The organism is Micromonospora sp. NPDC047465 (assembly GCF_040643125.1).
GTDB lineage: Bacteria > Actinomycetota > Actinomycetes > Mycobacteriales > Micromonosporaceae > Micromonospora.
On sequence record NZ_JBEYTP010000025.1, the window covers coordinates 1 to 55,184 of the forward strand.

Annotated in this window: 58 protein-coding genes, 4 tRNA genes and 1 pseudogene; 46 read left to right on the forward strand and 17 right to left on the reverse strand. The window is 71.9% G+C overall.

Annotated features, from left to right (window positions below):
* From ABZ793_RS21810 to proB, 6 genes are all read right to left on the reverse strand, one after another.
* Positions 1-555 (reverse strand): hypothetical protein (locus tag ABZ793_RS21810; protein ID WP_357460108.1); only part of this gene is annotated, 555 nt, incomplete at its 3' end.
* Positions 548-1,042 (reverse strand): hypothetical protein, encoded by a 495-nt coding sequence (locus ABZ793_RS21815; RefSeq protein WP_357460111.1) that lies wholly within the window; start codon positions 1,040-1,042, stop codon positions 548-550. The genes ABZ793_RS21810 and ABZ793_RS21815, both read right to left, overlap by 8 nt.
* Before the next feature lie 21 nt (positions 1,043-1,063).
* On the reverse strand, positions 1,064-1,387 hold the full coding sequence (locus ABZ793_RS21820; RefSeq protein ID WP_357460113.1) for a hypothetical protein: 324 nt from the start codon (positions 1,385-1,387) through the stop codon (positions 1,064-1,066).
* A 3-nt stretch (positions 1,388-1,390) separates the two neighbouring features.
* A complete protein-coding gene (locus ABZ793_RS21825; protein WP_357460116.1) occupies positions 1,391-1,789 on the reverse strand; it encodes a YbaB/EbfC family nucleoid-associated protein in 399 nt (132 codons plus the stop codon).
* A gap of 74 nt (positions 1,790-1,863) precedes the next feature.
* Complete coding sequence (locus ABZ793_RS21830; RefSeq protein WP_357460118.1) at positions 1,864-3,108, reverse strand: glutamate-5-semialdehyde dehydrogenase; 1,245 nt, start codon at positions 3,106-3,108, stop codon at positions 1,864-1,866.
* 11 nt (positions 3,109-3,119) lie between these two features.
* The gene (gene proB, locus ABZ793_RS21835; protein WP_357460121.1) at positions 3,120-4,277 is read right to left on the reverse strand and encodes a glutamate 5-kinase; all 1,158 of its coding nucleotides are present in this window, start codon (positions 4,275-4,277) and stop codon (positions 3,120-3,122) included.
* 13 nt (positions 4,278-4,290) lie between these two features.
* Between proB and ABZ793_RS21840 the strand changes: the two genes are divergently transcribed.
* Genes ABZ793_RS21840 through ABZ793_RS21850 form a run of 3 tightly spaced genes read left to right on the forward strand, consistent with a single transcriptional unit; the run spans position 4,291 to position 7,651 of the window.
* On the forward strand, positions 4,291-4,605 hold the full coding sequence (locus tag ABZ793_RS21840; protein ID WP_350711609.1) for an MGMT family protein: 315 nt from the start codon (positions 4,291-4,293) through the stop codon (positions 4,603-4,605).
* 32 nt (positions 4,606-4,637) lie between these two features.
* Positions 4,638-6,146 (forward strand): MFS transporter, encoded by a 1,509-nt coding sequence (locus ABZ793_RS21845; protein ID WP_357460124.1) that lies wholly within the window; start codon positions 4,638-4,640, stop codon positions 6,144-6,146.
* Positions 6,143-7,651, forward strand: coding sequence for an aminotransferase class V-fold PLP-dependent enzyme (locus tag ABZ793_RS21850; RefSeq protein ID WP_357460127.1), 1,509 nt, complete (start codon positions 6,143-6,145; stop codon positions 7,649-7,651). The genes ABZ793_RS21845 and ABZ793_RS21850 overlap by 4 nt, the downstream gene beginning before the upstream one ends.
* Positions 7,652-7,703: 52 nt before the next feature.
* On the opposite strand, the gene ABZ793_RS21855 is transcribed toward ABZ793_RS21850, so the two are convergent.
* The 3 genes from ABZ793_RS21855 to ABZ793_RS21865 all read right to left on the reverse strand — a co-directional run bounded on the left by ABZ793_RS21855 (position 7,704) and on the right by ABZ793_RS21865 (position 10,145).
* Positions 7,704-8,570 carry a hypothetical protein gene (locus ABZ793_RS21855; RefSeq protein ID WP_357460130.1) on the reverse strand — a complete coding sequence of 289 codons (867 nt, stop codon included), beginning with the start codon at positions 8,568-8,570 and terminating at the stop codon, positions 7,704-7,706.
* 1 nt (position 8,571) lies between these two features.
* A complete protein-coding gene (locus tag ABZ793_RS21860; protein ID WP_357460133.1) occupies positions 8,572-9,111 on the reverse strand; it encodes a SigE family RNA polymerase sigma factor in 540 nt (179 codons plus the stop codon).
* A 104-nt stretch (positions 9,112-9,215) separates the two neighbouring features.
* Positions 9,216-10,145, reverse strand: a complete 930-nt coding sequence (locus tag ABZ793_RS21865) for a hypothetical protein (protein WP_357460136.1) — start codon at positions 10,143-10,145, stop codon at positions 9,216-9,218.
* Positions 10,146-10,376: 231 nt separating this feature from the next.
* Here ABZ793_RS21865 and ABZ793_RS21870 point away from each other — a divergent pair, with 231 nt between their 5' ends.
* Together ABZ793_RS21870 and ABZ793_RS21875 are read left to right on the forward strand one after the other, a co-directional pair.
* Complete coding sequence (locus tag ABZ793_RS21870) at positions 10,377-10,967, forward strand: NADH-quinone oxidoreductase subunit B family protein (RefSeq protein WP_350711598.1); 591 nt, start codon at positions 10,377-10,379, stop codon at positions 10,965-10,967.
* A 98-nt stretch (positions 10,968-11,065) separates the two neighbouring features.
* Entirely contained in the window at positions 11,066-12,382 is a 1,317-nt protein-coding gene (locus tag ABZ793_RS21875; protein WP_357460139.1) for a DUF2252 domain-containing protein, read from the forward strand.
* Between the two features lie 6 nt (positions 12,383-12,388).
* On the opposite strand, the gene ABZ793_RS21880 is transcribed toward ABZ793_RS21875, so the two are convergent.
* Positions 12,389-13,435, reverse strand: a complete 1,047-nt coding sequence (locus ABZ793_RS21880; protein ID WP_357460141.1) for a glucose 1-dehydrogenase — start codon at positions 13,433-13,435, stop codon at positions 12,389-12,391.
* Between the two features lie 148 nt (positions 13,436-13,583).
* Here ABZ793_RS21880 and ABZ793_RS21885 point away from each other — a divergent pair.
* Both ABZ793_RS21885 and ABZ793_RS21890 read left to right on the forward strand, forming a co-directional pair.
* Positions 13,584-14,231, forward strand: a pseudogene (locus tag ABZ793_RS21885) (NADH-quinone oxidoreductase subunit C); the annotation flags it as partial.
* A gap of 290 nt (positions 14,232-14,521) precedes the next feature.
* Positions 14,522-15,484 (forward strand): complex I subunit 1 family protein, encoded by a 963-nt coding sequence (locus ABZ793_RS21890; protein WP_350711593.1) that lies wholly within the window; start codon positions 14,522-14,524, stop codon positions 15,482-15,484.
* 104 nt (positions 15,485-15,588) lie between these two features.
* Here ABZ793_RS21890 and ABZ793_RS21895 read toward each other — a convergent pair whose 3' ends face one another.
* On the reverse strand, positions 15,589-16,602 hold the full coding sequence (locus ABZ793_RS21895) for a glutathione S-transferase C-terminal domain-containing protein (RefSeq protein WP_357460290.1): 1,014 nt from the start codon (positions 16,600-16,602) through the stop codon (positions 15,589-15,591).
* Positions 16,603-16,840: 238 nt separating this feature from the next.
* Between ABZ793_RS21895 and ABZ793_RS21900 the strand changes: the two genes are divergently transcribed.
* Positions 16,841-17,275, forward strand: coding sequence for an ester cyclase (locus ABZ793_RS21900; RefSeq protein ID WP_357460143.1), 435 nt, complete (start codon positions 16,841-16,843; stop codon positions 17,273-17,275).
* Here ABZ793_RS21900 and ABZ793_RS21905 read toward each other — a convergent pair.
* On the reverse strand, positions 17,256-17,774 hold the full coding sequence (locus ABZ793_RS21905; protein ID WP_357460293.1) for a Uma2 family endonuclease: 519 nt from the start codon (positions 17,772-17,774) through the stop codon (positions 17,256-17,258). The two genes, ABZ793_RS21900 and ABZ793_RS21905, sit on opposite strands and share 20 nt — an antisense overlap.
* A gap of 151 nt (positions 17,775-17,925) precedes the next feature.
* Between ABZ793_RS21905 and ABZ793_RS21910 the strand changes: the two genes are divergently transcribed.
* The 8 genes from ABZ793_RS21910 (at position 17,926) to ABZ793_RS21945 (ending at position 27,240) form a co-directional block, all read left to right on the forward strand.
* On the forward strand, positions 17,926-18,552 hold the full coding sequence (locus ABZ793_RS21910; protein ID WP_357460145.1) for an NADH-quinone oxidoreductase subunit I: 627 nt from the start codon (positions 17,926-17,928) through the stop codon (positions 18,550-18,552).
* Positions 18,549-19,181, forward strand: a complete 633-nt coding sequence (locus ABZ793_RS21915) for an NADH-quinone oxidoreductase subunit J (protein ID WP_357460148.1) — start codon at positions 18,549-18,551, stop codon at positions 19,179-19,181. The genes ABZ793_RS21910 and ABZ793_RS21915 overlap by 4 nt, the downstream gene beginning before the upstream one ends.
* A complete protein-coding gene (gene nuoK, locus ABZ793_RS21920) occupies positions 19,178-19,612 on the forward strand; it encodes an NADH-quinone oxidoreductase subunit NuoK (protein ID WP_357460150.1) in 435 nt (144 codons plus the stop codon). The genes ABZ793_RS21915 and nuoK overlap by 4 nt, the downstream gene beginning before the upstream one ends.
* Positions 19,609-21,546, forward strand: coding sequence for an NADH-quinone oxidoreductase subunit L (locus ABZ793_RS21925; RefSeq protein WP_357460152.1), 1,938 nt, complete (start codon positions 19,609-19,611; stop codon positions 21,544-21,546). Before nuoK ends, ABZ793_RS21925 begins: the two co-directional genes overlap by 4 nt.
* Positions 21,543-23,048 carry an NADH-quinone oxidoreductase subunit M gene (locus tag ABZ793_RS21930; protein WP_357460154.1) on the forward strand — a complete coding sequence of 502 codons (1,506 nt, stop codon included), beginning with the start codon at positions 21,543-21,545 and terminating at the stop codon, positions 23,046-23,048. The genes ABZ793_RS21925 and ABZ793_RS21930 overlap by 4 nt, the downstream gene beginning before the upstream one ends.
* 197 nt (positions 23,049-23,245) lie before the next feature.
* Positions 23,246-24,781 (forward strand): NADH-quinone oxidoreductase subunit N, encoded by a 1,536-nt coding sequence (locus tag ABZ793_RS21935; protein WP_357460157.1) that lies wholly within the window; start codon positions 23,246-23,248, stop codon positions 24,779-24,781.
* A gap of 178 nt (positions 24,782-24,959) precedes the next feature.
* Positions 24,960-25,835: a zinc metalloprotease HtpX gene (htpX, locus tag ABZ793_RS21940; protein WP_350711578.1), complete on the forward strand. Its 876-nt coding sequence runs from the start codon at positions 24,960-24,962 to the stop codon at positions 25,833-25,835.
* Between the two features lie 145 nt (positions 25,836-25,980).
* Complete coding sequence (locus ABZ793_RS21945) at positions 25,981-27,240, forward strand: MFS transporter (protein ID WP_357460159.1); 1,260 nt, start codon at positions 25,981-25,983, stop codon at positions 27,238-27,240.
* Positions 27,241-27,428: 188 nt separating this feature from the next.
* On the opposite strand, the gene ABZ793_RS21950 is transcribed toward ABZ793_RS21945, so the two are convergent.
* Entirely contained in the window at positions 27,429-27,872 is a 444-nt protein-coding gene (locus ABZ793_RS21950) for a MarR family transcriptional regulator (protein ID WP_357460162.1), read from the reverse strand.
* A gap of 75 nt (positions 27,873-27,947) precedes the next feature.
* On the opposite strand from ABZ793_RS21950, the gene ABZ793_RS21955 reads away from it, so the two are divergent.
* Complete coding sequence (locus tag ABZ793_RS21955) at positions 27,948-29,210, forward strand: multidrug effflux MFS transporter (protein WP_357460164.1); 1,263 nt, start codon at positions 27,948-27,950, stop codon at positions 29,208-29,210.
* Between the two features lie 336 nt (positions 29,211-29,546).
* Here the strand turns inward: ABZ793_RS21955 and ABZ793_RS21960 are convergent, their stop codons facing one another.
* A complete protein-coding gene (locus ABZ793_RS21960) occupies positions 29,547-30,041 on the reverse strand; it encodes a YajQ family cyclic di-GMP-binding protein (protein ID WP_350681660.1) in 495 nt (164 codons plus the stop codon).
* Positions 30,042-30,189: 148 nt separating this feature from the next.
* On the opposite strand from ABZ793_RS21960, the gene ABZ793_RS21965 reads away from it, so the two are divergent.
* The 5 genes from ABZ793_RS21965 (at position 30,190) to ABZ793_RS21985 (ending at position 33,925) form a co-directional block, all read left to right on the forward strand.
* Positions 30,190-30,273 (forward strand) — tRNA-Tyr (locus ABZ793_RS21965).
* Between the two features lie 501 nt (positions 30,274-30,774).
* On the forward strand, positions 30,775-31,029 hold the full coding sequence (locus tag ABZ793_RS21970; protein WP_357460166.1) for a hypothetical protein: 255 nt from the start codon (positions 30,775-30,777) through the stop codon (positions 31,027-31,029).
* 367 nt (positions 31,030-31,396) lie between these two features.
* Positions 31,397-32,578, forward strand: a complete 1,182-nt coding sequence (gene dcm / locus ABZ793_RS21975) for a DNA (cytosine-5-)-methyltransferase (protein ID WP_357460168.1) — start codon at positions 31,397-31,399, stop codon at positions 32,576-32,578.
* Entirely contained in the window at positions 32,571-33,428 is an 858-nt protein-coding gene (locus ABZ793_RS21980; RefSeq protein ID WP_357460170.1) for a GIY-YIG nuclease family protein, read from the forward strand. Before dcm ends, ABZ793_RS21980 begins: the two co-directional genes overlap by 8 nt.
* Positions 33,429-33,478: 50 nt before the next feature.
* Positions 33,479-33,925: a very short patch repair endonuclease gene (locus tag ABZ793_RS21985; protein WP_357460172.1), complete on the forward strand. Its 447-nt coding sequence runs from the start codon at positions 33,479-33,481 to the stop codon at positions 33,923-33,925.
* A gap of 62 nt (positions 33,926-33,987) precedes the next feature.
* Here the strand turns inward: ABZ793_RS21985 and ABZ793_RS21990 are convergent, their stop codons facing one another.
* Positions 33,988-34,410: a GntR family transcriptional regulator gene (locus tag ABZ793_RS21990; RefSeq protein WP_357460175.1), complete on the reverse strand. Its 423-nt coding sequence runs from the start codon at positions 34,408-34,410 to the stop codon at positions 33,988-33,990.
* A gap of 420 nt (positions 34,411-34,830) precedes the next feature.
* Between ABZ793_RS21990 and ABZ793_RS21995 the strand changes: the two genes are divergently transcribed.
* The 4 genes from ABZ793_RS21995 to ABZ793_RS22010 all read left to right on the forward strand — a co-directional run bounded on the left by ABZ793_RS21995 (position 34,831) and on the right by ABZ793_RS22010 (position 37,352).
* Positions 34,831-35,292 (forward strand): hypothetical protein, encoded by a 462-nt coding sequence (locus tag ABZ793_RS21995; RefSeq protein WP_357460177.1) that lies wholly within the window; start codon positions 34,831-34,833, stop codon positions 35,290-35,292.
* Entirely contained in the window at positions 35,285-35,617 is a 333-nt protein-coding gene (locus ABZ793_RS22000) for a precorrin-4 C11-methyltransferase (protein WP_357460179.1), read from the forward strand. Before ABZ793_RS21995 ends, ABZ793_RS22000 begins: the two co-directional genes overlap by 8 nt.
* Positions 35,618-35,766: 149 nt before the next feature.
* Complete coding sequence (locus ABZ793_RS22005) at positions 35,767-36,588, forward strand: GntR family transcriptional regulator (protein ID WP_357460181.1); 822 nt, start codon at positions 35,767-35,769, stop codon at positions 36,586-36,588.
* Positions 36,576-37,352 carry a glycosyltransferase gene (locus tag ABZ793_RS22010; RefSeq protein WP_357460184.1) on the forward strand — a complete coding sequence of 259 codons (777 nt, stop codon included), beginning with the start codon at positions 36,576-36,578 and terminating at the stop codon, positions 37,350-37,352. The genes ABZ793_RS22005 and ABZ793_RS22010 overlap by 13 nt, the downstream gene beginning before the upstream one ends.
* Here the strand turns inward: ABZ793_RS22010 and ABZ793_RS22015 are convergent.
* Positions 37,336-37,782, reverse strand: coding sequence for a hypothetical protein (locus tag ABZ793_RS22015; RefSeq protein WP_357460187.1), 447 nt, complete (start codon positions 37,780-37,782; stop codon positions 37,336-37,338). The two genes, ABZ793_RS22010 and ABZ793_RS22015, sit on opposite strands and share 17 nt — an antisense overlap.
* Positions 37,783-38,975: 1,193 nt before the next feature.
* Here ABZ793_RS22015 and ABZ793_RS22020 point away from each other — a divergent pair.
* From ABZ793_RS22020 to ABZ793_RS22070, 11 genes are all read left to right on the forward strand, one after another.
* Positions 38,976-39,371 (forward strand): transcriptional regulator, encoded by a 396-nt coding sequence (locus ABZ793_RS22020; RefSeq protein ID WP_357460189.1) that lies wholly within the window; start codon positions 38,976-38,978, stop codon positions 39,369-39,371.
* Between the two features lie 302 nt (positions 39,372-39,673).
* Entirely contained in the window at positions 39,674-41,263 is a 1,590-nt protein-coding gene (locus ABZ793_RS22025) for an FtsK/SpoIIIE domain-containing protein (RefSeq protein WP_357460296.1), read from the forward strand.
* Positions 41,260-41,520, forward strand: a complete 261-nt coding sequence (locus ABZ793_RS22030; RefSeq protein ID WP_357460191.1) for a hypothetical protein — start codon at positions 41,260-41,262, stop codon at positions 41,518-41,520. Before ABZ793_RS22025 ends, ABZ793_RS22030 begins: the two co-directional genes overlap by 4 nt.
* A 4-nt stretch (positions 41,521-41,524) precedes the next feature.
* Positions 41,525-41,713 carry a hypothetical protein gene (locus ABZ793_RS22035; protein ID WP_357460193.1) on the forward strand — a complete coding sequence of 63 codons (189 nt, stop codon included), beginning with the start codon at positions 41,525-41,527 and terminating at the stop codon, positions 41,711-41,713.
* Complete coding sequence (locus ABZ793_RS22040; protein ID WP_357460196.1) at positions 41,710-42,285, forward strand: DUF2637 domain-containing protein; 576 nt, start codon at positions 41,710-41,712, stop codon at positions 42,283-42,285. Before ABZ793_RS22035 ends, ABZ793_RS22040 begins: the two co-directional genes overlap by 4 nt.
* Positions 42,282-44,057 carry a replication initiator gene (locus ABZ793_RS22045; protein WP_357460198.1) on the forward strand — a complete coding sequence of 592 codons (1,776 nt, stop codon included), beginning with the start codon at positions 42,282-42,284 and terminating at the stop codon, positions 44,055-44,057. Before ABZ793_RS22040 ends, ABZ793_RS22045 begins: the two co-directional genes overlap by 4 nt.
* A complete protein-coding gene (locus ABZ793_RS22050) occupies positions 44,054-44,239 on the forward strand; it encodes a helix-turn-helix domain-containing protein (RefSeq protein WP_018784531.1) in 186 nt (61 codons plus the stop codon). The genes ABZ793_RS22045 and ABZ793_RS22050 overlap by 4 nt, the downstream gene beginning before the upstream one ends.
* On the forward strand, positions 44,236-45,672 hold the full coding sequence (locus ABZ793_RS22055) for a tyrosine-type recombinase/integrase (RefSeq protein WP_357460200.1): 1,437 nt from the start codon (positions 44,236-44,238) through the stop codon (positions 45,670-45,672). Before ABZ793_RS22050 ends, ABZ793_RS22055 begins: the two co-directional genes overlap by 4 nt.
* Before the next feature lie 26 nt (positions 45,673-45,698).
* The gene (locus ABZ793_RS22060; protein ID WP_357460203.1) at positions 45,699-46,304 is read left to right on the forward strand and encodes a GNAT family N-acetyltransferase; all 606 of its coding nucleotides are present in this window, start codon (positions 45,699-45,701) and stop codon (positions 46,302-46,304) included.
* Between the two features lie 443 nt (positions 46,305-46,747).
* Positions 46,748-47,089 carry a hypothetical protein gene (locus ABZ793_RS22065; RefSeq protein ID WP_357460205.1) on the forward strand — a complete coding sequence of 114 codons (342 nt, stop codon included), beginning with the start codon at positions 46,748-46,750 and terminating at the stop codon, positions 47,087-47,089.
* Positions 47,090-47,351: 262 nt separating this feature from the next.
* Positions 47,352-47,861, forward strand: coding sequence for a hypothetical protein (locus ABZ793_RS22070; protein WP_357460207.1), 510 nt, complete (start codon positions 47,352-47,354; stop codon positions 47,859-47,861).
* A 122-nt stretch (positions 47,862-47,983) separates the two neighbouring features.
* On the opposite strand, the gene ABZ793_RS22075 is transcribed toward ABZ793_RS22070, so the two are convergent.
* Positions 47,984-48,292: a hypothetical protein gene (locus ABZ793_RS22075; protein WP_357460209.1), complete on the reverse strand. Its 309-nt coding sequence runs from the start codon at positions 48,290-48,292 to the stop codon at positions 47,984-47,986.
* 616 nt (positions 48,293-48,908) lie between these two features.
* On the opposite strand from ABZ793_RS22075, the gene ABZ793_RS22080 reads away from it, so the two are divergent.
* From ABZ793_RS22080 to ABZ793_RS22120, 9 genes are all read left to right on the forward strand, one after another.
* Complete coding sequence (locus ABZ793_RS22080; RefSeq protein WP_357460211.1) at positions 48,909-50,090, forward strand: low temperature requirement protein A; 1,182 nt, start codon at positions 48,909-48,911, stop codon at positions 50,088-50,090.
* Positions 50,091-50,716: 626 nt separating this feature from the next.
* The gene (locus tag ABZ793_RS22085; RefSeq protein WP_350711563.1) at positions 50,717-50,857 is read left to right on the forward strand and encodes a hypothetical protein; all 141 of its coding nucleotides are present in this window, start codon (positions 50,717-50,719) and stop codon (positions 50,855-50,857) included.
* Positions 50,858-50,908: 51 nt separating this feature from the next.
* Positions 50,909-53,437, forward strand: a complete 2,529-nt coding sequence (locus ABZ793_RS22090; RefSeq protein WP_357460213.1) for a bifunctional diguanylate cyclase/phosphodiesterase — start codon at positions 50,909-50,911, stop codon at positions 53,435-53,437.
* 96 nt (positions 53,438-53,533) lie between these two features.
* Positions 53,534-53,606 (forward strand) — tRNA-Thr (locus tag ABZ793_RS22095).
* A 25-nt stretch (positions 53,607-53,631) separates the two neighbouring features.
* A tRNA-Met gene (locus tag ABZ793_RS22100) sits at positions 53,632-53,704 on the forward strand.
* Between the two features lie 132 nt (positions 53,705-53,836).
* Positions 53,837-54,004 (forward strand): 50S ribosomal protein L33, encoded by a 168-nt coding sequence (rpmG, locus tag ABZ793_RS22105; RefSeq protein WP_013288652.1) that lies wholly within the window; start codon positions 53,837-53,839, stop codon positions 54,002-54,004.
* 125 nt (positions 54,005-54,129) lie between these two features.
* Positions 54,130-54,576 (forward strand): MaoC family dehydratase N-terminal domain-containing protein, encoded by a 447-nt coding sequence (locus ABZ793_RS22110; RefSeq protein ID WP_357460215.1) that lies wholly within the window; start codon positions 54,130-54,132, stop codon positions 54,574-54,576.
* A 1-nt stretch (position 54,577) separates the two neighbouring features.
* Positions 54,578-54,970 carry a MaoC family dehydratase gene (locus tag ABZ793_RS22115; protein ID WP_350681617.1) on the forward strand — a complete coding sequence of 131 codons (393 nt, stop codon included), beginning with the start codon at positions 54,578-54,580 and terminating at the stop codon, positions 54,968-54,970.
* 125 nt (positions 54,971-55,095) lie between these two features.
* Positions 55,096-55,168 (forward strand) — tRNA-Trp (locus ABZ793_RS22120).
* Positions 55,169-55,184 lie beyond the last annotated feature (16 nt).

Below are 55,184 nucleotides of genomic sequence, written 5' to 3' on the forward strand. Positions count from 1 at the left end.
CTCGCGGTTGGTCCAGGCGTCCATCAGCCTGAGGTTAGCGTATTCGTCCTTTCCGTCGAGTTGCAGCTCGTGGACGTGGTCCGGGTCGAGTCCCTGACCCCGGGCGCTGACCGGCCCCCGGCCGCCGTAGAGGCGGTCGACGAGGTCCTTGTTGGCGAGGTACTGGTTGGTCTCCGGGGTGCCGTGCTGCTGGGTCAGCCGCTTGTTCCTGGTCAGCCGGCGTGTCACCCGGTCCCGGAAGACGTTGGTGCGGCTCCGGTTGCCCGGCTTGGTCCCCCGGCCTCCGCGGTGGTAGACGCTGTTGGACGTCCGGTCCGACTTGGCCTTGCTCAGCCGGCCCTCCTGGCCGAGCCGGACCAGGTCCTTGGCCTTGCGGTCGAAGTCCCGCTTGTCGAAGTCCGGGCGGTTGCGCAGCACCAGCACGGCCGGGCCGCGGGGCGTGGTGCCGGCCGTCTTGGCGGTGCGGAACACGTCGGCGTTCTCCAGGTACGCCGAGACGATCTTGGCGCCCTTCGGCTGCGTCTGCCGGGTCGGCGTGGTCCGCTTCTTAGCCATTGAGGACCATGTCCACGGCCATGCCGATCAACTGGTCGATGATCAATCCGGTGATCATCTTGAAGATCGGGATCTGTAGCAGCGACGCGCCGAAGGTGACCGCCGCCGTGGCGATCGCCTGGGCGATCTGGATCGCCAGCACGATCAGCTGGATGATCACGTTGATCTTGAGGACGAGAACCACGCCCGCGGCGGCCATCAACCCGATCCCGATGACGGTGGCCGGGTTCGCGGCGTCGGCGATGTTGCGGGCCGCCGACTCCTTGTCGGTCCATTCGCTGGCGAAGGCGGTGAAGCTCTCGCCCCGGTTGGTGTCCAGCACCGTCCGCGCCGCCGACTCCAGCTGGGCGACCGAGCCGTTGACCCGGTCCGCCATGCCGGTCCACTCGCCGGCGAGCTGGAAGATGGCCGTCTCGTCGGACTCCGGCCAGTCGTATCCGAGCATCGACAGCAGGGACACCAGCTCACCCGGGAGCGTCAGACCCACGGTGACTCCTCTCTTCCGGGCTCAGCCCAGCTTGCCGAGGATCGAGCGGAACGCCTCGGAGACGCCCTCCTCCACGGCCTGGTAGCCGTCCGCCATGCCACGCAGGCTCTCGGCGTACGACTCCAGTTCGGTGATGTTGGTGCCCAGGCACTCGGCCACCGCCTCCACGCACGCCTGGTGCGCGACGCCGAGCAGCATGCCGATGTCGTCGCCGCCGAACGCCTGCTCGTACCCGGCCACCGCGGCCTGGAAGGACTCGAAGGTCTGGCGCACGCTCTCCTTGGCCGCGCCGAGCTGCTCGGCGCCCCGGCGCAGCGCGTCGATGTCGACGTCGAGGGGTTCCACGGCTCAGCTCCGCTGCTGGAGCTTGCGCATGTTCTCGCTGATCGCGAGGCTCATCTCGCGCATCTGCCGTAGGCCCTGGTCCTGGATCCGCTCCAGGGTGGCGGTCATCGCGGCCAGGTCGGGCATCGGCTCGGCGTCGACCGCCGGCTCCTGCCCGTCGAGGGCGGCGTTCACCGCCCGGCGCAGCTCCTCGGCGAGGTGTTCCGAGCCTTCGCGGAGCACCCGGGGGTCGATCTCGACCGCGCTGAGCCGCCCGTCGGTGCCGAGGGTGACCCTGATCCGCCCGTCGGCGGCCTCTCCCACCGACTCCGCCCGCTCCCGGGGGACGACGTTGCGGGAGGCGTCCCGCAACGCGGCCCGCGCCTGCGTCAGTTGCTGCTCCAGGGCACCGTCATCCAGCATGCCTCGCCTCCCCGTGGCGGCCGTGCAAACCGGGCCCAGCCTAGCGATCCGGCGCAACTCTCCACTACGGAGGCTCAGCCGCGCAGGTGGCCGTCCCCGGTAACCACGTACTTGGTGGAGGTCAGCTCGGGCAGGCCCATCGGGCCGCGGGCGTGCAGCTTCTGCGTGGAGATGCCGATCTCGGCGCCGAAGCCGAACTCCCCGCCGTCGGTGAACCGGGTCGAGGCGTTGACCATCACGGCCGCCGCGTCCACCCGGGCCACGAACTCCCGGGCGGCGGTGGCCGAGTCCGTGACGATCGCCTCGGTGTGCCCCGTGCCGTACCGCCGGATGTGCGCGACCGCCGCGTCGAGCGAGTCGACCACGGCGACCGAGATGTCCGCGGAGAGGTACTCGGTGGCGAAGTCCTCGTCGGTGGCCGGCACCACGGCCGGCGAGTGGGCCGCGACGCGGTCGTCGCCGTGCACGGTCACGCCCGCGTCGGCGAACGCGGCCAGCACCGGCGGCAGGAAGGCGTCGGCCACCGCCGCGTGCACCAGCAGCGACTCGGCCGTGTTGCAGGTGGACAGCCGCTGCGTCTTGGCGTTCAGCGTGATCGCGACCGCCTTCGCCAGGTCGGCGGCGGCGTCGACGTAGACGTGGCAGTTGCCGACGCCGGTCTCGATGACCGGCACCGTCGACTCCTCCACCACCGTGCGGATCAGGGACGCGCCGCCGCGCGGGATCAGCACGTCGACCAGGCCACGGGCGCGCATCAGCTCCTTGACCGAGTCGCGGGTGCTGGCGTCGAGCAGCTGCACCGCGTCCGCCGGCAGGCCCGCGCCGGAGACGGCGTCGCGCAGCACCGCGACCAGGGCAACGTTGGAGTGCGCCGCGGACGAGGAGCCGCGCAGCAGCGCCGCGTTGCCGGACTTCAGGCAGATGCCGGCGGCGTCGACCGTGACGTTCGGCCGGGCCTCGTAGATGATGCCCACCACACCGAACGGCACCCGGATCTGACGCAGCTCCAGCCCGTTGGGCAGGGTCGAACCGCGGACCACCTCGCCCACCGGGTCCGGCAGCGCGGCCATCTGCCGCAGCGCGTCGGCGATGCCCGCCACCCGCCCCGCGTCGAGGGCGAGCCGGTCCAGCACGGCCGCGCTCAGCCCGGCCGCGCGCCCGGCCGCCAGGTCCGCCTCGTTCGCCGCCAGGATCTCCGGCGTACGCGCCACCAGCGCGTCGGCCATCGCGACCAGCGCGGCGTCCTTGGCCGTGCGCGTGGCGACGGCCAGCGCCTCCGCCGCCGTACGCGCCCGCCGGGCCTGCTCGCTCACGCTCATCGCCGCACTCCTCACAACAGCACGAGGTCGTCGCGGTGGACGACCTCCCGTTCGTACGCCGGGCCGAGCGCCGCGGCGAGTTCCGAGGTCGACCGGCCGAGCAGCCCGGGCAGCTCGACCGCGTCGTAGTTGACCAGCCCCCGGGCGACCGGCGCGCCCTCGACGTCCACCAGGTCGACCGGGTCGCCGGCGGTGAACGCCCCGTCCACGGCCGTGATCCCGGCGGGCAGCAGCGACTTGCGCCGGCCCACCACCGCGGCGACCGCGCCCGGGTCGAGGTGCAGCCGCCCCCGGGGCGAGGTGGCGTGGGCCAGCCAGAAGAGCCGGGCCGCCGGGCGCCGGCGGCTCGGGTGGAACAGGGTGCCGACCGGCTCGCCGGCCAGCGCCGGGGCGGCCAGCGGCGCGGCGGTCAGCACCACCGGGATGCCGAAGCCGGTGGCGATCCGGGCGGCCTCCACCTTCGTCACCATGCCGCCGGTGCCCACCCCGGCCCGCCCCGCGCCGCCGATGTCGACGCCACTGAGGTCCCGCTCGTCGCGCACCTCGCTGATCCGGCTGGAGCCCGGGCGGGTGGGGTCGCCGGTCCAGAGGGCGTCCACGTCCGAGAGGAGCACCAGCAGGTCGGCGTGGACCAGGGCGGCGACGAGGGCGGCCAGCCGGTCGTTGTCGCCGAACCGGATCTCCTCGGTGGCCACCGTGTCGTTCTCGTTGACGATCGGCACCGCCCGCAGGTCGAGCAGCTTGCGCAGGGTGCGGTACGCGTTGCGGTAGTGCGCCCGCCGGGTCACGTCGTCGACGGTGAGCAGCACCTGCCCGACTGTCAGCCCGTTTCGGGCGAAGGCGGTCGCGTACCGGCCGATGAGCAGGCCCTGCCCGACGCTGGCGGCGGCCTGCTGGGTGGCCAGGTCGCGCGGGCGCCGGGCCAGCCCGAGCGGGGCGAGGCCGGCGGCGATCGCGCCGGAGCTGACCAGCACGACCTCGCGGCCGTCGGCGGCGAGTGCGCCGAGGGTGCCGACGAGCGCGTCGACCCGCCCGTCGTCCAGCCCGCCGGCGGCGGTGGTCAACGAGGAGGATCCGATCTTGACGACGACCCGTCGGGCCGCCGTGACTGCGTCGCGCACCCGCCTATTCTGCGTGGTCGGTGCGGGTGTGCCCCGTCGCGTTCTCATATCGTGGCGGGTCGTGAGACCTGACGAGTACGTCGAGGCGGTGCTGGAACTGGTCGAGCGGATCCCGCCCGGCCGGGTGATGTCGTACGGGGCGGTCGCCGACGCGCTGGCCGAGCGCTCGGGGCGGGCGTCGGCCCGGCTGGTCGGCTCGATCATGGCCCGGCACGGGGGCGGGGTGCCCTGGCACCGGGTGGTGAACGCGGCCGGCCGCCTGCCGCCCGGGCACGAGCGGGAGGCGCGGGCCCGGTTGCGTGCCGAGGGCACGCCGCTGCGCGGCGACGGGGTGGACATGCGGGCGGCGGGCTGGTCCCCGGAAGAGGGGATGTGACCAACGCCATAACGTGAGTAACATTCGGCCCCATGGACGCGCCGCCGGGTGGAGCCGGCTCCCCGGGCGTGGCCGCGCCGGCCGTCCCGGCGCCGCCGGCCGCCGGCCCGCCCGCGTCGGGTGGGGCCGGGCTGCCGCGCCGGGTGCACGCGGGGTACGCGCTCGGGTCGCTGGCCACCGGTGCGTTCGGCACCGTGCCCGGGCTGCTCCTGCTGCCCTACCTGACCGACACCCTCGGGGTCGCGGCGGGCGCGGCCGCCCTGTTGGTGCTCCTGCCGAAGGCGTGGGACGTGCTGGTCAACCCGGTCGCCGGCCGCATCTCCGACCGCACCCGGTCGCGCTGGGGCGCCCGCCGGCCGTACCTGCTGGGCGCCGGGGTGGCGCTCGGTGTGCTCTTCGCCGCCATCTTCGCCGCGCCGTTCGGGGCCGGGCCGGCCGCCGGGGCGTACGTCGCCGTCGCGTTCCTCGCCACCGCCACCGCCTTCGCCTTCTTCCAGGTGCCGTACGTGGCGATGCCGGCCGAGCTGACCGGCGACTACGCGGAACGTACCCGGCTGATGAGCTGGCGGATCGCGGTGCTGGCGCTGGCCATCCTCGTCTCCGGCGCGGTGGCCCCGCTGGTGCGCGACGCGGGCGGCGGTGGCGTCGCGGGGCACCGCTGGATGGGGCTCTTCGTCGCCGGGCTGATCGTGGCCGGCGCGCTCGGCGCGTTCCTCGGCACCCGGTCCGCCCCCGAGGGCGCGGTGGGGGCGAGCGAGCCGACGCTGCGCGCCCAACTCGCCGTCGCCGGGCGCAACCGGCCGTTCCGGGCGTTGCTGGTCTGCTTCGTGGTGCAGTCCGCCGGGGTGGCCACGATCCTCGCCGGGGTCAACTACTTCGCCGACCAGATCCTGCGCGACCCCGAGGGCGGGCCGACCGTCCTGTTCGCCTGCTTCGTCGGGCCGGCGCTGCTGGTGATGCCGGTCTGGACCCGGGTCGGCGCGCGGGTCGGCAAGTTGACCGCCCTGGTCGCCGCGTCGCTGATCTTCGCGGCGGGCGCGCTGGCCCTGGTCGCCGCGCCGGTGCTGCCGGGCGCGGCGGTCTACCTCCTGGTCGCGCTGGTCGGCGTCGGGTACGCGGGCCAGCAGGTCTTCGCCCTCGCCATGCTCCCGGACTGCATCGCGTACGACACGGCGCGCACCGGCCGGCGGCAGGCCGGCGTGTTCACCGGCCTCTGGACGGCGGGGGAGACCCTCGGGCTGGCCCTCGGTCCGGGCATCTTCGGCCTCGTGCTCCAGCTCAGCGGCTACGTCTCCTCCGACACCGGCACCGCCGCCGCCCAGTCCGACGGCGCCCGCCTCGGCATCCTGCTCGGCTTCACCGTCCTGCCCGCGCTCCTGGTGGCCCTGGCCGTCCTCCTCCTCCGCCCCTACGATCTCACCCCCGCCCGCCTCGCCGAGGCCGAGGCCCACGCCCACGCCGCCTCCCGCCCCGCCGTCGACACGGTCGCGGCGGGGACGAAAGCCGCTGAACCCCACGGAAAGGGCACCACGACTCCATGATCGACGAGAGGCCGGGCCGGAGCGCGCTGCCCGGGAGCGGGGTGCCCGTCGAGCGGGTGCTGGCCGAGCTGCGGGCGCTGCGGAGCGCCGACCGGCCCACGCACGGCGGGCGGCTCTTCGCGTACGTCTACGACCCGGCGGTGCCGGGGCTGGACGAGCTGGCCGTCGCCGCGCACGCCGGGAGCGCGCACGTCAACGGGCTCGACCCGACCGCCTTCCCGTCGCTGCTGGCGATGGAGAACGCGCTGGTCGGCGCGGCGGCCCGGCTGCTCGACGGCGGCCCGGGCGGCGCCGCGCCGGACGCCGTCGGCAGCGTCACCAGCGGCGGGACGGAGTCGCTGATCCTGGCCGTGAAGGCCGCCCGGGACGCCCACCCGGAGATCGCCGCGCCCCGGATCGTGGTGCCGGCCAGCGCGCACGCCGCGTTCGCCAAGGCCGGGCACTACCTGCGGGTCGCGGTGGACCCGGTGCCCGTCTCGGCGGCCACGCTCCGGCCCGCCGCCGCCGACGTGGCCGCCGCCATCGGCCCGGAGACCGTCCTCGTGGCCTGCTCCGCCCCCTCGTACGCGCACGGCGTCGTCGACCCGGTCACCGAGATCGCCGGGGCGGCCGCCGAGGCCGGGGTGCGCTGCCACGTCGACGCCTGCTTCGGCGGCTGGACCCTGCCGTACCTGCGCCGGCTCGGGGCGCCCGTGCCGCCGTTCGACTTCGCCGTCCCCGGGGTCACCTCGATCTCGGTCGACCTGCACAAGTACGCGTACGCCCCGAAGGGGGTGTCGGTGCTGCTGCACCGCGACCCGGCGCTGCGCGCCCCGCAGTACTTCGCGTACGCGGACTGGCCCGGCTACACGATGGTCAACCCGGTCATCGCCTCGACCCGCTCCGGCGGCCCGATCGCCGCCGCGTACGCCACCCTGCGGCACCTCGGCGACGACGGCTACCTGCGGCTCGCGGCGGCGACGCGGGACGCCGTGGCCGGGCTGGCCGACGCCGTCCGCGCGGTCGACGGGCTGCGGCTGATGGCCGAGCCGGAGTCGACCGTCGTCTGCTTCACCGCCACCGACCCGGGGCTGGACCTCTTCGTGCTGGTCGACGAGCTGACCGCCCGGGGCTGGCACACCCAGCCCCAGCTCGCGTACGCCGACCTGCCGCCGAGCGTGCACCTGACCGTGACCGCCGCGGTGGCGCCCCGGGTGCCCGAGTTCGGCCCCGCCCTGGCCGACGCGGTGGCCGCCGCCCGGGCGGCCGGGCCGGTCGCGCTCCCCGGCGAGCTGCTCGCCCTCGCCACCACGCTGACCCCCGACGCGCTCACCCCGGACCTGGTCGCCGGACTGGCCGCCGGGCTGGGCCTGGGCGACCCGGCCCCGACCGGCGTGGACGCCCCGGCGAGCCCGGTGCCGGGGCGGACGGCGGTGGTGAACACGCTGCTCAACGCCGCGCCGCCCGCGCTGCGGGAACGGCTGCTCGTGGAGTTCGTCGGCCTGCTGCAACGCCCGACCTGGTGACCGGCGGCGGCGCCCGTGCCGCCGCCGGTCACCTCCTACCGGTGCCGTCGGGTCACGCGGCGGGCAGCCTGAGCTCGGTCGGAGCGGTGTTGTCGGCGGGGGTGCGGTCGGCGGGGAAGGCGCCCCGCACGTTCGCCCGGACGGTCAGCGCGAAGCCGGTGAGAGTGCGGGCCGGCCCGCCCGGCGCGACGTCCACCCGCACCCGGAACCGGTACGACCGGGAGCCCCCCGCCGGGATCTGGCTGTCACCGGTGCAGAACATCGTCTTCGTGTCGTCGTCCCCGCCCTGGTGGAAGCAACCGCCGACGCCGGTGCCGTCGAGGTTGATCGTCGCCTCCACCGGCAGCACCACGATCAGGTCCCCGCTGTCGTACGGGCGGGTGCCGGCGTTGGCCATGGTGACGTCGAGCCAGCCGGTGTAGGCGCCGTCGGACGGTTGCAGGGTGAGGGCGCGCGGGGCGTCGATCGACAGGTCGACGTACCGGGCCGAGGTCGCCGACGGCGTGCCGCCGGGGCGGGGCCCGGACGGGGCCGGCGCGCCGGTGGGCGGTGCCGGCGTGGCCGTGCGGCTCGGCGTCGCCGAGGGGGTGCCGCCGCTCGGGGCCGCGGACGGGCTGGACGGTGACGGGTCGGGCGGGGTCGATGCGGTCGAGGGCCAGGTGGAGGGAAGGTCGGTGGGGTCGGTCGCCGTCGCCGGCGCGGGCGGCAGACGGACTGCGCTCCCGGCCAGCCCCACCGCGCCGGCCAGCAGGACGACCGCCGTCGCCACCGCCGGGACGGCGGTCCGGTTGCGCAGCCGGCGGTACGCCCGACGGCGCGGCTCGTCCGGATCAGGGTCGGTGACCTGACGCAGACCGGCGGAGCGCAGTTCGGCGAAGGCGCCCGCCAGCCGGTCAGGACCCAGGTCCCGCTGGTCCATCTCAGTCCACCGTCCTTCGGGTCGGGGTTGCCGCCGGGCGGCTGCCGTCCGGATGCTCCGGGCCGTTGTCGGAGAGGCTGGCGGCGAGTGTCGTGCGGGCGCGGTGCAGCCAGGACTTGACCGTTCCGGGGGCCACCGCGCACTCCTCGGCGATCTCGCCGACAGTCAGTTCGGCCAGGTAGTACAGCACCACCGCGCGTCGCTGCTGGGCCGGCAGCGTACGGAGCGCGGTGGCGAGCGCGACCCGGTCCGGGCCCGGTCCGTCCACCACCTCCAGCCGCTGGCGCTGGTGGAACAGCCGGGCCGTTCGCAGCCGGCGCCACCGGCTGATGCCCGCGTTCCAGGCCACCCGGCGGACCCAGGCCACCGGGTCGTCGTACCGGGCGATCCGGTGCCAGCGCGGCCACGCCCGGCTGAACGCCTCCTGCACCAGGTCCTGGGCCTCGCCCATGTCGCCGACGAACGCGTACAACTGCACCACCAGCGGCTGGAAGTGGTGGCGGTAGACGTCGTCGAAGCCGGGACCGGCATCCTCCACCACCGCGGCCCTCACCTCGATCGTCGGTCGCTCCGTCCCGGCTGGCGGAGGGGTGGTGCGCGGCCGTGGGGTCACCCACGGCCGCGCATCGGTTTGCGTCATTGTCGTCAGTCGACGGCGGTGACGGTGAACGCGGCGGTGTTGTCGGCCGGGTCGACGTCGAGCCGCTCGCCGTCCCAGCCGAAGACGGCGTACAGCCGTACCGAGCCCGAGCCCAGGTCGCCCGGGGCGACCTCCGCGGGCGCGCGGAGCAGCAGCGACACGGTGCGCTCCTCACCCGGCATGAACCGCCCGCCGGGCACGGTGCAGGCGCCGGCGCAGGTCTCCTCCGGCTCGATGCCGGCGAGGCTGACCCCGGCCGGCAGCGTCGGCTCCAGCCAGTACGCGTCGTGCGCGGCGTCGCCCGCGACCCGCACGGTCACCGGCAGCCGGCCCCGCCAGCTCCCGTCCTCCTGCCGGGTCAGGGTCGCCGCCCCCACCGCCAGCGACGCGTTCGTCAGGGTGTCCCAGACGTACGGCTGCGGGTCGCGCAGCGAGCCGGTGGTCGAGCGGAACAACGTGCTGAACTCGCTGGTGTCGTTTGTCGGGTTGGCGTCCCCGGTCTCCACCGTCACCCGACCCGCCGGGGCGGACATGGCGTGGTCGCGCAGGGTGGTCGACACCCGGAAGTCGACGGTGAACCGTCGGCGCTCACCCGGCTGGAGGGCCCCGCCGGGAACCGTGCAGTAGATCGTGCGCACCGGGTTCGGGCTGCCGGCGAAGCACGGCTCCGCCGGGGTGAGCCCGGCGAAGGCACCCGGCACCGGCTCGGTGACGGTCAGGTTGAGGGTGCCCGCCTGCACACCCCGGTAGGTGACGGTCACCGGCAGGCTGCCGGCGTACCCACGATCGGTCGGTTCGAGCACCAGCTGGCCGACCGACACCGACGTGTCGGCGGGCACGGCTGCGGCCTGCGCGGCGGGCGCCGTCGCGCCGAGCAGGGCGAGCCCCGTGCCCAGGATGCCGGCGGCGAGCCGACGGGCGATGGTACGGGCCATGTTCGTGTCCTCCAGTTCCCCGTGTTCCGCCCGCGGCCCTCGCCGTCGGGCGGTGTTACGGGCAAGACACCTGTCACCCCCGGGAACGGTTGCGACCGGACGAACACGAACTGACGTCGCCTACCCGACAGTGGTGCGGTCGGGGCGCCGGCGACCGGCGGCGCGGAGCGACCGGTCGGTGCCACCGTCGGCTGTGGTTGACTTGGGGCGGGCTCGGGGAAGGGGGCGGTCGTGCAGGTGCCGGGAGTGCTCGGCGAGCCGATCCGGTTCGTGCTGAACTGGGGCCGCCGCTACTCACTCTGGGTCTTCAACTTCGGCCTGGCCTGCTGCGCGATCGAGTTCATCGCCACCAGCATGGGCCGGCACGACTTCATGCGGCTCGGCGTGATCCCGTTCGCGCACGGCCCCCGGCAGGCCGACCTCATGGTCGTCTCCGGGACGGTCACCGACAAGATGGCCCCCGCGATCAAGCGGCTCTACGACCAGATGCCCGAGCCGAAGTACGTGATCTCGTTCGGCGCGTGCTCCAACTGCGGCGGCCCCTACTGGGACTCCTACTCGGTGACCAAGGGCGTCGACCAGCTCATCCCGGTCGACGTCTACGTGCCCGGCTGCCCGCCCCGGCCAGAGGCGCTGCTGCACGGCATCCTGCGCCTCCAGGAGAAGATCGCCGCCGAGCAGTCCGGGATCGGCGGGGTGCCCCGTCCGGACGCGCTCGCCGCGCCGGTCGACGCCCCGCCCGCCGACGCCGGCTCCACCGGCGCGGTCCCGCGCTCGGCGGAGTCGCTGACCGCCCCGCCCGTCCGCCCGCCCACCCGCTGAGGCGCGTCCCCGCCCACGCCGACCCCGGCCGTCGGGCCGGGAAGGGCCGGTCGGTCGGACGACACCCCCGGTGGTCGGCGGGGGCTAGCCTGCGCACCATGAGCCAGTCCGCGGACCAGCGTTCCGCCCACATCGTCCACGTGCTCACCGAGGAGTTCGGCGAGTCGATGGCGCTCGACCCGGCCGCCTTCCGGCGCAAGTTCCGCAAGATGGCCGCGTCGCCGTTCGCCTTCTACCGGGGCAGCGCCTCGCTGTTCTACGCCGACCAGCTCGGCGACTTCGCCGACGACCGGTTCCTCGACGAGCGGACCAGCCGGGTGTGGATCCACGGCGACCTGCACGCGGAGAACTTCGGCACGTACATGAACGCCTCCGGGCAGCTCGTCTTCAACGTCAACGACTTCGACGAGGCGTACGTCGGGCCGTTCAGCTGGGACCTGAAGCGCCTGGCGGCCAGCGTGGCCCTGCTCGGCTACGCCAAGGCGCTCTCCGACCGGGCGATCAGCGACCTGGTCGCCGGCTTCGCCGGGTCGTACCTGACGGAGCTGCGGGCCATCGCCGCCGGCGGCGACGACGCGATCGGCTCGATCACCCTGGACAACGCCGACGGGGTGCTGCGCCGGGTGCTCCAGCAGGCCCGGCTCAACACCCGGGTCGACCTGCTCGCCACGCAGACCACCATCGACAACTACGAGCGGCGGTTCTCCCTCGGCGACGGCGTCTTCGAGGTCGACGGCGAGACCCGGGCGAAGGTGTGCGCCGCGTTCGAGGCCTACCTAGGCACGCTGCCGGTCTCCTCGGCCCGGCTGCGCCCGGTGGCGGCACACATCAAGGACGTGGTGTTGCGCAAGGGGGTGGGCATCGGCTCGGCCGGGCTGCCGTCGTACAACCTGCTGCTGGAGGGGCACACCCAGGCGCTGGAGAACGACGTCGTCATCTACATGAAGCAGGCCCAGGTGCCGGCGGTCGCCCGGCACATCGCCGACGAGTCGATCGCGGGCTACTTCCAGCACCAGGGGCACCGCACCGCCGAGTCGCAGCGGGCGCTCCAGGCGCACGCCGACCCGTGGCTGGGCTTCACCGAGCTGGACGGGGTCGGCCAGCTCGTCGCCGAGGTCTCCCCGTACGCGGCCGACCTCGACTGGGCCGACGTGAACGAGCCGGAGGAGCTGGCCGGGGTGCTGGCCGACCTGGGCCGGGCGGTCGCGCGGATGCACTCGGTCGCCGACGACGAGTCGAGCCACGACCTGGTGGACTACTCCACCGAGGAGGCCATCGTGGCGGCGGTGGACGCCGACGAGGCGGGTTTCGTCGCGCACCTCGTCGACTTCGCCCACGCGTACGGGGTGCGGGCCCGGCAGGACCATCAGCTCTTCGTCGACCTGTTCCGCAACGGCCGGCTGCCCGGCCTCTGAGCGGCGTCAGGAGGCGAACTCCAGCACCACCTTGATGTCGTCCGGTTCGGAGGTGTACGCCTCGGCGTACGCCTCCACCGGCACGCGGCGGGTGATCAGCGAGCTGAGCCACGACTGGTCGGCGCGGGTCAACGCCTCGGCGGCCTGGTCCCAGTGCCGCCGGTTGGCGTTCACCGACCCGAACACCACGTTGTTCTCCAGCACCAGGGCGCGGTTGAGCGCCCCCGCGTCGAAGTCGATGGTCCGCCCGCCGCTGGACACCCCGGTCAGGCAGACGATGCCGGTCGGCCCGGCCTGGCACATCACGTCCAGCACGACGACCGGCGCCCCGGTGCACTCCAGCACCACGTCCGGCGCGAAGTCCAGCTCGCTGACCGGCACGGTGTGGTAGGTCGCCCCGAGCGCCCGGACCAGCTCCGGCTTCGGCCCGGTGGTGCTGCGGTCCAGCACGTGCACGGCGAGCCCGCGCTGCGTGGCCAGCAGCGCGGCCAGCAGGCCGATCGGCCCGGCCCCGGTGACCAGCACGGTCTGCGGCTGCCACTCGGCGCGGGCGCCGATCCGCTCGATGTGGTCCCACGCCTTCGCCACCACGCTGGTCGGCTCCAGCAGCATGCCGACCGGGGCGAGCGCCCGGTCCAGCCCGACGGCGAACCGGGGTTGCACCCGCCACCGGTCCCGGGCGAAGCCGGGCAGCGCCTTGATGCCGTGCTCGGTGAACTGCCCGTTGCGGCACATGTCCCACTCGCCGACCGCGCAGTTCGGGCAGGGCACCGGGTCGGGGTGCCGGACGATGCCGGCCACCAGGTCGCCGGGTTGCAGGGTGCCGGTCGGGTCCTCCAGCACCCGGCCCAGCGACTCGTGCCCCAGCACCAGCCGGTCCGTGCCGGGCGGCGCCTCGCCGTACTCGCCGGCGATGATCTCGTGGTCGGTGCCGCAGATCCCGACCGACAGCGCCTCGACCAGGATCGAGCCCTCCTCGGGCGACGGCTCGGGATGGTCCTCCACCAGCCGCAGGGAGTCGGCGACACCAGGGGCGACAGTCACAGCACGCACGGCCTCATCTTTCCCCGCCGGCCGGCCCGCCGCCGGGCAAAGCGGCCAGATCGCCCGCGAAGCGGCGGGACCGCCGGGGCCCGTCCGCCGCCCGGGGGCCTCGGCTCGCTCCGGCGGCCCCCGCGGGAGAGGCCCTAGGATCAGCGGCATGACTCCGGAAGAGGTCGGCCAGCGGATGGTCGCGCTGCTCGCGTCCGCCGAGGCCACCCCGTCGGTCTCCGGCGGTCAGGCGCACGCCCGCGCCACCGTCGACGTACCCCCGGCGGCCTGGCCGGACGCGCTCCGCGCGGCCCGCGACGACGCGGAGCTGGCCTGCGACTTCTTCGACTGGCTCTCCGCCGTCGACGAGCTGGCCGGCGGCTTCGACGTGGTGGCGCACCTCTGGTCCACCACCCACCGGCACGGCCTCCTGCTGCGCACCCGCGTCCCCCGCGAGGCGCCGGCCGTCGCCTCGGTGGTCGACGTCTACCCGGGCGCCGCCTGGCACGAGCGGGAGACGCACGAGATGTTCGGCATCGACTTCCCCGGCCACGCCGGGCTGGCGCCGCTGCTGCTGCCGCCCGAGTTCGAGGGGCACCCGCTGCGCAAGGAGTTCGTGCTCGCCTCGCGGGTGGCCAAGCCGTGGCCGGGCGCCAAGGAACCGGGCGAGTCCGAGGCCGGGGGCGGGCGCCGACCGGTCCGCCCGCCGGGCGTGCCCGCGCCGGGGGAGTGGGGGACGACGCCGACGCCGGCCGGCGCGGGCGGTGCCGGCGAGGGCCCGCGCGGCGGCGTCCCGGCCCGCCCGGCCCGGGAACGGCCCGCCCGGCCGGCCCCGGGGGCCCGTCCGGCCCGTACCGCCCGGCCCGCCGGCGCCGCCGACGGTCCCGCGCCGGCCGAGCCGACCGCGACCGACGCTCCGGGGCCGGCCGCCCGGACCGCTGCCGACGGTCCGGGGGCAGCCGGCCCGACCGCCGCCGACGCCGGTCCCCTGCCGGGTGCGCCCGGCGGGCGTGGCGAGGGGGCCGCCCGCTCGGGACCGCCGGCCGACCGGCCGTCCCGGCAGGGGCCGGCCGCGACCGAGCGGGCCGACGACGGAGGTACGCCCTGATGCCGCTGTGGTTGGAGCTGGTGATCCGGGTCGGCGGCGTGCTCGTCGCCTTCCTGACCCTGCCGCTGCTGGTCGGCCAGGCCGAGCACAAGGTGATGGCGCACATGCAGGGCCGGCTCGGCCCGATGTACGCGGGCGGCTTCCACGGCTGGGCCCAACTGGTCGCCGACGGCGTGAAGTTCGTGCAGAAGGAGGACGTCACGCCCCGGGAGGCGGACCGGGCGGTCTTCCGGCTCGCCCCGGCGGTCGCGCTCGTGCCCTACCTGCTGGTCCTGCTGGTGATCCCGCTCGGCCCGGACGACCTGGTCGGGCAGCCGCTCGACATCGGCCTGTTCTTCGTGCTGGCCGTCGTCGGGGTCGGCGTGCTGGCGGTGCTGATGTCGGCGTGGGCGTCGGCCAACAAGTACAGCCTGCTCGGCGGCCTGCGCGGGGCGGCCCAGCTGCTCGGCTACGAACTGCCGCTGGTGCTGGCCGCCGCGTCGGTGGCGATGGCGGCCGGCACGCTCAGCCTCTCCGGGATCGTGGCGGCGTGGCAGCCGTGGTGGCTGCTCTGGCAGGCCCCCGCCATGGTCGTCTTCTTCCTCGCCGGGCTCGCCGAGATTCGCCGCCCGCCGTTCGACATGCCGGTCGCCGACTCGGAGCTGGTCTTCGGCTACATGACCGAGTACACGGGCCTGCGGTTCGCCTTCTTCCTGCTCGCCGAGTACGTCGGGATCGTGGTGATCGCGGCGCTCACCACCGTGCTCTTCCTCGGCGGCTGGCAGGGGCCGTTCGCCGACGCGCAGCTCGGCTGGCTGTGGACCCTGCTGAAGGTCTTCGCCGTCTCCTTCGTGATCATCTGGCTCCGGGTGTCCTACCCCCGCCTGCGCGAGGACCAGCTCCAGCGCCTCTGCTGGCTCGTCCTGGTCCCCGTCTCCCTGGGCCAACTCGTCCTGACGGCCGCCGTCCGCATAGCCCTCTGACCCTCCCGCCCGCGCTCGTCCGCCTCTCTCGTCGATCTTGCACCTTGGCCCGGTCGTCTCGGGACAGAGGCGCATCTGGTGGGCGCAAGGTGCAAGATCGGCGGTTAGGGCGGGGGAGTGTGGGTGGGGTCGACCCGCTCCTCGGGCGGGGGCGGCGGGGTGCCGGTGCCGAAGGGGCGACCGCCGAGGGCCTCCCGGCCGTGCGGGGTGAGCCAGTTCGCCAGGTCAGGGCCGAGCGGCACCACCCCGGTCGGGTTGATGTCGCGGTGCACCTCGTAGTAGTGCCGCTTGATGTGGTCGAAGTCCACCGTGTCGCCGAAGCCGGGGGTCTGGAACAGGTCCCGGGCGTACGCCCAGAGCACCGGCATCTCGGTCAGCTTGCTCCGGTTGCACTTGAAGTGGCCGTGATAGACCGGGTCGAAGCGGACCAGCGTGGTGAACAGCCGCACGTCGGCCTCGGTGATGGTGTCGCCGACCAGGTATCGCTGCCCGGCCAGCCGGTCGCTCAGCCAGTCCAGCCGGTCGAAGAGCCGGTGGTACGCCTTCTCGTACGCCCCCTGGTCGCCCGCGAAGCCGCACCGGTAGACGCCGTTGTTGACGTCCCGGAACAGGATCGCGCTCAGCTCGTCGATCTCGTCGCGCAGCCGCTCCGGGTAGAGCTCGGGCGCGCCCGCCCGGTGGTACGCCGTCCACTCGGTGGACAGGTCGAGGCTCATCTGCCCGAAGTCGTTGGTGACCACCTGCCCGGTCGGCACGTCCACGATCGCCGGCACGGTGATGCCCCGCTCGTAGCCGGGGAACCGCGCGAAGTACGCGTCCGCCAGCCGCTCGATGCCGAGCACCGGGTCGCGCCCGCCCGGGTCCAGGTCGAACGTCCAGCTCCGCTTGTCGTGGGTTGGGCCGGCCACCGCCATCGAGATCGCGTCCTCCAGCCCGAGCAGCCGCCGGACGATGATCAGCCGGTTCGCCCACGGGCAGGCGCGGCTGACGGCCAGCCGGTACCGGCCGGGCTGCACCGGCCAGCCGTCCCGGCCGTCGGCGGTGATCCGGGTGGCGATGTAACGCTGGTCCCGGGTGAACTCGCCGCCCGGCTCGACGTACCTGCCGCCGGTCCGCATCAGCACCTCGTCGCCGCTGGTCGTGCCGCCGCCGCGGCCCTCGGTGGTGTCGCCCACGCCCGCCCCCTCCGCCGTCGCCTGTCGCTCGTTCCATCATGGCGGGTTCCGCCGCCCGCCGGTGTACCGAGCGCCGATCCTCCGCCGGCGCACCGAGCGCCAGCCCGCTGCGCCCGCGGGCTCCTCCCCGGCGCGGCCGACGTCCGGGCCGGGCGGCGCGGCCGGCGGTTACGCTGCCGCGATGACCGATGTGGAGGCGACGGCCCGGCGCTTCGTCGCCGACGTGTGGAACGCCGCGCGGGAGGAGTCGGCGTACGAGCTGGTCGCGCCGGAGTGCCCGGGGCTGGGCGGCGCCGGCCCGGAGGCGACGCTGGCGTGGCACCGGGAACGCCGTGCCGCCTTCCCCGACCTGCGCTACAAGATCGTGGACCTGGTGGCCGCCGGGAACCGGGTGGCGGTGCACTGGCGGGCAGCCGGCACCCAGGTCGGCCGGTTCGGGCCGGTGCCGCCGACCGGACAGGTGGTCAGCTACTCGGGGGCGAGTTTCCTGCGCTTCGACGACGCCGGCCGGATCGTCGACGTGTGGAGCTGCAACGAGCTGTTCCAACTCCTCCAGCAGCTCGGCGTCGAGATGCTCCCGCCCGCGCCCGGCGGCCTCAGTGGCACCGGGGAGTGATCCGGCTGAGCGGCAGGTTCACCGGAAACGGCTCGCTGGTGTCCACGAACTTCGTCCACCGCCCGGTCTCCCCGTAGACCTCGTTCACCGGGTCGAGCTTGTGGGTGTGGACGACCAGCCCACCGTCCTCCGTCTCGATCCGCCAGTAGTACGGGATGCCGGCCTGCGCGTAGAGCGCAGGCTTGAGCACCCGGTCGATCGACTGCGTGCTCGGGGAGACGATCTCCACGGCGAGCACCACCTCGTGCGGCTCGTACCGCGAGGGCTGGCGTCGCGCGGCGGCCGAGGTGGTCACCAGCACGTCGGGGATGAAGGAACGGGTGCGGCTGATCCGCACCTCGACGCCCTGAGTGACGTCGTGGTCGTCCGGGCAGTCCTCTTCGAGGGCGACCATCAGCCGTCCCGCGATGGTCTGGTGGATACGGGTGAGGGAGGGGGACACGATCAGCACTCCATCGAGCAGTTCGCGGCGGCGGCCGTCCTCGGGCAGCGCGTCCAGATCGTCCGTCGTCTACCCGCCCTCAGGCGGGTAGACGCTCTGCAGCGCGGCGGTCATCGGTTGGTCCTTTCGGGTGCGTCGTTCTCCCCACGCTCACGGTACGCCGGTCAACCCCGGGTGGTGGTCGCGCGCGCGGGGGCCACAGGGCAGGATGGTCGGCATGACCGACCGCAGCGAGCGCAGCGAGCCGGGCGGCGCCGGCCCAGAACGTGGCCTGCCGGGCGCGGGCCTGGTCAAGGGGCTCGCGGTCACGCTGAAGACGATGACCCGCCGCTCGACCACCCAGCAGTACCCGGACGTCGCCCCCGAGCTGCCGCCCCGCTCGCGCGGGGTGATCGCGCTGCTGGAGGAGAACTGCACGGTCTGCATGCTCTGCGCGCGGGAGTGCCCGGACTGGTGCATCTACATCGACTCGCACAAGGAGGAGGTGGCGGTGCCCGGCGCCGCCCGCCCCCGCCAGCGCAACGTGCTCGACCGGTTCGACATCGACTTCTCGCTCTGCATGTACTGCGGCATCTGCGTGGAGGTCTGCCCCTTCGACGCGCTCTACTGGTCCCCGGAGTTCGAGTACGCCGAGTACGACATCAAGGACCTGCTGCACGACAAGGACCACCTGGGGCAGTGGATGGGCACCGTGCCGCCGCCGCCCGCGCACGACCCGAACGGCGAGCCGGCCAAGGAGGAGACCACCGCCGCGCGCAAGGCCGCGGTCCCGGCGGCCCCCGCCGCCCGTCCCGCCGCCCCGCCCGTACGCCCCGAGCCCGAGGCCGGCGCATGACCGGTGCGGACGTGCTGCTGCTCGCCCTCGGCGCGGTGGCGGTCGGTTCGGGGGTGCTGGTGGTGGCCACCCGGCACCTGGTGCGGGCCGGCCTCTACCTCGTGGTCTGCCTCGGCGCGCTGGCCGGGATGTACCTGGTGCTCACCGCCGAACTGGTGGCCTGGGTGCAGGTGCTCATCTACGTCGGCGCGGTGGTGGTGCTGCTGCTGTTCGCGGTGATGCTCACCCGCGCCCCGATCGGGGCCTCCGACGACCTGGACCGGCCCGGCTGGCCCGCGGCGCTGATCGGCGGGGGCACCGGGTTGGGCCTGGCGGCCCTGCTGGTCGACGCCTACCGCTGGACGGCGGTGGACCTGCCCGACGCGGGCACCGCGGAACGCCTGGGCGACCAGATCTTCCGGAGCTGGGTGCTCCCGTTCGAGGTGCTCTCGGTGTTGCTGCTGGCCGCCCTGGTCGGCGCGATCGTGCTCTCCCGCCCCGACATCGGCCGACCGAAGGCCGACGGGCCGGTCACCGACCGGCCAGGCGGGCGGCCGGGCACGGCGACCACCCGAGCCGCTGGTGGCGGGCGGCCGGGGACGGCGACCACCGGGAGCGGTCCGGGCGGCGACGGCGGGCGGTCGCGGTGAGGCCGGTCATCCCGTACGTCACCGCCGCGCTGCTGTTCGGCCTCGGCGTCTACGGCGTGCTGCGCCGGCGCAACGCGGTGCTGGTGCTGATGGCCGTCGAGCTGATGCTCAACGCGGTCAACCTGATCCTGGTCACCGCCGACACCACCGTGCGGGCGCAGTTGCCGCACGGCGGGCAGGTCTTCGCGCTCTTCGTGATCGTGCTGGCCGCCGCCGAGATCGGGGTCGGCCTGGCGATCGTGCTCCAGCTCTACCGGCTCCGGGCCAGCGTCGCCGTCGACGAGGTCCCGCTGACCGAGCGCCCGCCGACCGTACGTCCGGCCGGGCCGCCCGTGGCCGGGGTCGCCGCCGGGACCGACGCCCGGCCCGGGTTCGCCGCCGGGACCGATGGCCGGTCCGGTTCCGCCGATCGTCCGGAGGGGGAGCGGTGAGCACGACCACGACGCTCGGCGCGCTGCTCCCGGCCGTACCGCTGGTCGCGGGCCTGCTCGGCCTGCTGCTGCCGCCCTCGCCGCGCGGCGCCGGGACGGGCGGGGACCGGGCCCGCCGGATGGCGATCGCGCTCGGCGTGGCCGGGGCGGCCGGCGCGCTGACGCTCGCCGTCGCCCTGCTGGTCACCCTCGACCGGCCGGCCGAGGCGTCCACCACCTGGGTCGACCTGGGCGGGCTGACCGTGACCCTCGGGGTCCGGCTCGACTCGGCCGCCGCGCTGGTGGCCGTCGCGGTCGCCGCGGTGGCCCTGGCCGTGCAGGTCTACTCGATCGGCTACCTGCGCCGGGGTCCGCACGACGACGTCGACGCCGACCACCGCTACCCGCCGTACGCGGCGCAGATCAGCCTCTTCACCGCCGCCATGCTGCTGGTGGTGGTCGCCGGTGACCTGATCCTGCTGCTGGTCGGCTGGGAGGTGATGGGCATCTGCTCCTACCTGCTCATCGCCCACGACCGTCGGCTGCCCGAGGCGCCGGCCGCCGCGATGAAGGCGTTCCTGGTGACCCGCGTCGGCGACGTCGGCTTCCTGCTCGGCATCGCGCTGCTGGGCGTCTCGGCCGGCAGCTTCCGGATCGCCGACGTGCTCGCGCACGACCACGGCAGCGGCACGCTGACCGCCGCCTGCCTGCTGCTGCTCGCCGGGGTGGCCGGCAAGAGCGCCCAGTTCCCGCTGCACACCTGGCTGCCGGACGCGATGGCCGGCCCGACGCCGATCTCGGCGCTGATCCACGCCGCCACCATGGTCGCCGCCGGCGTGTACGCGGTGACCCGCCTCTACCCGCTGTTCGAGGCCACCCCGGTCGCGCTGGCCGTGCTGGGGGTCATGGCCTCGGTCACCCTGCTGCTCGGCGCGTTCGCCGCCACCGCGCAGGACGACCTCAAGCGGGTGCTGGCCTGGTCGACGGTCTCCCAGATCGGCTACATGACCGGCGCGCTCGCGGTCGGCTCGACTCCCGCCGCGCTGTTCCACCTGCTCACCCACGCCGCGTTCAAGGCGCTGCTCTTCCTCGCCGCGGGCGCGGTGATCCACGCGGTCGGCACCACGCTGATGTCCCGGATGGGTGGGCTGCGCCGCGCCATGCCGGTCACCTTCTGGTGCACGGTGGTCGGCCTGGGCGCGCTGGCCGGGCTGCCCCCGCTGTCGGGCTTCTGGAGCAAGGACGGCGTGCTCACCGCCGCCGGGGACGCCGCCCTGCACGGCACCGGGCCGGCCCCGTCCTGGGTGGGCTGGCTGGTCTGGCTGGCCGGGCTCGTCGGCGTCGCGGTCACCGCCTGGTACGCCACCCGCCTGCTGCTGCGCACCTTCTTCGGCGAGACGCGAATCCCGCTGGCCCACCCGCACGACCCGCCCGCCGTGATGCGCTGGCCGGTGCTGCTGCTCGCCGTGCCGGCCGCCCTGCTCGGCCTCGCCGGCTTCGACTGGGCCTTCGCCCGCCGGCTGCTGCTCACGCCCACCGCCGGCGCGCCGGCCGGGGAGCACGCCCTGATCCACGTCGGCCCGGAACTGCTGCTGCCGCTGGCGCTGCTGGCCGTCGGGGCGGGGCTGGCCTGGCTCCGCTGGCGGCGGGACCCGGCCGCCGACCCGGCGACCGCGCTGGGCCCGCTGCGGCCGGTCTTCGCCGCCGCGTTCCGGCTCGACGACGTCCAGCGGGCCCTGGTCGTACGCCCGACGACGGCGTTGGCCCGGGCGACACGTACGGCCGACGAGGTGGTGGTGGACGGCGCGGTCGAGGGCAGCGGCCGGGCCGCGCTCGGCCTCGGCGGCGGGCTGGCGGCCCTGCACCGGGCCGCGCTGCCACGCGCGGCAGCCGGGGTGCTCGCCGGCGCGCTGCTGATCGGGCTGGCCGCCGCCCTGATCGGAGTGGCCGCATGAGGTTCGGGGAGTTCCTGCTGGTCGCGGTGCTGGCGCTGCCGGCGCTGGGCGCGCTCGCGGTGGCCGCGACGCCCCGGGAGCGGGCGGCTCGGGCGCTCGGCACGGCCGTCGCCGCGCTGACCCTGGTGGCCGCCGCGCTGCTCTTCCTCGGCGAGCGCGGCTGGACCACCTACGCGGCCGGCGTGCCCGCCGTGCGCCCGTGGCACCGGCTCGACCTGCCCTGGGCGCCCGGTCTGGACCTGCGCTTCCACCTCGGGGTGGACGGCATCTCCTGGCCGCTGGTCGTGCTGACGGCCCTGCTCACCCTGCTCTGCTGCGCCTACACCCTGTGGCGGGTGCCCGAGGGCGGCAGCGGGCGGGCGCTGGTGGCGCTGCTGCTGGTCGTCGAGGTCGGCATCCTCGGCACCTTCCTCGCCCTCGACCTCGTGCTGTTCTTCGTGTTCTTCGAGGTCGTCCTCCTGCCGATGTACGCGATCATCGCCGGCTGGGGCGGCGCGGACCGGCGGCGGGCGGCCCGCAAGTTCGCCCTCTACACGCTGTTCGGCTCGGTGCTGCTGCTGGTCGGCGTCTACACGGTGGTGGCCGCCGCGGGCACCGCCGACATCGTGGCGCTCACCGGCGGAGCCGGGCTGTCCCGGGGCACCCAGCTCGCCGCGTTCACCCTGCTCGCGCTGGCGTTCGCGGTGAAGAGCCCGCTCTGGCCGCTGCACTCCTGGCTGCCCGACGCGCACACCCAGGCGCCCACCGTCGGCAGCGTCGTCCTCGCCGGGGTGCTGCTCAAGATGGGCACGTACGGGCTGATCCGGATCGCGGTCGGAGTGGCGCCGGAGGGCGCCCGCTGGGCCGCCCCGGTGCTCGGCGTGCTCGCGGTCGCGGCGATTCTGGTCGGGTCGCTGGTCTGCCTCGCGCAGCGCGAGCTGAAACGGCTGATCGCGTACTCCAGCGTGGGGCACATGGGCTTCGTGCTGCTCGGGGTCGCCACGCTCACCACCACCGGCATCCAGGCGGCCCTGATCGGCAACGTCGCGCACGGGGTGATCACCGGCCTGCTGTTCTTCCTCGCCGGCGCGGTCAAGGACCGTACGCACACCGGGGCGCTCGACGAACTCTCCGGGCTGCGGGAGACCTCGCCCCGGCTCGCCGGGCTGCTCGGCTTCGCCGCCGTCGCCTCGCTCGGCCTGCCCGGGCTCGCCGGCTTCTGGGGCGAGGCGTTCGCGGTGGTGGCCGCCGTCGAGGTCGGCGGGGCGTTCTGGACCACGCTGGGCGTGCTGGCCGCGCTCGGCGGGGCGCTCACCGCGGCGTACTTCCTGCGGCTGCTGCGGCGGGTGACGCACGGGCGGCCCAGCCCGGCAGTCGGGCGGCTGACCCCCGGCCTGGCCGGCGCGGAACTGGCCGCGTGGGCGCCGCTGGTGCTGCTGGCGCTCGCGGTCGGTCTGGCCCCGACCCTGGTGCTCGGCGTCGCCGAGGCCCCCGTGGACGCCCTGGTGGAGGTGCTGCGATGAGCGAGCCGGGCCGGAAGAGACGCGGCGAGGTGCCGGCATGAGCGAGCGGAGCGAGCGAATCATCAGGCTCAGTGCTCTGGTGCCTCATGACGGCACGCAGCGAAGCGGAGTGCCGGCATGAGCGAGCGGAGCGAGCGAATCATCAGGCTCAGTGCTCTGGTGCCGCATGACGGCGCGCAGCGAAGCGGCGTGCCGGCATGAGCGTGGTGCAGAGCGTCGACAACGTGGCGCTGCTCCCGGCTTACCTGGCCGCCGGGACGGCCGTGCTGGTGCTGCTCGCCGACCTGCTGGTCGCCCGATCCCGGGTCACGCTGGTGACGGCCGCCGTCGGCTCGGTCGCCACGGCGCTCGGCGCGGCCCTGGTCGGCGCCGGGGACGAGCGGCGGACGTTCTGCGTCGGCCCCGACTGCTCGTACGTCTTCGGCGGCCGGGCCGCCCTGGTCGCCGCGGTGGTCGCCCTGCTCACGCTCGGGGTGCTCGCACTGTCGGGGCCGCTGCTGCGGGCGGGGCAGTCGCCGACGGGGGAGTACTGCTTCCTGCTCGCCTGCTCGATGACGGGCGGCGTGGTGCTCGGCGCGGCCGGCGACCTGATCACCCTGGTCGTGGCGCTGGAGACGCTCACCCTGCCGCTCTACGTGCTCGTCGGGCTGCGCCGGGGCAGCCTGGCCAGCGCCGAAGCGGCCGTCACCTTCTTCGTGGTCAGCGTGGTCGCCACCACGCTGACCCTGCTGGGGGCGGCGCTGCTCTACGCGGCCACGGGCGGGCTGCACCTGGGCCGGCTCGGCGCGATCCTGTCCGAGCGGCCGGACCTGCTCGACCTGCCGCTGACCACCGCCGCCGTGGCGCTGATCGTGCTGGGGCTGGCGTTCAAGGTGGCGGCGGTGCCCTTCCACGCGTGGGCGCCGGCCACCTACGACGGCGCGCCGCTGCCGGTGGCGGCATACCTCTCCACCGCCTCGAAGCTGGGCGGCGTGGTCGCCCTGCTGGCCGTCGTGCAGCACGCGCTGCCGGCCGACGTGACGGGTCCGGTGCTCGCCCTGCTCGCGGTCCTGACGATGACCGTCGGCAACCTGGTGGCGCTGCGCCAGCGGCGTACGGTCCGGCTGCTCGCCTGGTCCTCGGTGGCCCAGGCCGGCTACATCCTCGCCCCGCTCGGCGCGTTGGCGCTGGCCGCCGGGCGCACCGCCGACGCCCGCACCGCCGCGTACGCGGCCGCCGTCGCGTACGCCGTCTTCTTCGTGGTGCTGGAGCTGGCGGCCTTCGCGGCCGTGGTGGCGTTGCGCCCGGCCGGCGCGGACGGCGGCACCGTCGACGACCTGCGCGGCGCGGGCCGGCGGCACCCGTGGCGGGCGGCGGCGCTCGGGCTGGCGCTGATCGGGCTCGCCGGTCTGCCGCCGGGGCTGGCCGGTCTCTTCGCCAAGGTGACCGTGGTCCGTTCGCTGCTGGACGGCGGCGCGGGCTGGCTGGCCCTGGTGGTGGCCGTGAACGCGGTGCTCGGCCTCGCCTACTACCTGCGCCTCACCGCCGCCCTCTGGGCCGCCCCGCCCGTGGCTCCGACGGCCCCGGTCGCGGGGCCCACCGCCCCCGCCGGTGGGGCTGCCACGCCGGCCGGCGCCCCGGCCCCCGCCGCCGTGCGGGCCGGGACGGTGGGCGCGGCGCTGGTCGTGGCGACCGTGGTGGCCGTGGTGATCGGTTTCGCTCCGCAACTCGTGCTCGACCTCGCCGCCCGCTGACCGAACCCCGTCAGGCGGCGGCTCCCGCGCCCGGATTCCCGCTGATCGCGGCGGTAATCGCGGGCGGGCACTCCGGACATCCCAGGCAACTCACAGCCATGAGGCGGATGGTTGACGGGTACCGGGTTGTTGAACCGGTCGGCGGGTCCCGCGTGATCCGCGCACCGAAGGAGTGATCGTGCACCACAACCGTCTGAAGACCGCCGCGTTGCTCGGCCTGCTCACCTCGCTGATCCTGGCAGTGGGCTACTGGTTCGGCGGCAGTGGCGGACTGGTCATCGCCGTCGTCGTCTCGCTGCTGATGAACGGCGTCACCTACTTCTACTCCGACAAGCTCGCGCTGCGCTCGATGCGGGCGCAACCGGTCAGCGAGGCACAGTTCCCCGAGCTGTACCGGATGGTCCGCGAGCTGGCCACCGAGGCCGGGCAGCCGATGCCGCGCCTCTACGTGAGCCCGACGTCCCAGCCCAACGCGTTCGCCACCGGGCGGAACCCGCAGCACGCGGCCGTCTGCGTGACCCAGGGGATCACCGAGATCCTCGACTATCGGGAGCTGCGCGGGGTGATCGGGCACGAGCTGTCGCACGTCTACAACCGGGACATCCTCATCTCCAGCGTGGCGGCCGGTCTGGCCGGCATCATCACCATGCTGGCGAACATCGCCTGGTTTATCCCGCTCGGCGGTGGCGACGACGAGGACTCCCCGAACCCGATCGTGCTGCTGCTCACCATCGTCCTGGGCCCGATCGCGGCCACCGTCATCCAGCTCGCGATCAGCCGCAGCCGGGAGTTCCAGGCGGACGCCTCCGGCGCCCGGCTGACCCGGGACCCGCTGGCCCTGGCCAGCGCCCTGCGGAAGATCCACATGGGCACCCAGCGTCGGCCGCTGCCGGCCCAGGGGCAGCTCACCAGCACCGCCCACCTGATGATCGACAACCCGTTCCGGGGTGGCGGCGTGGCCGCGCTCTTCTCCACCCACCCACGGATGGAGGAGCGGGTCGCGCGCCTGGAGCAGATGGCCGCGAGCAGCGGCCCGGTGCAGTTCCAGCGCTGAGGCGTTGATCACCTCTCCGCCCGTGCCCGGCCCCGCCAGGCACGGGCGGACCGCTGTGTGAGCGTGTTAACCGTTTCATCCCAAGGCCGGCCGGCGTTAGGGTCGGAAGGGCATTCCGCTCATTACACTCCCTTGGAGGTCGACCGTGGCCGCACTGCGCCAGTACCTGGGCGTCTGGCGGATCCCCGGGGCACCGATGCTGCTGGTCACCGGCATCATCGGGCGGCTCGGGATCGGGATGACGCCGCTGGCGCTGCTGCTGGTCGTCGAGCAGGTCACCGGGCGATACTCGCTGGCCGCCGTCGCCGGGGGCATCTACGCCCTGGCCGGTGCCGCGCTCAGCCCCGTGGCCGGCCGGATCGCCGACCGGATCGGCCCCAGCCCCGTGCTGCTCGGCACGGCGGTCGCCCACCCGCTCGCCCTGATCGGCCTGCTCTGGTCCGCCCGCGCCGACGCCGGCAGCCTGGCGCTGGTCTTCGTGGCCTCCGGCGTGGCCGGGGCGACGTACCCGCCGCTGACCGCCGCGATCCGGGGCGCCTGGAACGACCTGACCTCGCCCGCGTCGGGCCGGCGACAACTGCGCAACACCGCGCTCGCCGCCGAGACCACCCTCTTCGAGATCGTCTTCGTGCTCGGCCCGCTGCTGGTCGCCGGCTTCATCCTGGTCGCCGACGCCGGGGCCGCCCTGGTCGGTTCGGCCGTGGTGACCCTCGTCGGCACCACCGCGGTGGCGCTCGGCCGGGTGATGCGGGGCTGGCAGCCGCACCCACGCGAGCACCACACCAGGGGGCTCGGGCCGCTGCGCGTCCCCGGTTTCCCGGCGCTGCTGCTCTGCGTGGCGAGCCTCGGCATCGCCTTCGGCGCGGCCGGCGTGACCGTGCCCGCGTTCGCGACCGACTACACCTCCGACGACCCGGACAGCCTCGCCGGCGTGCTGCTGGCCGTCTGGGGTGTCGGCAGCGCGGTGGGCGGGTTCTGGTTCGGCGTCCGCAAGCCGGCCCGGAACATGACCCGGCAGTTCGCGCTGCTGCTCGCCGCGGTGGCCGGCAGCTTCGCCGTTTTCGCGGTGATGCCCACCCCGGCGGCGCTGGGCACCGCCCTGGTGATCGGCGGCGCCACGATCGCGCCCGCGCTCACCCTGGAGAACACCCTGGTCGGCCGGATCTCGCCGACCAGCATGCTCAACGAGGCGTACACCTGGGTCGTGACCATGTCGGTGGGCGCCAGCGCCGCCGGCGGCGCGGTGGCCGGCCTGATCGTCGACCACGCCGGCGGGGTGCCGTGGGCGTTCCTCTTCGCCGGGGCGGCGGTCGCCGTCGGGGCCGGGATCGCGGCCCTGCCCACCGGCCCCATCGCCCGCGCGGAGGCCACCGCGGTACGCGCCGAGGACCTCGTGCCCGCCTGACCCGCACCGCCGGCCGCCGGCTGTTCCGTCGCCGGTTGTTCCGGCACCGCCTGACCCGCACCGCCGGCCGCCGGCTGTTCCGTCGCCGGTTGTTCCGGCACCGCCTGTCCCGGCCGCCAGTTGTCCCGGCCACCGGCTGTTCCGGTCGCCGGTTGTTCCGGCACCGGCTGTCCCGGTCGCCGGCGGGGTCAGCGCTGCTGCGTCATCCGGTCGGCGAGGCGACGCAGCGCCGGCGCGGCGGCGAGCAGCGCCTGCCGGTCGGTGTCGTCCAGGCCCGCCAGCGCGGCGCCGAGCAGGTCCCGCCGGTGCCGCCCGTACGCGGCGATCCGCTCCCGCGCCGCGTCGGTCAGTTCCAGGCGGACGGTCCGCCGGTTGACCGGGTCCCGGTCCCGGTGCAGCAGCCCGGCGGAGGTCAGCTCGCCGACCAGCGTGCTGACCGTGTTGGGCGCGGTGCCCAGCCGCTCCGCGGCCTCGCGGACGCCGACGCCCGGCTGCCGCTGCACCAGCCGCAGCACCTCGACCTGCGCGTCCGGCAGGGCGACGCGGCCGGCCCGCTGGCTGGCCGCCCGGCGCAGCACCCGGTGCAGGTCGCCGAGGGCTCCGCTGAGCTGGTCGACCGTCTCGTCCGTCACAGGAACACTCTCCCCGCTGCAACAACTCTGTAGGCAGAGCTATCGTATGCGGGCCGCCGCCACGGAGGGACCGCCATGCCGCACGCCACCGCGCCGCCCGTACGCCCGGACGAGCGCGTCGCCGTGCCGACGGGACGGGCCGCCGCGGTGCTGCTGGTGCTGCTCGGCACGATCACCGCGTTCGGGCCGCTCTCCCTGGACACCTACCTGCCGGCGTTCCCGGAGATGACCCGCGACCTGGCCGCCAGCCAGGCACAGATCCAGCTCTCCCTCACCACCTGCCTGATCGGCATGGCGGTCGGCCAACTCGTCACCGGCCCGCTCAGCGACCGCTGGGGCCGGCGCCGGCCGGTGCTCGTGGGCGTCGGCGCGTACACCCTGCTGTCGCTGCTCTGCGCGGCCGCGCCGTCGGCCGAGGCCCTGGCCGCGGCGCGGTTCGCGCAGGGCTTCGCCGGCGGCATGGGCGTGGTCGTCGCGCGCGCCGTCGTCCGCGACCTCTACGCCGGCCGGGACGCCGCGAAGTACTTCTCCCGGCTCACCCTGGTCTTCGGCATCGCCCCGATGGCCGCGCCGGCCTTCGGCAGCCTGGTGCTGCGCTTCGGCTCGTGGCGTACCGTCTTCGTCGCCCTCGCGGTGATCGGCGCGCTGCTCGCCGCCGCCGTCGCGTGGCGGCTGCCGGAGACGCTGCCCGCATCCCGACGCAGCACCGGCGGCCTCGCCGCCACGGCCGCCGCCGGCCGCTCGCTCTTCACCGACCGGATCTTCCTGGGGTACGCGCTGGCGCAGGGCCTCGCCTTCGCCGGACTGTTCGCCTACATCTCCGGATCGTCCTTCGTCTTCCAGGACGTCTTCGGCGTCTCGGCCGGCACGTTCAGCCTGATCTTCGGCGTCAACGCGCTCGCCCTGGTCGCCGTCGGTCAGGCCAACGCCCGCCTGCTGGACCGCTTCGAGCCCCGCAGGCTGCTGATCGGGCCGCTCGGGGTGGGGGTGCTGGCCGCCGCCGCGGTGCTCGCGGGCGCGCTGCTCGACGCCCTGCCGCTGGTGGCGGTGGCCCTGTTCGTCTTCGTCGGATCACTCGGCATGGTGACCCCGAACGGCACCGCGCTCGCCCTGGACCGGCACGCCGCCCACGCCGGCACCGCCGCCGCACTGCTGGGCGCCATCCAGTCGGTGGTGGGGGCGGCAGCGGCGCCGCTGGTCGGGCTGGGTGGGGAGGGCACCGCCGTCCCGATGGCCGTGGTGATCACCGGTGCGGCGATCGCCTCCCTCGCCGTCGTCCTCACCCTGGCCCGCCCGCGCCGGTCCACCACGGCGACCTCCGCCGAGGGCAGACTGTGAGCATGGCGGGGCCGTTCCCGTCGATGGCAGGTGGCGGCCTCAGAAGTTGAAGTCCCGGATCGTGGCGCCGCCCGACGCGGCCGTCGCCACGGCTGAAGCGGTCAGCGGACGCGGTACTCGTCGTCGGTGACCGGATTGCCCCGGTCCTTGCCAGCTGGGCAGCGACACTCGTCCGGGCCGCTGCTTCCGACCCGGCGCGCACCCGGAGCCCGAACGCAGGGGTACAGGCCGTCGCCGGGCCGCCGGCCGGAAAAGCCGAACGACGACCGACGGCAACGACGTCTGCCCAGGCTGTAACAGGTCGACGACCTGATGATCAGCCAAGGCGGCTGAGGCTTACCGGTAGTTCGTGAACTGGAGGGCGACGCCGAAGTCCTCGCCCTTGAGCAGCGCGATGACGGCCTGGAGGTCATCCTTCTTCTTGCCGGTGACCCGGAGCTGGTCGCCCTGGATCTGCGCCTGGACGCCCTTCGGGCCCTCGTCGCGGATCTTCTTGCTGATCGCCTTGGCCTTGTCCGAGTCGATGCCCTGGATGACCTTGCAGTCGATCTTGAAGGTCTTGCCCGACGAGCGCGGGTCGCCAGCGTCCAGCGACTTCAGCGAGATGTTCCGCTTGACCAGCTTCTCCTTGAAGACCTCCAGCGCGGCCCGTACCCGCTCCTCGGTCTCCGCCTGGAGGCTGATCGCCTCCTCGCCCGACCAGGAGATCTCGGCGCCGGTGCCCCGGAAGTCGAACCGCGTCGCGAGCTCCTTCTCCGCCTGGCGGAGGGCGTTGTCGACCTCCTGGCGGTCGACCTTGCTCACGATGTCGAACGACGGGTTCGCTGCCATGCTCATGCTCCTGCTGTCCGGCGGTTTGTGGTCCTGTGTCCCCCGCTGACCAGCGGTACGACCCCCTGACGGTACCCGGTTGCGCTCCTGCCGGGGGGAGCCGCTATCCTTGCTACCGCTGCCGCGTTACGACGCGGTGGGGTGCCCTGGCGGGTTGCCCGAGCGGCCAATGGGAGCGGACTGTAAATCCGTCGCGAAAGCTACAGAGGTTCGAATCCTCTACCCGCCACCAGGAGCACCAACGGCCCCTGACCAGCAGGAATGCTGATCGGGGGCCGTTGTCGTTGATCTAGCAGAGTCCGGCTGCGTCCAGCCGTTGACGACTGGTTGTGGGCAGATGGTGGGCAGGTCGATCTTGGTCGTGGCGGTCGACGGCGGGTGGCTGGGCGCGGGCTTCTGGGGTCGGGCGGGTTGGTCCTGGGCGGCTACGGACGGCGTACGGGCGCGGGGCGGCTCGGTGGGTAGGGCGCGGCGGCACGGGCCGTCAGCGGGACGCTCGGGGGCAAGCCAGTCCCGTTCTTGGACTGGCGCGGCAGTCGGAAGCCCAGACCTCGACGGCGGCCAGCCCCGCCGGCTTCCGTACCGCCTCGTGGGCTGTGGGATCCTCTGTGTATGCAGAGCATCCGAAAGGGCCATGCCGCGTAGGCGCCCGAGGCAGGTGCGGGCCTCCAAGCTCCGTGCCCGGCCGCTGGACAGTCGTACGTCTGAGGTAGCCGGCCTCTCGTTCCGAGGGTTGCAGGCCATCGCCTACCTGGAACGCTCCCGCTTCACGGAAGGCGCCGTCGCGCGGGCGCTTCGGGCGTGGGCGGGCTTCGTTCAGGACCCGTGGCACCGGCTGTGGGACCCCCGGTCCGGCTGTGGCGTGATGGAGTGTTGCCCGGATCCGGAAGAGGTTCGTCAGATCCTGGAAGCCACGGGTCATGTGCTGCCCCCACGGGATGCCCGCCGGTTTCGGGCGGAGGTCGCCAAGATTGACGAGCTGTGGTGAACACCTGAAGACCGATCAGGGGCGCGGGGGCGGTTCCCGCCGGGGTTCGGCGGCTTCCCGCCCTGGCCGCGGAGCGGTCCGGGGCGGTGTTCCGCCGGGCGGCCTGCCGCCCGCGCGCCGCGCCGCGCAGCGGCGCTCTTGATCCAGAACAGAGGAAATCGGCAACATGGCATGGAGGGCTTTGGACGCCTGGAACGCCCGGAACCTATGGAGCGCCGACGAGGCGGTCGCTGCCAAGCTCGGAAGGGGCCAGCGATCCCGCTACGGCCCCCGAGCTCGTTGGACGCGGCAGTAGGGCCGGAACCTGCTCTGCGACACCGGCCACCCAGGATCGACCTGCGACGGAATTTGTCTTAGGGTCGCCAGGGTGAAGATCGCACCAACGCTGAAAAGTGTTCCTACGGGGCCAGGCACATCCAAGCCCAGAGCTGCCGAGTTCTTCGCCGGCATCGGCCTTGTGCGCCTTGGGCTGGAGCAGGCCGGCATCAGCGTCGTGTGGTCCAACGACATCGAGCCGGCCAAGGAAGAGATGTACGTCGGCCACTTCGGCAAGGACGACGGCCACGTCTTCGCGCCGGGCGACGTCGGCAAGGTCAAGGGCAGCGACATGCCCGCCAACCTCGATCTCGCATGGGCGTCCTTCCCCTGCACCGATCTCTCTCTGGCAGGCTGGCGTAGAGGACTCAGCGGGAGCGAGTCCTCTACCTTCTGGGGTTTCACCAACGTCTTGAAGGAGATGGGGGCGGATGCTCGTCCGCCCGTCGTCGCACTTGAGAATGTCGTTGGCTTCGCCACCAGCCATGGCGGCGAAGACTTGGCGACCGCCATACGTGAACTCAACCAACTTGGCTACTCAGCGGACGTGTTGACCCTTGACGCGCGACGCTTCGTGCCGCAGTCGCGCCCGCGCTTGTTCGTCGTAGGGGCTCTCAACCCGCCGGAGGATGAGCCGGTTCCTAACAGCGAGCTTCGTCCCGACTGGCTCCAAGCCCCCTTCGGTGACCCCACCCTGAAGACTCATCGGGCTGCGCTGCCCACGCCTCCGCCTCCGCTCACTTCTGGGCTTTCCGACCTTGTGGAGCAGGTTGGGCATGACGGCTGGTGGGAAGACAAACGCCGCGATGCCTTCATCGCCTCCCTGTCGCCCATCCAGGCGGAGCGGCTTGAAAAGCTGAAATCGCAGAAGACCAGGACGTATCGGACGGCCTACCGCCGGACGCGCAACGGAAAGCCGACCTGGGAAATCCGCCCCGACGACATCTCTGGTTGCTTGCGCACAGCCCGTGGCGGCTCTTCCAAGCAGGCAGTAGTGGAAGCCGGCGAAGGGGCAGTACGGGTGCGGTGGATGACACCACTTGAGTACGCGCGGCTTATGGGTGCTGGGGACTACACGCTCAAGAACCTCCGAAGCAACCAGGCGCTCTTTGGCTTCGGGGATGCTGTGTGTGTGCCGGTGGTGTCATGGCTGGCGAAGCACTACCTGATGCCCCTGATTCTCGGAGAATTGCAGTCGCACGCGTCACCAGAATTGGCAGTCGTCAATGGCTGACGCTAAGCGGCCAGCTAAGACGAGGAAGCCAGCCAAAAATAAGCTTCCGGCAACTTCTGTCCGCGATTTTCGCAACCTCCTTGAGAAGGCCCTCGCAGAATGCGACGACCAAGGTCGCAAGTGGGCCGACGCTCAGTGGGGATGCTATGCCTTCTACGACTATGACGGCGAGCCCATCTACGTTGGGCAAACCAACGAGAAGTTGCGCACGCGTATCCGACGGCACTTGACGAACCAGCGTACCGATGCCGTCGCTATGAGGATCCTCGACGTCTTCGAGGTGGCAGAGATGAAATTGTGGCCACTCTGGGAGTATGAGGGTCTCACAAAGAAGGCGGATCCAGAAGGCTACGAGGCGGCCAGGATCCACCTGGATGCTGTCGAGTACACCGCTTACTTGGAAGCCATCAAGGCAAGCCGGTATCGGGCGATCCTCAACGAGAAGATCCCCCCTCTGTCTGACGCAACCGCTCTGCCGCCGTCGCAGCGGTTTTCCTTAATCAGCAAGGAAACGAGGGAGGAGCGAGGCCACGCGGATGTGCGAATCGCACGCCGGGCCGAGACTATCTCCCGACTCGCCGCCGTCGCCCACGAGCGGGGGGAAGTGTCGCCGGGGCTGCGAAGAGTGCTGGTTATCCAGGCTGTACGGCTGGCCTACATTTCAGCGGTTCGCCTTGCGTACGTCGAGGGAAGACCGGAGCCCTCCCCCTCCACGATCGACGTCGAGGGCCTTGTTGGCCCCGTACTATACGAACCCTCCGACCCACACGGGCGGAAGGACAAAGATGGGGCGGAAGCCGGGGAGGAAGGCCAAGACGAAGCTGGGGAAGAGAGCCAAGACGACGACTAGCCCGGCGGGGCCACGTAGTGTCACCGACCTTAGGGCGCGGGTGTTTGCGTATGCCTCACGATGTGAGTAAAAGTTCCGACGAGTCTTGGGCCTCCACGCCGACCGTTCGTCGGTCTATGCAGTCGAATCGCAGCCGCGACACTAAGCCTGAGTTATTACTCAGGCGGGCCTTGCACGCTCGCGGCCTTCGCTATCGAGTTTGCGCTAAGCCACTTCCTGACCTCCGGATGAAGGCAGACATAGTTTTTCGCCCCGCTAAGGTGGCTGTAGAGGTCCGCGGCTGTTTTTGGCACGGCTGCCCACTGCACTACCGGAAGCCTTCGGCCAACAGCGAATATTGGACTGCCAAAATAGGCCGCAACATGGCCCGCGATACGAAAAATGAGAAAGCCCTGAGCGACTCCGACTGGTTGCTAATCACCGTCTGGGAGCATGAGGACCCCATCGCTGCTGCCATGCGCATTGAACAGGTAGTCCGCCGCCGGCGCACCGCCTGACATGCAATCGTGCTTGCTGGAGCCGAACGTTGGCTCTCTCATTCGAAGATGCCCGCAAAGTCTTACTGTCTCGCCTGAAGTAGTCGATAGGTCCGGACGACTGTCCCGACGGTTTCATTCCAGCGGGTGACGCGCTGTTGTTCGATCAGGGCCGTTCCAACCTCAACGCCAAAAAGTGCTGCAAGCTCCGGGTCGGCGGCTACTTGGCGCTGTCGTGCTTCCGGTTCAGCACTCTTGTCTAACCCCCTCTCGTGCGGGAGGGGGTTTGCGTACGTGCCGCGGCCGTGTTCGGTAGCGACCAAGCGCGCCTCGCGCAAAACGGCTATGGCTTGGCGAATTGTGCCGCGACTTACCCGGAACTCGGCCGTGAGGACGCTCTCGGTTGGCAAGAGGGCTCCGGGCGGGATGACGCCGCCCTCGATGCGACTCCTCAGTTCGTCGGCGATGAGGCGATAGCGGGGCTGTCCGTAGTGCGGGGTGGGCACCTGCTCACCGTACCTGGCACTTGTCTTACCAAGTGTCAACCCAAAGACGCGATCTGACGTCTAGACAACTCATTCAGTTGTAGGTACGTTTCCCGGTGTGCGGCCAGGGTGACGGCTCGTGTCAGGGGTGGTCTCGCGCCGGCCCTGGTCGTACCTAATGCGCGGCGTCCTGTCGGACCGGTTGCGGTAGCCGCGCGGACAAGTTGGCTCGGCGATACCCGACCCGTCTGCGTCGGACGGTGCGCCGTGCCTTCATCCGGGCCGGTGGCCGGCTGCATTCCCCCGCGGCTGGCCACCGGCTCCGCCTACCTGTGGAGGTGCGATGTCCGGCTCTCATCGTCGGCACCGCTGGTTCTCGTCCTGGTGGTTCTGGAGGCGCGCGTTGACCCGAGCCGCCGCTAGCAGCGTTCCGTCGAGTCCATGCCCGGCTTCTGCCCCGACCTCGCGGTGGTGGTCGGTGGGGCCGACGCGGGAGTTGCCCGCGCTGCGGTACGCGCCACTGATGACGCGGGCGCAGGCATACCGGGGCAACGGTGGGCGGTGGCCGCGATGAGGCGCACGAGCAAAGCGGCCGACGTCACGAGCCACCCGGGCTGGTGTGCCCCGGATCGCTGCGGCCACCTGGTGCCGCCGCTGATGACGCACATGGCCCGCCGCCATCGCGGACCGATGTACCGGGTCGGTGATGCCCGGGCGAGCGGGCTCATCGTCACGTACCTCATCGGTGTCGACGCCCAGACGCCCTTGATCGCGGTTCATGCGACATGTCGGGCGGGGAACGCTTGGGCGGAGCTGCCGTTGCCGCAGGTTGCCCAACTGGTCGAGCAGCTCCGCGGGCTGATGAAGCAGGCTGGCGGGCACCAGGGAGCCGACGATGAGTGAGAGCGAACCCATGATGGAGCGGCCGTTGTCGTCGGTCGTGTGCCCGATGTGGTGCCGGGGCTGTGGACCGAACGACCCGATGCACCGGGGCTTCCCGTCCACCATCGGGCGGGAGCGGACTGGCTGGGTCAGCCTCCAACTGCTCATCGACCGGTTCGCGCGCCGGGACCTGGCCGTGAAGCTCGACGCGACCCGCTACGGCGCAACGCAGACCGTGCTCCTTTCGCCGGCGCAGGTGGACCGGCTCATTGACGAGCTGACGCATGCTCGCCTGGCGATGCTGGCACCGATTGGTCGACACGAACGGGCGGGGGAGACGCGGTGAACACCAGCAGCCGTCGGGGCGTAGCCGCCCCTCGCACTCCCGGCCCTCGCCGTGTGCAGTCGCCGCGAGCAGGGCTAGCGGTCCCTCCGGTTCCCGAGCGGCCCGCCGGCGGGACCACCTGGCAGACGTTGGAACGTCTAGGGGGTACGGTGACCGGTGTGCATGGCCGGGACTGGCGCCCTCGCTACCTGCAACTCGCGGAGGAGTTGCGGGCGAAAATCATGAGCGGTGAGCTGGCGCCCGGCACGCTGATGCCGAGCGAGACCGAGTTAGCCGAGTCGTCCGGCCTGTCCCGTACCAGCGTGCGCAACGCGATTCGGCAGCTTCGGGAATGGGGCCTGGTCCGGGCCGAGCAGGGGCGCGGCACCTACGTGCGGGCACCCCGTCAGCGGGTACGCCGTCGCAACACCGAGCGGTACCAGTGGGAGAAGGACCGGGTCCTGCTCGACGAGGCTGAGCGGTTGAAGACCGGCGCCATCGAGCACGACACCGGCCTGACCGTCGATGACCTCAAGTTTCACGCCGAGTACTCCCGCGTTGACGCGGACGCGGAGATGGCGGCGGCCTTGCAGGTCGAGCCGGGTACTCCGCTGCTCCGCCGGGTCTACTGGACGTCCTCCCGGCACGAGAACGCGCCGCTGACGCTGTCCTACTCCTACCTCCCGTACGACTTGGTGGCCGCGAACCCGGACCTGCTCGACGAGAGCAAGGAACCATGGCCCGGCGGTACGCAGCACCAGCTCTACACGCTGGGCATCGAGCTGGACCGGATCGACGACGAGGTCCGGGCTCGTCCGCCGTCACCTGACGAGGCCGAGCTGCTGGACATCGACCCGGGCGTCTCCGTGCTCACCGTGCGGAAGACCTCGGTCGACACCACGGGCCGCGTCGTCGAGGTCGCCGACGCGGTGATGCCGGGTGACCGCACAGAGCTTGTGTACTCCCACAAACTCCAACGGTGGAAAACTTGACGCAGATCGTCTCGGTCATTACTCCAGTCCACGCGCCCAGCATCGAGCACCTCGCTGGCGCTCACGCGTCGTTACTCAAGCAGGAGATGCCCAACGGATGGGACTGGCAGTGGCTCGTCCAGGAGGACGGGCAGACCGGCACCCTGGCCGGTGCCCTGCCCGATGATCCCCGGATCAGTCTCGGCACCGGCCGTCCCGGTGGGCCTGGTGTTGCCCGTACCCTCGCCCTTTCCCGAGTGTCCGGGGAACTCATCAAGGTCTTGGACGCTGACGACCAGTTGACCCCTGGCGCGCTCGCCCGGGACATCGCCGCGTTCACCGCGCACCCGCAGATCGGCTGGACCACCTCGCGGGTGCTCGACCTGCTGCCCGACGGGTCAACCGCCGGCTGGGACAAGGACCCGGCTGACGGGGTCATCGCCCGCGGCTCCGTCCTGTCCTTCTGGCGGTCCAACGACTACCGGGCATCGGTGCACCCGGCGACGCTGTGCCTGCGGCGGGATCTCATCTTCGCCCTGGGTGGCTGGATGGCCCTGCCCGCCTCCGAAGACACCGGCCTCCTGCTCGCCGCCAACGCGGTCAGCGAAGGCTACTTCACCCGGGAGTACGGCCTGCTTTACCGAAAGTGGCCCGGCCAAGTCACCAGCCAAGCTGCGCACCGGGAGCCGACCGAGTATCAGGGGCGCATGAAGATCATCGAGGCCAGAGCTGACGCCCTAGCCTCGATGCTGCCCGACGGTCTGCCGCTCACGCCTCTGGCGTAGCCTCATGCCCCGGCATGCCGTGGGTACGGCGTCGCTGCTTCATCTCTGCCTCGTAGATGTGGCGCCGCCCGCCGGCCAGCTTCTCTCGGGCGTCCCGCTCGATCTCCTGGAACGCGGCGTAGTAGCCGTCGTCGAACTCCTCCACGATCTGGAACGTCCACCGCCCGGGTAGCACGTTGCGCCCCAACAGCTCGTGCTCGACCCGGTCGGCTACCTCGTCGTGCCCGGCCTCGCGGAGCAGCTTCACCACCCGGTCAAGGGTGAGATCCGCGCCGCCGACGAGCTGATGCGCCGAGTACAGGTGACCACGCACCCGGTGGATCGTCTCCAGCGCCTTGCTCAGCTCGCCGAGCGCCTCGACGGTCTCGTCATCAAGTCCCGGCGGCCGGTCGTGGGCTGCGTCGGCTGCCGCATGCTGTTGATCTGGCATGCCCTGGTCATACCCAGACCGTCACGCCAGTACCGCGTTTCGAGGAGTGGCTTGGCAGCCTGGGGCGCGGGGAGGAAACAACCCTCCCCGCGCCCACATACCTAGATGAGGGCGGGCGTGATGCCCAGGACAAGGACGATCACCACCACAATCTGGATCACCACGGCCTGTGGGGCACGCAGCGAGAACGTCAGCTCGGTCAAGTTCCACCTCCCCTCGGTTTGTAACGCGCTGGGCAATTGGCCAGGAAAGATAGACCGTCAGCTATGGGCGTCGGCTCACATTCCGCCGCCCCATAGGAATGTCCTTCTGGCCGCCGTCGATCATTGCATGACGCCCCCCGAGTCTGCAATTACCCCCTGTCGGTTGCTCCGCAAGGCAGGTGCGAGTCAACCGGGAAGGGGTGACGTTTTCAAAGTGCCCCCCGGGTGCCCCCAAGCGTCACCCCGCGCCCCCTCGTCGCCTCCCGTCCGACCGATCTACCGCCCGGCGCTGTCCGAAGACTTCGGACGACACCGCAGCTCAGAGCGTTGACTCATTCCAGCTCCGAACGGAGTCACTATTTCGACTTTATTGGCAGGAACTTCACCCTACCCGCCTCTCGCAGCTAATCGAGGGCTTTAGTCGGGCATAGCCCCGGACGCTATTGACACGCGGTTCGCTACCATTTTCCCAGCTTTACTCGACACCCACGAGTGACCCATTTTTCGACTCGCCTTTCTGAGGAAATATCAGAGACGCTGACTCGTGTGGCATACTCGTGTCGGCAGCTCTACAGCCGGCACGTCCCCCGTGACCTGCGGCGAAGCGGCTCCTCGGTTTGTTCAACGCGCTGGGCGAACCGACCACTCGACGGCCCCTCCGCTCACATCGGGGGGGCCGTCGCTTTAGGCCTGGACCGCATGCCAGACCGTCCGGGCCGGGCGCGCCTGGCCGGATTGACCCTTCGCGTAGTGCACTTGATGGGCACGTTCGACTACGCTAAGAGGGCAGGTCAGCCCTGTCCTGACACCCCGTCTGTCCACATTGGACGGACGTCTTTCAGTTCGATTTGAGCGGTACGCCACCACGCCTCGCCGGGCGCATTGCAGCGGCCCCAAGAGCCCCGCGCCCACTTGTTGACTTGTCTGCCAAGTTGCGTCTACCTTGGAGCCTCAACTTGGCAGACATGCCAACAACCTGGAGGTTGAGCGATGGCTCTGCGTGGCGGTACGAGGTTCGCCGTGCGTTGCGAGGACGTGTTCCCGGCGGGGTGCGCGCTGGTCCCCGAGTCCCTCGGCGAGGTCGAGGACTACGACGAGAAGACCGGCCGGCGTAGCCCGGCGAAGGACAAGTTGACCGGCCAGCGGGTGTGGCAGGTCCGCGTGATGGACCTGGACCCGGAGCTTGGCAAGCGCTCCCGTGAGACGACGGTGAAGATCTCGGCGGACTACCAGCCGGTGCCGCCGACGGGCACCCCGTTCGAGGCGGTCGAGTTCGAGGGCATGACGGTCACGCCGTACGTGAGCAACAACGGTCGGATGGCGTACTCGCTGCGGGCGACCGGGATGCGGGCCCCGGCGGGCGTGGCCAAGAAGGCGGCCGCGTAGCCGCATCGGGTGGGGGCGGGGCTGTCAGGTCTTGGCGGACGGCAGCCCCGCCCTCTGTCTCCTTCCCCCTGCTCTGTCGAGAGAGGTAGTGACGTGTCCAAGCGTAGGCGTTCGGCTGCCCCGGCTCAGCCTCGGTGCGGCGTCTGTCAGTCCCGGTTCGACCCGGCCGGCGGCGCGGCTGACCGCTGCCCGCTCTGCGTCGGGCAGCTCGTTCTTCCCTTTCCTCCGGTCCGGGACTCGTCGGGTCGGTTCGTGTCGCTGCGGGGTGCGCGATGATGCGCCGGCCGCGTGGCGAGGTGGTGATGACGACCGCCGGGGATCTCATGGTGATCCGGCCGAAACGGTTCGAGCTGCCGATGTGGGCGGTCGTGCTCGGCCTGGTGCTGCGCTGGCTCGCCCGGGGCTGCTGGTGGTGTCTGCGCCACCCGGTCACCGTGGGCCTGGCCGTGCTCGCCGTCGTCCTCTACGCCGATCACGGCTGGGCGGGCCTGGTCGTGCCGCTGGTCCTGGCGTCGGCGGTGTCGGCCGTGTGGCGGTGGCGCGATGAAGGGTCCTGGTGGCGGTGGTGCGCCGGGCCGCTGCTCGGCCGGTTCCGTCAGGTCTTCGTGTACCGGCGGGCGTGGCGTGAGGCCATGACCCTGTGCGGCCTCGCCGAGACGTACGACCATCGGGCGGTCCTGCCCGAGCTGCTGCGCGTGCGCTCGGATCAGGCCCTCGACGTGCTGACCATCCGCATGGTCCGCGGGCAGACCCCGGCCGACTTCCAGCAGGTCACGGCGAACCTCGCGTACGCCTTCGGCCGGCGGCACGCCCGGGTCTACTCCGAGCGGCCCGAGGATCCGCCGAACCGGACCGGCTATTGGGCGTTGCTGCTGGGGCTGGTGGACCGGGTGCGGTTTCGGGACCGGCCGACCGTGGTCTACCTGGTACTCGTCCGCACCGATGCCCTGCGGCCGGTCGTGGCACCGTTCGACGCCCCGGCCGTCCCGGACCTCACCGCTCTGCCGCTGGCCCGGCGGGAAGACCTGGGCACCTGGTCTCTGCACCTGCTCGCCACGCACGTCCTCATCGGCGGGGCGACTCGGTCCGGCAAGGGCTCGGTGCTCTGGTCGCTGGTCCGCTCGTTGGCCGGCGGCATCACCTCGGGCCTGGTCCGGCTCTGGGTGATCGACCCCAAGGGCGGGATGGAGTTCGCGATGGGTCGGCCTCTGTTCGCCCGGTTCGCCTGCAAGTCCTTCGAGGCCATGGCCGACCTCCTCGACGAGGCCGTGACGGTCATGCGGGAACGTCAGACCCGGCTCGCCGGAACGGTCCGGGTGCACACCCCGACCGAAGCTGACCCCCTGGTCGTGGTCGTCATCGACGAGATGGCGGCACTCACCGCGTACCTCCAGGACGCCGACCTGCGTAAGCGCATCGCCGGCTCGCTGGGCCTGCTGCTGTCCCAGGGGGCCGGGGTCGGCGTGCTGGTCGTGGCCGCGTTGCAGGACCCGCGCAAGGAGGTGCTGCCGTTCCGGGACCTGTTCCCGACCCGGATCGCGCTCGGCCTGACCGAAGCGGCACAGGTCGACCTCGTGTTGGGCGACGGTGCCCGCAACCGGGGCGCACTGGCCGACCAGATGCCCCGCTGGGCCAAGGGCGTCGGCTACGTGACCCTCGACGGCACCCCCGAACCCCTGCGCGTTCGGTTCTCGTACATCACCGACGACCACATCCGCGACCTCGCTCGGGAGTACCCGGCCCCGGCCGACGCGGCGGACATCCTCGCCCAGGTCGGCCGCGAGTCGACCCCCGAACCGGTCCGGCCGTCCCTGCCCCGGCCGCGTCGCGGGCCACTGCTGCCCGACGCGCTGCGCAACATCCTCGACGCCGACGGGGGTGAGCCGCGGTGACCGCCCCGACCGACAGCCGGCGCTTCTACCGGCTGCGCGCACCGAACCCGACCGGACCGACGGCGGTATCCGTCCGCGTCGACCCGGACCGGCCCGACCCGTACCCGCTCTATCTCGCCGTCGGTGGCGGCCGGCGCCGCATGTACCTCACCCCCGACGAGGCGTGGGCGCTGTGGCGCTGCCTCTCCGAAGCGGTCGCCTCCCTCGGCGAACCGCCCGACCACATCCGCACCCGCGTCACCCCGGCCCGGAGGTAACCCGATGTCCCTCAAGCGCTTCTTTCTCGGCACCCACCGCGTCAAGCCGCTGCACATCGAGCTGAACGACTCCCCGGACCGGCTCGCTGCCGCCCTGCACGGCCTGGCGCACATGGTCAACCGCCGCCGAGACCTCGACGGGCAGCGCATCAGCATCACCCTGACCGTCCGCAACCCCGGAGGTCGCCGATGATCCGCGCACGAGCCGAGTCCGGCGTACGCGTGCTGATCCTCCTCGCCATCGGCACCATGGCCGGCGCCGCCGCCTTCACTCACGTCCACGACCTGACCGTTGCCCACGGCCAGCCTGACTGGATCGGCTGGGCCAACGCCGTGGCGGTCGAACTGATGGCGATCTACCTCGGCTTGGAGATTCGCGCCCGCCGTCGCGTTGGCCGTCCCGTCGGTCTGGTCGGCGTGCTCCTGGTCGCCTTCGCGTTGCTGTCCCTCGCCGCCCAGGTGGCAGAGGCCGAACCGTCGGTGTGGGGCTGGATCGTGGCGGCGGTGCCGTCGCTGGCGTTCCTCGCCCTGGTGAAGGTCGTCCTTTCCAGCGCACCTGCCACCGTCCCGGCTGCCGAGCCGGACCAACCGCCGGTCGACTGGACCTACGAAGTCCCGGAGCAGGTTGTTACCGAGCCTGAACCGCAGCGACCGGCTGAGCCGATCGTGCCCGCCCCGGCGGTCCGCCCGGCCCCGTCGGCGGTGCTGCCTCCGCTCGGCGTCGTCCAGCCCAACCGGCCCCAGGTTGTCGGGATCATCCGATGACCGCTCCGACCCTGCCCGGTCTCGCCCCGGCTGCCCCGACCCCGGTTGCTCCTCGGCCGGGGTCGCGGGCGGCCCGCATGGCGCTGCCTCGCTCGGTCGACGTGCTCAAAGAGATCGCGGCTGAGTACGGCGTCTGCGTCCGTCCCCTCGCCATGCGCCGGACCGACCTGGACACCGGTCTCACGGAGGTCATCGACCTTCCTTGCGGGGCGACCCGTGAGGACAAGTGTGCGCCGTGCGCCAAGAAGAATCGCCGGCTGCGGCAGGCCCAGATCCGGGAGGGCTGGCACCGCGACGACGAGCCGCTACCCGGCCCGGAACCCGCGACTGAGGAACAGAAGGCGCTGATCCTGCTCCGGGCGCACTTCGAGTTCGCGCGGGACGAGGCATGCCGGGCCAGCCAGTACGACCAGGTCGCCGACCTCGACGAGGCGATTCGCGAGGTGGAAGAGGCCATCGCCGCTGAGGGCCTGCGCGGTCGTGTCGGGCCTCCTCACGGCAGCGTCGACGAGGACTCCGACGATGAGCCCGGCCGCCGGCGCAAGCGCTCCACCAGGCGGCGCCAGGATGCCCCCGACCTGCCCCGGCGAAAGGTCGAGCGGCGCACCGTCGGCAAGACCTACACCGCCCCCGACGGCTCCACCTATCGGCCGTCGATGTGGCTCACGCTCACCCTCGACTCGTACGGGCCGGTCCGCCCCGATGGCACCCCGGTCAGCCCTGACCGGTACGACTACCGGCGGGCCGCCTGGGACGCGGTGCACTTCCCCCGGCTGCTCGATCGGTTCTGGCAGAACCTCCGCCGCTGTGAGGGCTGGAACGTCCAGTACGCCGGCTGCGTCGAGCCCCAACGTCGACTCGCCCCCCACGCCCACTTCGCCATCCGGGGCACCATCCCCCGCGACGTGCTGCGCACCGTGGCGGCGGCTACCTATCACCAGGTGTGGTGGCCGGCGGTCGACGTCCAGCGGCACACCCTCGACCGGCTCCCCGTCTGGGACGAGCAGTCGGCGGCGTGGGTCGACCCCGACACCCGCGAGCCGCTGACCACATGGACGGAAGCGCTCGACGCCATCGACGACGACCCGGACGCCGAGCCCGCGCATGTCGTTCGCTTCGGCGCGCAGGTCGACGCCCGCGGCGTCATGCCCGGCACCGCCGACGCCGAGCGGACCATCCGGTACGTCACGAAGTACATCACCAAGCACACCGGTGACTGCCACAAGGCGACCACCGACCGGCAGCGCAAGCACCTCGACCGGCTCTGGCAGCAACTGCAACTCACCCCGTGCACCGACCGCTGCGCGAACTGGCTGCTCTACGGCGTCCAGCCAAAGAAGGCACACGCGAAGCTCAAGCCGGGCCGCTGCAAGGGCAAGGTCCACCAGCGCGACACCCTCGGCATCGGCGGCCGGCGCATCCTCATCTCCCGCGACTGGTCCGGCAAGACCCTCGCCGACCACAAGCACGACGCGCGGGCCTGGGTGCGTGCCCTGCTCGGAGCCACCACCGACAGCGGCGCGGCCGGCGAGACCGGGCAGCTCGTCGACGACCAGGGCGCCACCGTCGAACGGGCCCGGCACGCCTGGGAACTCGCCCGCCCCGACGACCCCGACGTCGGCCCGCTGGCCCATCGGCTCATGCGCTCGATCAGCGAACGCGCCCGCTGGCGCTCCGAACTGCTCGCCGCCAAGGACCGGGCCGCGCAGGAGTCCTCAGATCGTTCGGCAACTCAGCACAGCGCACAGCACTACGGGGAGGAAAGACAGTGAACGAGGAGTTGTTGACCGTGCCGGAAGTGCTCGCCGAGCTGCGCGTACCGCGCTCGACCTGGTTCTACTGGCGGCAGACCGGCAAGGGACCACGGGTGATCAAGCTCCCGAATGGGCAACTGCGGGTCCGCCGGTCGGCGCTCGGTCGGTGGCTCGGTGAGCTGGAGCAGGACGCCGCGTGAAGAGCTACGAGGTCCAGATCTGGGAGATTGGCAAGCGCGCTGACCGGAAGTCTCGGCCGTGGCGCGTCCGCTGGGCGGTGAGCGGCCAACGCTTCGAGGAGATGTTCCGTACCAAGGCGCTGGCGCATTCGTTCCGCGCCGAGCTGGTCCAGGCGGCCAACGCGGGGGAGCCCTTCGACCCGGCCACCGGCCGCCCGGTCTCCGAGGCCAGAACCAAGAACCCCACCACCTGGTACGCGCACAGCCGCGCGTACGTCGAGATGAAGTGGCCCCGGGCGGCGGCCAAGACCCGGCGGTCGATCGTCGAGGCGCTCACCTCGATCACGGTGACCCTGACCCGGCCGACGAAGCGGGGGCGACCGGATGACGCCCTGCTCCGTGAGGCGCTGTACCTCTACGGGCTCAACCCGCGCCGCTGGTCCGACGAAATCCCGGCCGACCACGCGGCGGCCCTGGCCTGGCTGGAAACCGCGTCCCTCCCAGTCGTCGAGCTGGACTCACCCGCGATGGTCCGCCGCGTCCTGGACAGCCTGTGCGTACGCCTCGACGGCAAGCCCGCGGCTGCCTCCACCGTCCAGCGCAAGCGGGCCACCTTCTACAACGCCCTTGGGTACGCCGTCGAGCTGGAGCTGATCGACTCCAACCCGGTCGACCGGGTGCAGTGGACGGCCCCCGATGTCGCGCAGTCCATCGACCGTCGGGTGGTGGCGAACCCTGCCCAGGTCGCCACGCTGCTGGAGGCGGTGAAATCTCTCGGCAAACGGGCCGACAAGGTGACGGCGTTCTTCGGCTGCCTCTACTACGCGGGCATGCGGCCCTCCGAAGCGGCGGACCTACGGCGGGAGGACTGCGACCTTCCCGGGCGTTGCCTCGCCTGCGGAACCGACTTCGACGACCTGGCGGCGGTCAAGCCTTCGGGATCGTGTGACCACGAGAAGATCGAGTATCGCTGGGGTCGCCTGGTGCTCGCCGGGACCGCCCCGCGCGCCGGGTCGCACTGGACCGATGACGGCGGCTCCCACGAGCGGCGCGGACTCAAGCACCGCGGCCGGCAGGAAACCCGGACGGTTCCCATCCCGCCCCGGCTCGTCGAGCTGCTGTGCGCGCACGTCGAAAGTCACGGCGTCGGCCCAAATGGTCGGTTCTTCCGGGGTCTGCACGGTGGGCCGCTCTCCGAGTCGGTCTACGACCGGTGGTGGAAGCTCGCCCGCGAGAAGGCGCTGACCGGATCGCAGGTCGCCTCGCCGCTCGTCCGCCGTCCCTACGACCTGCGTCACGCGGCGGCGTCGCTCTGGCTGAATGCCGGCGTTCCCCCGACCGAGGTCGCCCGGCGCCTGGGCCACGGCGTCGCCGTACTGCTCCGGGTCTATGCCAACTGCATCGACGGGGGAGACGACACCATGAATGACAAGATCGGCGACGCTCTCGGATGAGCGCGGGACAAGTGCAGAATGAGGCGATGACTAGTGAAGTGGGTTCGCCACTGGCAGTGACGGGCAGGCTCGTGCTGCGAGAGGTTCACTCGTCCGACATGGCTGTCATTGAACGGATGTGGCGTGACCCGGTGATGCGGCGTTACCTCGGTGGCCCGGTGTCTGATGAGGAAGTGGCCGAGCGGCGGAAATATGACCAGGCGGGCGGACTAATGGTGGCGACGCACTCCGGGGAGGTCGTCGGTAGGTGTCACCTTGGCCGGTACCGCACGGGTGATCTTGAGTTGTCGTACGTCTTCCTGCCGGAGTGGTGGGGGAGGGGGTACGCGCGGGAGGCATGTGCGGCGGCCATCGGGTTGGCCTTCGACCGGTTCCCGGACGACGTCCGTCTGATCGCTGTCACTCAGGAGGCGAACACCCGATCGGTCCGCCTCCTGGAAGCCCTGGGCATGGCGCGGGTCGACGCGTTCGAGGAGTTCGGCGCGCGTCAGGTGATGCACGCGATCGACCGCGCGGGGGCAATGTCCCGGGTGTGGGCAGATGGTGGGCGGGCTGGCGTCGCGCGGCCGGGTGGCGACGAGAAGCAGCAGGTCAGCGCGGTTGATTCAACCAAGATCGCCGACGCCCTGTAAATCCGTCGCGAAAGCTACAGAGGTTCGAATCCTCTACCCGCCACCAGGAGCACCAACGGCCCCTGACCAGCAGAGATGCTGATCGGGGGCCGTTGTCGTTTGTCTGGCCGAGTCCGGCTGCGTCCAGCCGTTGACGACTGGTTGTGGGCAGGTCGATCTTGCCCCTGAGGGCTCTCTGAGGCTGCGAACGCGGGCGCGGGTGGACGTGCACCGGCTGGCACGGGCCGTGCGGGTGGCGATTGGCTGAGGACCGCGTGGCTGAACGCTGGCGTTCCGCCGATCGAGGCCGCCCGGCGCCTGGGGCACGGTGTCGCCGTCCTGCTCCGGGTCTACGCCAATCGCATCGACGGGGAGACGACACCATGAACGACAGGATCGGCTCCGCGCTCGGATGACGCTCGTCTCGCTTCCGTCTGACGTCCGATCGGCGCATTCTGGCCCTTGTGAACATCTTCACCGTCCTCGCCGCCGTCTTCCTCTACCTGTGGCTTCCGTTGTCGATCGCTGCCGCCGTGATCGCAGTAGCGGTTTTGCTGGCTTGGTCTGCCGTCCGTTCGCCGAGGGACACGCAGTCGGAGCAGCTGCGGTCAGCAAGGCGGGCCACTGTGGCGGCGGGCCTGGCGGCCGCGCTCGCAGTAGTACGCCTGGCGACTGGGTTCTGGCGGGCGATAAGACGGGGTGTTGCCTCCCTGCCGGTGGCGCTGAGGTCACTGACGGTCGAGCCGCCGCCGGGAGGCGCCTTCAACGACTCCCGGGACGTGTGGCCGATGCCTCGGGACGACTAAGGAACCGCGGCCCCAGTGGACGTGGGCACATGGTGGGCGGTCGAGCCGCCACCAGGTGTAGGAAGAGGCCCTTGACCAGTGTGAACGCCGGTCAAGGGCCTCTTTCGTGAGTCTCGCTGAGTCCTGCTCTAGCCCGCTCGATCTCGCTGGCTGTGTCACCTACGTGGCACCGGGATCAGCACCCCTCGGCCTCGTGAACCGGGTGTCTGCTCCGGTTCGGCCCGGCCCTAGGCTTCGTCTCGCGGATCTTGCAAGCGGCAGCATGATCCGTACCACCGGCTACGTCAGGACCATCGACATGATTAGCGACATCATCCGGGCGCAGATTGTTAGGAACATCGATGCCGAGCGTGAGGACACCATCGAGGAACTGCGGGAGATTTTCAGCTACCCGTATCACGCCGATACCGGCGCGCTGATCTTCAGGCTGGAGGTCGACCGTGGAGCCTTCGGCATCAATCTCGTTGCCGCCGACCGCGACGGCGGCTATATCCGTGTCAACAGCCTCGGTGAATCGCTCTATGCAACCAGGTTCAACCGCTTCGGGTTCGGCTGGTCCGCCTTCGCGAACTGCGGCATCAACGTCGACGAGATCGGACGGCTGCAGCAGGCCGGCCGGTTCGCCACACGGCACCTGTACGAGTGGTTCACCGACCGCTTCGCCGAGGCAGGGGGCCTGGACTTCCCCATCGCCTGCGTCCTGATCAAGCACGAGGCGTCACGCGGGTGGCACCTCCAGCAGCGGACGTGGACCACGCGCTACAGCGCATGAGCGCGTTGCGATGCCTCCAACCAGGGGGTTGGGCTGGCGCGGCAGTCGAAAGCCCTGAGGCGCTCCCGCGCGGAGGATCAAGATCTTGGACCTGCATCAGCCGGCGGTTGCGATCAGCCTGTCTACTTCACCGTACGCATCGGCTGGCCGGTCAAGATGCTGTAGCCGACAGTAATCAAGATCATGGCGCCGCCAACTGCGAAAACTACGCCGATCACCCGTTCCAACAGGATGAAGCGCGCCAGGCGCTCCTCGTGCGGGACGTCTGGTAGCCAGCGCCATGGCGGAACTCGCCGCAGCACCCCCGCGGTGGACATCGACCGCCGCACGTGCCACTCCGTCACCCCGCGAAAGTTGGTGGCCAGGGCGACGCCTACGAGGCTCACAGCCGGGCCGATGATGACAGCCGCCAGGACACGCCATGTCTCCATCTGACCCCCTCCGGTGTGGTTACCGGATCCTAATTGGCGGCCCCGGTGTCGCCGCACCCCTGTTTGTCGGCGTTCATACTGTCAGAGGCTTTGGGCGCATCGTGGTCGGCGTCGCGGACCTGGGTCGTCGCGCCCTGCATCGAATTGCTGAGGCCTTTGGACTACTGCTACTGGCCCTACCGTGCTGAGGTCAGGCACTGGTTCTGCGAGCCAATGCCCCGGCCATCGGACCCATCACCTGCACCTGGTCCCGACCGGCCGGCAAGACCGACCTGATCGGGAGGCAGACCGAGGCGGCTCGGGCCGGGGCCGCAGCCAGAGACGCGATGAACGGCAAACCCCGACAGCACGACGTAACCACCCGGCCCCCGTCCCACTTCGTAGATCACCACGTCGTCCGGACCGAGCGTCAAGCACCAGGTGGGACCGGACCTGGCGTCTGGGAGCGAGCCCAAGGTTTCGTACGACATCCTGGCCGGGCCAGGAGCCGTTGCCGGTCACCGGTGTGCGGCTTCCCTCCGGGTGTACGACGTCCAACCCCCGGTGAGCCGGGTGGGCGGCGGTGAGTATGAGCGGTATGGGACATCCGGAAGGCGGTGGACAGGGTCAGGACCTGTTGCAACGTCGCGAGAACGTGCGGCAGGCCAACTTCCTGGAACTGTTCGTCGACCTGGTGTTGGTGTTCGCCCTGGCCGGGGTGGTCAGCCGCGTCACCCGGGACATCTTCAGCGAAGACGCTGTCGCCCGGTGGCGGTCGATGGCCTTCCTGCTGGTGCTGTCGCTGCCGCTGATCTGGTTGTGGATCACGACCGCGCACATCACCAGCTGGTTCGACCCCCGCCGCCGCAAGATCCAGTGGATTGTGCTGGCCAGTGCCTTCGGGCTGCTGGTCATGTCGACCTCGTTGCCGTACGCGTTCGTGGGCCGCGGGTGGGCGTTCGCGCTGCCGTACGTGATCCTGCAGTGCGGCCGGCCGCTCCTCCTGATGCCCGCGCTGCGCGGGCACCCCCTTCGGCAGCTCTACCTCCGGTCAGTGCTGTGGTACGCGGCCACGGCGGTGATCTGGCTCGCCGGCGCGGTCGTCACTGGCGGCACCCGGGCCACCCTGTGGGGGGTCGCCGTCACCATTGACATCGTCGCCGGGCAGCTGCGCTGGCCGGTGCCGGGGATGGCCCGGCCGGCGCAGGTCAGTGCGTGGGCCATGGACAGCCGCCACCACCTGCCCGAGCGCTACCAGCAGTTCCTGATGATCGCCCTCGGGGAGACCGTGCTCGCCGTCGGCATCACGCTGACCAACCAGCCGGTCACCGCGATGGCCGCCGCGGGGCTCGTGGTGGCGTTCCTGTCGACGGTGCTGTTGTGGCGCATCTACTTCTACCGCTCCGGCCAGATCCTCGCCGAAGCCGTCGCCGCGGCGGGGGACCGGTACGCCGCCGGCCGCGCCACCGGCACTGCCCACGTCGTCATGGTGCTCGGCATCGTCACCGCGGCCGTCGGCTTCGAGATCGTGCTGAAACACCCGGACGGCCGACCCGAGCCGGTGTGGCTCGTCGCGATCCTCGGTGGCCCGGCACTGTTCCTCTACGGCCGCATCCGTCTGGAACGCATCGTGTTCGACCGACTTTCCCTCCGCCGCGTCGTCGCCATCGCCGCCCTGGCGGTCGTCGCCGTCCCCCTGTATTTCGCCCCGCCGCTGGTCGCTGCGGTCGTGGCCGCGCTCGTGCTGCTCGCCGTCGCCCTCGCCGACGCCCGCCACGCCGCCGGCCGTCCCCCCGAGGCGCCCTCTCCGGCGCACTAGGTCGACCGACGTCATACGGCGGCCTTGCTCTGGCCGGATGCCGGCGTCCCGCCGGCGGAGGTTGCCCGGCGTCCGGGCCACGACGTCGCCGTGCCGCTTCGGGTCTACACCAACCGCGTCGGCGGGGAGACGTTGCGCATCCGGACGGCCGGCGAGGCCCGTGCGGCGCCGGACGGGAGGTACCCGCTCCCGCAGCCTCGTTTCGTGACCGGACTGTCCGGATCCGCCGCTCCGGTCGCATTGCCCTCCACCGATCGGACGCATGGTGTCTCGACACTGGTGCGATGGCGCAGACCGGGTATGGTGGTCGATGCCCGGGCGCGTGTCCGGATGGGTGGTGCGGCTTCCCGGGCGACTGATGGGTGGTAGCCGGCCGATCGGCCGGCCCCTGTCCGCCCGGTCGCCGAGCGGAATGCGTCGAAGGTCGTATTCGGCACTGTACGAAGTGGGTGGTGGCCGTCGCAGGCTCGTGATCTGGTCTGCTGCGACGAGAATCGTGGTCCGAACGGCGGAACGTCACCGACGCACGGGCCGCCAGCAGGCGCACGGCTTTTCTGGGTACCTGCCTTGTGGCACGATCGTGGAACCTCCACCATCCCCGTGACACTTCCCTGACAGGAGCAAACATGTCTGGTCGAAGGCTGGGCCGGCTGCTTGGCTCGTTTTTCGTACTCGCCGCTGTGGCTGGTGGCGTCTTCGTCGGTGACGCCTCGAACGTCGGCGACGCCCAGTTGTTGGATTTCGTCTGGAACATGCCCAAGCTCTGACGAAACACGACGTCGATGATGTGAGCCGGCGCGGCCGGTGAGGGGAGCGGCATGGCGGGTCGAGGCCGCACCGGTCCCCGCTCGACGGAGTACGCCTGGCTGATCACCGGGCCGTTGGCGATGCTCGCCGTCGTCTGCGCCACGGTCGTCGGCCTGGTCGCCCCGGAGCCGTTCGGCGAATGGCCACTGGCAGTGCTGCTGCTGGTGGCCATGGTGGCTGCCGGCATGCCGGTGCTGAACTTCACGGTCCGGCGGCAGTCCATCGGGATGACGCTCAACGAGATCCCGCTCGTCCTGGCGTTCTTCCTCGTCCGGCCGCTCACGGTCGTCGCGATCTACACACTCTCGGCGATCATCACCCACCTGCGGCACCCCTCCACCGCCACGAAGTTCTGGTTCAACGTGGCCCGGGCCGCCGCCGGCTCCTCGCTGGCCGTCCTGGTGCTCCAGGCGTTCCCACCGGTGCAGGGCGTGGGTCCGGCCACCTGGCTGACCCTGTTCGTCGCGGCGAGCATGGTGAACCTGGTGAGCCTCACCGCGATCGCCGGGGTGCACACGCTGCTTCAGGGCTGGCAGGCCGGGCGCGAGGTCTTCCGGAAGTCCCCGCCGGGACTGCTGGCCGCGGCGATCAACATCGCCTGCGGGATGATCGTCCTGATCCTCATCGCCGCCACCTGGTGGTCGTTGCTGCTGCTGGCGGTGCTGGTCGCCGCGCTGGCGCTCGTCTACCGGGCGTACGCCCAGTTCTTCCGGCAGCACCGCACGCTCGCCGACATGTACGAACTGAGCCGCGCGGTGAGCGAGAGCGGTCAGTACGGGACCCTGCCCGACGCCCTCCTCGGGCGGGTGCGGGCCCTGATGCAGGCCGAGTACGCCACCCTCTGGTTGCCCGCCCAGGGGCGGCACCCGGAGGTGCTGCTCACCGCGCGCAATGACGACCCGGGCCTGCTCGACTTCGCCAAGACGCCGGCCGCGCTGCGCGAACGCGCCCGCGACGAGGGCCGTACGGTGGCCGTCGGGCGGGGCCTGATGACCGACGCCGACCTGCGCCCGGCGCTGTCGGCGGAGCGCGTCAAGGACGTGATCGTCATCCCGTTGCGGTCCGGCCAGGCGGTCATCGGGACGCTGGAGGTCGCCAACCGCCTCGGTGACAGCAATCACTTCGTCCGCACCGACGTGCCCCTGTTCGAGACGGTGGCGGCGCACGCGGCGGTGGCGTTGGAGAATTCCCGGCTGGTCGACCGGCTGCGGCACGACGCTTACCACGACGCGTTGACCAAGCTGCCCAACCGGCGGCGGATCACCGGCGCCCTGGACGAGGCGGTCAAGATCCGGGCGCCCGGCGAGGTCGTGGCGCTGCTGCTGTTCGACGTCGACCGGCTGCGACAGGTCAACGAGTCCCTGGGGCACGCGGCCGGCGACAAGGTCCTCGCCGAGGTCGCCGACCGGCTGCGCGCCTGCGCCCCGTCGTCGGCCCTGGTCGGCCGGGCCGGCGGGGACGAGTTCCTGGTCACGCTGCGGCTGGAGAGCGCCGAGGCGGCGGTGGAGCTGGCCGCGCAGTTGCGCGAGCAGATCCGCGACGAGATGGTCTTCGACGCGCTCACCCTGGACGTGGACACGGCGGTCGGCGTCGCCGTACACCCCGATCACGGCAGTGACGCCGCCTCCCTGCTGCAACGGGTGGACCTGGCGGCGACGGCGGCCAAGTCCGTGCCGGGCAGCGTGCAGCTGTTCAGTCCGGCGCTGGAGTCCCGGTCGCTGCGGCGGCTGGGGCTCGCCGGCGACCTGCGGCGGGCGCTGGACGACGGCGAGCTGAAGGTCTACTTCCAGCCGAAGGTGACGCTGCGGGACCGCCGGCTGGTCGGCGTGGAGTGCCTGGCGCGGTGGGAGCATCCGGCCCACGGGTCGGTCGCCCCGGAGGACTTCGTCGCGGTGGCCGAGCACACCGGCCAGCTCGGCCGGTTCACCGAGTTCGTGCTCCGCGAGGGGCTGCGGCGCAGCCGGGACTGGTCGCACGCCGGCCAGCCGCTCTCCGTCGCGGTCAACCTCTCCGCCCGTACGCTCACCGACCAGCACTTCCCGGCCCGCGTGCAGGAGTTGCTCGACGAGTACGACGTACCGCCGCAACGGCTCACGCTGGAGATCAAGGAGGCCGGGGTGCTGGACGGCACCGACCGGCCCATCCCGACCCTGCGGCGGCTGCGGGACCTCGGCGTACGGCTGTCGGTGGACGACTTCGGCACGGGGGATTCGTCCCTGGCGCACCTGCGCCGGCTGCCCGTGCACGAGGTGAAGGTCGACCGCTCCTTCGTGCAGGGCATGGCGACGGACCCGGGCGACCTGGCGATCGTGAACGCCGTGGTCACCCTCTCCCAGCAGTTCGGCCTGGCCGTGGTCGCCGAGGGTGTGGAGAGCGAGCTGACCCTGGAGCTGCTCCAGGACATCGGCTGCGAGATCGGCCAGGGCTTCCTGTTCAGCCGGCCGCTGCCGTACGAGCGGCTGGAGGCATGGTTCGGCGCCCAGGTGGATCCGGAGACGATCTCCGCCGGGGAGCTGCCCCGGCTGCGCGTCGTGCCCTGAGCTGTGGAAACGCGGCTCTGGGGGATCCGATTTCATCTCCGCCGCACGGCCGTGTAATGTATCCCCTGCGCGTCACCCCCCGGGGAGATCGCGCAGGCCCCCTTAGCTCAGTCGGCAGAGCGTCTCCATGGTAAGGAGAAGGTCTACGGTTCGATTCCGTAAGGGGGCTCAGAGGGTCCGGCTGGACCCGCCACGGCGGTGTAGCTCAGATGGCAGAGCAAGCGGCTCATAATCGCTGTGTCGCCGGTTCAAGTCCGGCCACCGCTACTCTCGTTCACCGGGCTCACTCCCGGTGGCCGGTGGGATGGGCGCCACAGGCGCCCACTTTGCATGTCCGCGTGGTCAGCGCGTAGGCTGATGCGCCGTAGTTGTTATCCGTAGCGAGGAAGGCACTCCGCCGTGGCGAAGGCGACCGATGTCCGGCCGAAGATCACTTTGGCGTGTGTGGAGTGCAAGGAGCGCAACTACATCACGCGCAAGAACCGTCGTAACGACCCGGACCGCATCGAGCTGAAGAAGTTCTGCCCGCGGGACGGCAAGCACACGGTCCACCGCGAGACCCGCTGACCCACGGCCGGCTCCGCCGGCCCGGTCCCCGCACTTCCCGATCGCCGGTCCGTCAGGACGGCGCGGCTCCGGCCGCCGCCGCCCCGTACGGATCGGCGATCTTGTTTTGCGTGTAGGTTCGCGGCATGTCCCTGGACCCGTCCTTCGTCGGCCGGACGTACCCGCCGACCGCCCCCTACCAGGTGGGCCGAGAAAAGATCCGTGAGTTCGCGACGGCGATCGGCGCCGCCGACCCGGTCCACCACGACCCGGAGGCCGCCCGCGCGCTCGGCCACCCGGACGTGGTCGCCCCGCCGACCTTCCCCGTGGTGGTCAGCATGGCCGCCAGCCAGCAGATCATCGACGACCCGGCCCTCGGCGTGGACTACAGCCGGGTCGTCCACGGCGACCAGCGCTTCGCCTACACCCGTCCGGTGGTGGCGGGGGACGAGCTGGTCTGCGTCTGCGTCGTCGAGGACGTCAGCAGCCGCGGCGGGCACGACTTCCTGACCACCCGCACCGAGGTCGGCACGTCGGCCGGGGAGCCGGTGGTGACCGTCTGGTCGAAGCTCGTCGTACGCGGGGAGGGCTGAGATGGAGCTGCCAGCCAAGACGTTCCGGGTGACGCGCGCGGACCTGGTCCGCTACGCCGGCGCCTCGGGGGACTTCAACCCGATCCACTGGAGCGACCGGTTCGCCACCAAGGTGGGTCTGCCCGGCGTGATCGCCCACGGCATGTTCACCATGGCGCTGGTCGGCCGCGCGCTGACGGAGTGGGCCGGCAGGCCGGACGCGGTGGTCGACTACAACGTCCGCTTCACCCGGCCGGTGGTCGTCCCCGACGACGACGAGGGCACCGAGATCGAGGTCACGGCGGTCGTCCGGGAGGTCACCGAGGAGGGCCTGACCAGGCTCGACGTGACCGCGACCTGCCGGGGGGAGAAGGTGCTCTCGCAGGCCCGGGCGACCGTCCGGACGGCCCGCTGACCAGGCGCGCGACGCGCGATGGGCAGACCGGTTGGGAAAGTCGTGCGACTACCCGTACACTGGTCCGCCGTGGGGCAAGTGACCCTGCACGGTCCTCTGACCGGGCGGGGTGAGCGTTGCCGCACAGGGGTGTAGCTCAATTGGCAGAGCAGCGGTCTCCAAAACCGCAGGCTGCAGGTTCAAGTCCTGTCACCCCTGCGCCTCAGGCCTGACC

Coding starts and splice junctions, on each gene's coding strand:
- ABZ793_RS21825 (WP_357460116.1), bottom strand. CDS start 1,789: ATGCTGGATGACGGTGCCCTGGAGCAGCAACTGACGCAGGCGCGGGCC.
- ABZ793_RS21830 (WP_357460118.1), bottom strand. CDS start 3,108: ATGAGCGTGAGCGAGCAGGCCCGGCGGGCGCGTACGGCGGCGGAGGCG.
- proB (WP_357460121.1), bottom strand. CDS start 4,277: ATGAGAACGCGACGGGGCACACCCGCACCGACCACGCAGAATAGGCGG.
- ABZ793_RS21845 (WP_357460124.1), top strand. CDS start 4,638: ATGGACGCGCCGCCGGGTGGAGCCGGCTCCCCGGGCGTGGCCGCGCCG.
- ABZ793_RS21850 (WP_357460127.1), top strand. CDS start 6,143: ATGATCGACGAGAGGCCGGGCCGGAGCGCGCTGCCCGGGAGCGGGGTG.
- ABZ793_RS21855 (WP_357460130.1), bottom strand. CDS start 8,570: ATGGACCAGCGGGACCTGGGTCCTGACCGGCTGGCGGGCGCCTTCGCC.
- ABZ793_RS21865 (WP_357460136.1), bottom strand. CDS start 10,145: ATGGCCCGTACCATCGCCCGTCGGCTCGCCGCCGGCATCCTGGGCACG.
- ABZ793_RS21875 (WP_357460139.1), top strand. CDS start 11,066: ATGAGCCAGTCCGCGGACCAGCGTTCCGCCCACATCGTCCACGTGCTC.
- ABZ793_RS21890 (WP_350711593.1), top strand. CDS start 14,522: ATGCCGCTGTGGTTGGAGCTGGTGATCCGGGTCGGCGGCGTGCTCGTC.
- ABZ793_RS21895 (WP_357460290.1), bottom strand. CDS start 16,602: ATGCGGACCGGCGGCAGGTACGTCGAGCCGGGCGGCGAGTTCACCCGG.
- ABZ793_RS21900 (WP_357460143.1), top strand. CDS start 16,841: ATGACCGATGTGGAGGCGACGGCCCGGCGCTTCGTCGCCGACGTGTGG.
- ABZ793_RS21910 (WP_357460145.1), top strand. CDS start 17,926: ATGGTCGGCATGACCGACCGCAGCGAGCGCAGCGAGCCGGGCGGCGCC.
- ABZ793_RS21915 (WP_357460148.1), top strand. CDS start 18,549: ATGACCGGTGCGGACGTGCTGCTGCTCGCCCTCGGCGCGGTGGCGGTC.
- ABZ793_RS21930 (WP_357460154.1), top strand. CDS start 21,543: ATGAGGTTCGGGGAGTTCCTGCTGGTCGCGGTGCTGGCGCTGCCGGCG.
- ABZ793_RS21935 (WP_357460157.1), top strand. CDS start 23,246: ATGAGCGTGGTGCAGAGCGTCGACAACGTGGCGCTGCTCCCGGCTTAC.
- ABZ793_RS21955 (WP_357460164.1), top strand. CDS start 27,948: ATGCCGCACGCCACCGCGCCGCCCGTACGCCCGGACGAGCGCGTCGCC.
- ABZ793_RS21960 (WP_350681660.1), bottom strand. CDS start 30,041: ATGGCAGCGAACCCGTCGTTCGACATCGTGAGCAAGGTCGACCGCCAG.
- ABZ793_RS21980 (WP_357460170.1), top strand. CDS start 32,571: ATGGCTGACGCTAAGCGGCCAGCTAAGACGAGGAAGCCAGCCAAAAAT.
- ABZ793_RS21985 (WP_357460172.1), top strand. CDS start 33,479: ATGCCTCACGATGTGAGTAAAAGTTCCGACGAGTCTTGGGCCTCCACG.
- ABZ793_RS21995 (WP_357460177.1), top strand. CDS start 34,831: ATGCCCGGCTTCTGCCCCGACCTCGCGGTGGTGGTCGGTGGGGCCGAC.
- ABZ793_RS22000 (WP_357460179.1), top strand. CDS start 35,285: ATGAGTGAGAGCGAACCCATGATGGAGCGGCCGTTGTCGTCGGTCGTG.
- ABZ793_RS22015 (WP_357460187.1), bottom strand. CDS start 37,782: ATGCCAGATCAACAGCATGCGGCAGCCGACGCAGCCCACGACCGGCCG.
- ABZ793_RS22020 (WP_357460189.1), top strand. CDS start 38,976: ATGGCTCTGCGTGGCGGTACGAGGTTCGCCGTGCGTTGCGAGGACGTG.
- ABZ793_RS22025 (WP_357460296.1), top strand. CDS start 39,674: ATGACGACCGCCGGGGATCTCATGGTGATCCGGCCGAAACGGTTCGAG.
- ABZ793_RS22035 (WP_357460193.1), top strand. CDS start 41,525: ATGTCCCTCAAGCGCTTCTTTCTCGGCACCCACCGCGTCAAGCCGCTG.
- ABZ793_RS22040 (WP_357460196.1), top strand. CDS start 41,710: ATGATCCGCGCACGAGCCGAGTCCGGCGTACGCGTGCTGATCCTCCTC.
- ABZ793_RS22045 (WP_357460198.1), top strand. CDS start 42,282: ATGACCGCTCCGACCCTGCCCGGTCTCGCCCCGGCTGCCCCGACCCCG.
- ABZ793_RS22060 (WP_357460203.1), top strand. CDS start 45,699: ATGACTAGTGAAGTGGGTTCGCCACTGGCAGTGACGGGCAGGCTCGTG.
- ABZ793_RS22070 (WP_357460207.1), top strand. CDS start 47,352: ATGATCCGTACCACCGGCTACGTCAGGACCATCGACATGATTAGCGAC.
- ABZ793_RS22075 (WP_357460209.1), bottom strand. CDS start 48,292: ATGGAGACATGGCGTGTCCTGGCGGCTGTCATCATCGGCCCGGCTGTG.
- ABZ793_RS22085 (WP_350711563.1), top strand. CDS start 50,717: ATGTCTGGTCGAAGGCTGGGCCGGCTGCTTGGCTCGTTTTTCGTACTC.
- ABZ793_RS22090 (WP_357460213.1), top strand. CDS start 50,909: ATGGCGGGTCGAGGCCGCACCGGTCCCCGCTCGACGGAGTACGCCTGG.
- ABZ793_RS22110 (WP_357460215.1), top strand. CDS start 54,130: ATGTCCCTGGACCCGTCCTTCGTCGGCCGGACGTACCCGCCGACCGCC.
- ABZ793_RS22115 (WP_350681617.1), top strand. CDS start 54,578: ATGGAGCTGCCAGCCAAGACGTTCCGGGTGACGCGCGCGGACCTGGTC.